50 protein-coding genes (2 of these 50 cut by a window edge) are annotated in these 57,671 nt (G+C 60.1%); 22 read left to right on the top strand and 28 right to left on the bottom strand.

What is annotated here, in order from left to right; translation table 11 throughout:
- From BLV11_RS09675 to BLV11_RS09655, 5 genes are all read left to right on the top strand, one after another.
- A protein-coding gene (locus BLV11_RS09675) for an RNA polymerase sigma factor (RefSeq protein ID WP_425433826.1) crosses the window boundary here: on the top strand, window positions 1-4 show its 3' end. 521 nt of this gene lie to the left of the window's left edge; only the last 4 of its 525 coding nucleotides appear in the window; its start codon lies beyond the left edge, outside the window; the stop codon is at window positions 2-4.
- Window positions 5-14: 10 nt separating this feature from the next.
- Window positions 15-683, top strand: a complete 669-nt coding sequence (locus tag BLV11_RS09670) for an anti-sigma factor family protein (protein WP_139173223.1) — start codon at window positions 15-17, stop codon at window positions 681-683.
- Entirely contained in the window at window positions 680-1,165 is a 486-nt protein-coding gene (locus tag BLV11_RS09665; protein ID WP_091813000.1) for a hypothetical protein, read from the top strand. Before BLV11_RS09670 ends, BLV11_RS09665 begins: the two co-directional genes overlap by 4 nt.
- Window positions 1,166-1,347: 182 nt before the next feature.
- Window positions 1,348-2,676: a tetratricopeptide repeat protein gene (locus tag BLV11_RS09660; RefSeq protein WP_175528321.1), complete on the top strand. Its 1,329-nt coding sequence runs from the start codon at window positions 1,348-1,350 to the stop codon at window positions 2,674-2,676.
- Between the two features lie 460 nt (window positions 2,677-3,136).
- Window positions 3,137-3,784: a phosphoribosyltransferase gene (locus BLV11_RS09655; RefSeq protein WP_091812995.1), complete on the top strand. Its 648-nt coding sequence runs from the start codon at window positions 3,137-3,139 to the stop codon at window positions 3,782-3,784.
- A 13-nt stretch (window positions 3,785-3,797) separates the two neighbouring features.
- Here BLV11_RS09655 and BLV11_RS09650 read toward each other — a convergent pair whose 3' ends face one another.
- Both BLV11_RS09650 and BLV11_RS09645 read right to left on the bottom strand, forming a co-directional pair.
- A complete protein-coding gene (locus BLV11_RS09650) occupies window positions 3,798-4,439 on the bottom strand; it encodes an NAD(P)H-dependent oxidoreductase (protein WP_091812993.1) in 642 nt (213 codons plus the stop codon).
- A gap of 83 nt (window positions 4,440-4,522) precedes the next feature.
- Complete coding sequence (locus tag BLV11_RS09645) at window positions 4,523-5,434, bottom strand: LysR family transcriptional regulator (RefSeq protein ID WP_091812991.1); 912 nt, start codon at window positions 5,432-5,434, stop codon at window positions 4,523-4,525.
- A 129-nt stretch (window positions 5,435-5,563) separates the two neighbouring features.
- Here BLV11_RS09645 and BLV11_RS09640 point away from each other — a divergent pair, with 129 nt between their 5' ends.
- On the top strand, window positions 5,564-6,469 hold the full coding sequence (locus BLV11_RS09640) for a DMT family transporter (protein ID WP_091812989.1): 906 nt from the start codon (window positions 5,564-5,566) through the stop codon (window positions 6,467-6,469).
- Window positions 6,470-6,475: 6 nt separating this feature from the next.
- Here the strand turns inward: BLV11_RS09640 and BLV11_RS09635 are convergent, their stop codons facing one another.
- Entirely contained in the window at window positions 6,476-7,117 is a 642-nt protein-coding gene (locus tag BLV11_RS09635) for a metallophosphatase domain-containing protein (RefSeq protein ID WP_091812987.1), read from the bottom strand.
- 163 nt (window positions 7,118-7,280) lie between these two features.
- Here BLV11_RS09635 and BLV11_RS09630 point away from each other — a divergent pair, with 163 nt between their 5' ends.
- Window positions 7,281-8,105 (top strand): hypothetical protein, encoded by an 825-nt coding sequence (locus BLV11_RS09630; protein ID WP_245725978.1) that lies wholly within the window; start codon window positions 7,281-7,283, stop codon window positions 8,103-8,105.
- 101 nt (window positions 8,106-8,206) lie between these two features.
- Here BLV11_RS09630 and BLV11_RS09625 read toward each other — a convergent pair whose 3' ends face one another.
- Complete coding sequence (locus BLV11_RS09625) at window positions 8,207-9,196, bottom strand: NADP-dependent oxidoreductase (protein WP_091812984.1); 990 nt, start codon at window positions 9,194-9,196, stop codon at window positions 8,207-8,209.
- Between the two features lie 33 nt (window positions 9,197-9,229).
- Window positions 9,230-10,012 carry a meso-2,3-butanediol dehydrogenase gene (gene budC / locus BLV11_RS09620; RefSeq protein WP_091812981.1) on the bottom strand — a complete coding sequence of 261 codons (783 nt, stop codon included), beginning with the start codon at window positions 10,010-10,012 and terminating at the stop codon, window positions 9,230-9,232.
- A gap of 333 nt (window positions 10,013-10,345) precedes the next feature.
- Here budC and BLV11_RS09615 point away from each other — a divergent pair, with 333 nt between their 5' ends.
- The gene (locus tag BLV11_RS09615; RefSeq protein WP_091812979.1) at window positions 10,346-12,046 is read left to right on the top strand and encodes a carboxypeptidase regulatory-like domain-containing protein; all 1,701 of its coding nucleotides are present in this window, start codon (window positions 10,346-10,348) and stop codon (window positions 12,044-12,046) included.
- Between the two features lie 51 nt (window positions 12,047-12,097).
- Here the strand turns inward: BLV11_RS09615 and BLV11_RS09610 are convergent, their stop codons facing one another.
- Genes BLV11_RS09610 through BLV11_RS09580 form a run of 7 tightly spaced genes read right to left on the bottom strand, consistent with a single transcriptional unit; the run spans window position 12,098 to window position 19,880 of the window.
- Window positions 12,098-13,402 carry a BatD family protein gene (locus BLV11_RS09610; RefSeq protein WP_091812977.1) on the bottom strand — a complete coding sequence of 435 codons (1,305 nt, stop codon included), beginning with the start codon at window positions 13,400-13,402 and terminating at the stop codon, window positions 12,098-12,100.
- A complete protein-coding gene (locus tag BLV11_RS09605; protein WP_091812975.1) occupies window positions 13,399-14,889 on the bottom strand; it encodes a VWA domain-containing protein in 1,491 nt (496 codons plus the stop codon). Before BLV11_RS09605 ends, BLV11_RS09610 begins: the two co-directional genes overlap by 4 nt.
- Window positions 14,882-15,895: a VWA domain-containing protein gene (locus BLV11_RS09600; protein ID WP_091812973.1), complete on the bottom strand. Its 1,014-nt coding sequence runs from the start codon at window positions 15,893-15,895 to the stop codon at window positions 14,882-14,884. The genes BLV11_RS09605 and BLV11_RS09600 overlap by 8 nt, the downstream gene beginning before the upstream one ends.
- Complete coding sequence (locus BLV11_RS09595) at window positions 15,882-16,376, bottom strand: DUF4381 domain-containing protein (RefSeq protein ID WP_091812970.1); 495 nt, start codon at window positions 16,374-16,376, stop codon at window positions 15,882-15,884. Before BLV11_RS09595 ends, BLV11_RS09600 begins: the two co-directional genes overlap by 14 nt.
- The gene (locus BLV11_RS09590) at window positions 16,373-17,320 is read right to left on the bottom strand and encodes a DUF58 domain-containing protein (RefSeq protein ID WP_091812968.1); all 948 of its coding nucleotides are present in this window, start codon (window positions 17,318-17,320) and stop codon (window positions 16,373-16,375) included. The genes BLV11_RS09595 and BLV11_RS09590 overlap by 4 nt, the downstream gene beginning before the upstream one ends.
- 11 nt (window positions 17,321-17,331) lie before the next feature.
- A complete protein-coding gene (locus tag BLV11_RS09585; protein WP_091813242.1) occupies window positions 17,332-18,309 on the bottom strand; it encodes an AAA family ATPase in 978 nt (325 codons plus the stop codon).
- A 23-nt stretch (window positions 18,310-18,332) separates the two neighbouring features.
- A complete protein-coding gene (locus BLV11_RS09580; protein WP_217634559.1) occupies window positions 18,333-19,880 on the bottom strand; it encodes an arylsulfatase in 1,548 nt (515 codons plus the stop codon).
- Between the two features lie 113 nt (window positions 19,881-19,993).
- Here BLV11_RS09580 and BLV11_RS09575 point away from each other — a divergent pair, with 113 nt between their 5' ends.
- Window positions 19,994-20,680: a Crp/Fnr family transcriptional regulator gene (locus BLV11_RS09575; RefSeq protein WP_091812966.1), complete on the top strand. Its 687-nt coding sequence runs from the start codon at window positions 19,994-19,996 to the stop codon at window positions 20,678-20,680.
- 104 nt (window positions 20,681-20,784) lie between these two features.
- Here BLV11_RS09575 and BLV11_RS09570 read toward each other — a convergent pair whose 3' ends face one another.
- The 6 genes from BLV11_RS09570 to BLV11_RS09545 all read right to left on the bottom strand — a co-directional run bounded on the left by BLV11_RS09570 (window position 20,785) and on the right by BLV11_RS09545 (window position 30,530).
- A complete protein-coding gene (locus BLV11_RS09570; protein WP_217634558.1) occupies window positions 20,785-23,154 on the bottom strand; it encodes an efflux RND transporter permease subunit in 2,370 nt (789 codons plus the stop codon).
- A complete protein-coding gene (locus tag BLV11_RS09565) occupies window positions 23,151-24,278 on the bottom strand; it encodes a sialidase family protein (protein ID WP_091812964.1) in 1,128 nt (375 codons plus the stop codon). The genes BLV11_RS09570 and BLV11_RS09565 overlap by 4 nt, the downstream gene beginning before the upstream one ends.
- 81 nt (window positions 24,279-24,359) lie before the next feature.
- Complete coding sequence (locus BLV11_RS09560) at window positions 24,360-25,718, bottom strand: DUF1329 domain-containing protein (RefSeq protein WP_217634557.1); 1,359 nt, start codon at window positions 25,716-25,718, stop codon at window positions 24,360-24,362.
- A gap of 25 nt (window positions 25,719-25,743) precedes the next feature.
- Window positions 25,744-27,681: a DUF1302 domain-containing protein gene (locus tag BLV11_RS09555; protein ID WP_217634556.1), complete on the bottom strand. Its 1,938-nt coding sequence runs from the start codon at window positions 27,679-27,681 to the stop codon at window positions 25,744-25,746.
- Window positions 27,682-27,960: 279 nt separating this feature from the next.
- Window positions 27,961-29,022, bottom strand: a complete 1,062-nt coding sequence (locus BLV11_RS09550; protein WP_091812959.1) for an AraC family transcriptional regulator — start codon at window positions 29,020-29,022, stop codon at window positions 27,961-27,963.
- Between the two features lie 347 nt (window positions 29,023-29,369).
- Complete coding sequence (locus tag BLV11_RS09545; protein ID WP_091812957.1) at window positions 29,370-30,530, bottom strand: zinc-binding dehydrogenase; 1,161 nt, start codon at window positions 30,528-30,530, stop codon at window positions 29,370-29,372.
- Between the two features lie 323 nt (window positions 30,531-30,853).
- On the opposite strand from BLV11_RS09545, the gene BLV11_RS09540 reads away from it, so the two are divergent.
- Window positions 30,854-32,260: a WS/DGAT/MGAT family O-acyltransferase gene (locus BLV11_RS09540; RefSeq protein ID WP_139173222.1), complete on the top strand. Its 1,407-nt coding sequence runs from the start codon at window positions 30,854-30,856 to the stop codon at window positions 32,258-32,260.
- Window positions 32,257-33,630, top strand: a complete 1,374-nt coding sequence (locus BLV11_RS09535; protein WP_091812953.1) for a WS/DGAT/MGAT family O-acyltransferase — start codon at window positions 32,257-32,259, stop codon at window positions 33,628-33,630. The genes BLV11_RS09540 and BLV11_RS09535 overlap by 4 nt, the downstream gene beginning before the upstream one ends.
- Here BLV11_RS09535 and BLV11_RS09530 read toward each other — a convergent pair.
- The 10 genes from BLV11_RS09530 to BLV11_RS09485 form a co-directional block, all read right to left on the bottom strand.
- Window positions 33,627-34,625 carry a HupE/UreJ family protein gene (locus BLV11_RS09530; RefSeq protein ID WP_091812951.1) on the bottom strand — a complete coding sequence of 333 codons (999 nt, stop codon included), beginning with the start codon at window positions 34,623-34,625 and terminating at the stop codon, window positions 33,627-33,629. The two genes, BLV11_RS09535 and BLV11_RS09530, sit on opposite strands and share 4 nt — an antisense overlap.
- Window positions 34,622-35,458, bottom strand: a complete 837-nt coding sequence (locus BLV11_RS09525; protein ID WP_091812949.1) for a peptidyl-prolyl cis-trans isomerase — start codon at window positions 35,456-35,458, stop codon at window positions 34,622-34,624. The genes BLV11_RS09530 and BLV11_RS09525 overlap by 4 nt, the downstream gene beginning before the upstream one ends.
- An 8-nt stretch (window positions 35,459-35,466) precedes the next feature.
- A complete protein-coding gene (locus tag BLV11_RS09520; RefSeq protein WP_175528320.1) occupies window positions 35,467-37,308 on the bottom strand; it encodes a DUF3604 domain-containing protein in 1,842 nt (613 codons plus the stop codon).
- Window positions 37,309-37,376: 68 nt separating this feature from the next.
- Window positions 37,377-39,026 (bottom strand): arylsulfatase, encoded by a 1,650-nt coding sequence (locus tag BLV11_RS09515; protein WP_217634555.1) that lies wholly within the window; start codon window positions 39,024-39,026, stop codon window positions 37,377-37,379.
- Between the two features lie 218 nt (window positions 39,027-39,244).
- Complete coding sequence (locus tag BLV11_RS09510) at window positions 39,245-39,850, bottom strand: antibiotic biosynthesis monooxygenase (protein WP_091812947.1); 606 nt, start codon at window positions 39,848-39,850, stop codon at window positions 39,245-39,247.
- A gap of 71 nt (window positions 39,851-39,921) precedes the next feature.
- Window positions 39,922-41,250 (bottom strand): DUF1329 domain-containing protein, encoded by a 1,329-nt coding sequence (locus tag BLV11_RS09505; RefSeq protein ID WP_091812944.1) that lies wholly within the window; start codon window positions 41,248-41,250, stop codon window positions 39,922-39,924.
- 15 nt (window positions 41,251-41,265) lie between these two features.
- Window positions 41,266-43,173, bottom strand: coding sequence for a DUF1302 family protein (locus BLV11_RS09500; RefSeq protein WP_091812942.1), 1,908 nt, complete (start codon window positions 43,171-43,173; stop codon window positions 41,266-41,268).
- Between the two features lie 38 nt (window positions 43,174-43,211).
- Complete coding sequence (locus BLV11_RS09495; protein WP_245725977.1) at window positions 43,212-45,596, bottom strand: efflux RND transporter permease subunit; 2,385 nt, start codon at window positions 45,594-45,596, stop codon at window positions 43,212-43,214.
- A gap of 92 nt (window positions 45,597-45,688) precedes the next feature.
- Window positions 45,689-46,681 (bottom strand): WD40/YVTN/BNR-like repeat-containing protein, encoded by a 993-nt coding sequence (locus tag BLV11_RS09490; RefSeq protein ID WP_091812939.1) that lies wholly within the window; start codon window positions 46,679-46,681, stop codon window positions 45,689-45,691.
- Window positions 46,682-46,929: 248 nt separating this feature from the next.
- On the bottom strand, window positions 46,930-48,636 hold the full coding sequence (locus tag BLV11_RS09485; RefSeq protein WP_091812937.1) for a sigma-54-dependent Fis family transcriptional regulator: 1,707 nt from the start codon (window positions 48,634-48,636) through the stop codon (window positions 46,930-46,932).
- A gap of 371 nt (window positions 48,637-49,007) precedes the next feature.
- On the opposite strand from BLV11_RS09485, the gene BLV11_RS09480 reads away from it, so the two are divergent.
- The 11 genes from BLV11_RS09480 to dmpE form a co-directional block, all read left to right on the top strand.
- The gene (locus BLV11_RS09480; RefSeq protein WP_091812933.1) at window positions 49,008-49,268 is read left to right on the top strand and encodes a phenol hydroxylase subunit; all 261 of its coding nucleotides are present in this window, start codon (window positions 49,008-49,010) and stop codon (window positions 49,266-49,268) included.
- A gap of 50 nt (window positions 49,269-49,318) precedes the next feature.
- Entirely contained in the window at window positions 49,319-50,320 is a 1,002-nt protein-coding gene (locus tag BLV11_RS09475; protein ID WP_091812930.1) for an aromatic/alkene monooxygenase hydroxylase subunit beta, read from the top strand.
- Window positions 50,317-50,586 carry an MmoB/DmpM family protein gene (locus BLV11_RS09470; RefSeq protein WP_091812928.1) on the top strand — a complete coding sequence of 90 codons (270 nt, stop codon included), beginning with the start codon at window positions 50,317-50,319 and terminating at the stop codon, window positions 50,584-50,586. The genes BLV11_RS09475 and BLV11_RS09470 overlap by 4 nt, the downstream gene beginning before the upstream one ends.
- 14 nt (window positions 50,587-50,600) lie before the next feature.
- Entirely contained in the window at window positions 50,601-52,148 is a 1,548-nt protein-coding gene (locus tag BLV11_RS09465) for an aromatic/alkene/methane monooxygenase hydroxylase/oxygenase subunit alpha (RefSeq protein ID WP_091812926.1), read from the top strand.
- A 65-nt stretch (window positions 52,149-52,213) separates the two neighbouring features.
- Window positions 52,214-52,573: a phenol hydroxylase subunit P4 gene (locus BLV11_RS09460; protein WP_091812924.1), complete on the top strand. Its 360-nt coding sequence runs from the start codon at window positions 52,214-52,216 to the stop codon at window positions 52,571-52,573.
- Window positions 52,574-52,583: 10 nt separating this feature from the next.
- Window positions 52,584-53,645 (top strand): NADH:ubiquinone reductase (Na(+)-transporting) subunit F, encoded by a 1,062-nt coding sequence (locus tag BLV11_RS09455; protein WP_091812922.1) that lies wholly within the window; start codon window positions 52,584-52,586, stop codon window positions 53,643-53,645.
- 13 nt (window positions 53,646-53,658) lie between these two features.
- A complete protein-coding gene (locus tag BLV11_RS09450) occupies window positions 53,659-53,970 on the top strand; it encodes a 2Fe-2S iron-sulfur cluster-binding protein (RefSeq protein ID WP_091812920.1) in 312 nt (103 codons plus the stop codon).
- Between the two features lie 41 nt (window positions 53,971-54,011).
- Entirely contained in the window at window positions 54,012-54,935 is a 924-nt protein-coding gene (locus BLV11_RS09445; protein WP_091812918.1) for a catechol 2,3-dioxygenase, read from the top strand.
- 31 nt (window positions 54,936-54,966) lie between these two features.
- Window positions 54,967-56,427 (top strand): 2-hydroxymuconic semialdehyde dehydrogenase, encoded by a 1,461-nt coding sequence (locus BLV11_RS09440; RefSeq protein ID WP_091812916.1) that lies wholly within the window; start codon window positions 54,967-54,969, stop codon window positions 56,425-56,427.
- Window positions 56,428-56,434: 7 nt separating this feature from the next.
- Window positions 56,435-57,292, top strand: a complete 858-nt coding sequence (locus BLV11_RS09435) for an alpha/beta fold hydrolase (protein WP_091812914.1) — start codon at window positions 56,435-56,437, stop codon at window positions 57,290-57,292.
- A protein-coding gene (dmpE, locus tag BLV11_RS09430; protein ID WP_091812912.1) for a 2-oxopent-4-enoate hydratase crosses the window boundary here: on the top strand, window positions 57,292-57,671 show its start. 406 nt of this gene lie beyond the right edge of the window; 380 of the gene's 786 nt are visible here — the first part of the coding sequence; the start codon lies at window positions 57,292-57,294; its stop codon lies beyond the right edge, outside the window. Before BLV11_RS09435 ends, dmpE begins: the two co-directional genes overlap by 1 nt.

Here is a 57,671-nt window from a genome sequence, read left to right as displayed (position 1 = left end):
TTGAGGTGAATGCCATGCCATGTGATCTGTTCAGTAAACAATTGGAACAATATGCCCGGGGAGAACTGGCGCCTGCGATGGAGCATGCGTTGGAGTCCCACCTGGCCGAATGTCCGTCCTGTGCAGATCGGTTGGATGCGGAACATTCGTTCCTGGACGCGTTGCGGGCACAGAGTGTGCCAGCGCCCAGCGACGACTTCGAATCCAGAGTCCTGGCGGTGGCCACCGGCAAACAGGGAAGAAAGACCGGTGCTGTCTGGCAACATCCGGTAATGGGAGGTGCGGTTGCCGCCGTGCTGGCCCTCGGGATCTACATCGGACTGCAGGAGCAGTCGCCGGAGATCGCGCAACCCGCCCTGGTGGTGGAATCGGAAGTAACAGACACAGTGCCGGAAGTATTTGCTCCGGAAGAGCAAACCGTCCAATTGGCCTTCCATTCCAATAATGCCCTGGATGACGTGACGTTGACCCTGGAGTTGCCGCCGAATGTAGAGTTGGCATCATTCCCGGGTCGTCACCGCCTGAGCTGGCAAGTGAGCCTGCAGCAGGGGGACAATGTGCTCTCGCTGCCGCTGAAAGTTCTGTTCCCCGGTGATGGCCAGTTGGTGGCCCACCTGGATGACGGCACAAGGCAAAAGACTTTCCGGGCACCTATTCAAGCTAAATCGGAGCCTGCATCATGACGTTTTCTGAGCGTTTAATGCGGTACCTGCTGACAGTCGGAAGCACAGCCGTGTTGCTGTTGATGTCAGTGGTGGCCAATGCCGACAATGAACTCGACGTGACCATGCGAATGGTGACGGACGACGAGGCACTGTCAGGCGGTTTTGTTCAGCAGCTGGAATTACCTGAGTTACTGAATGATATGGAAGCTGTTGAATTCGGTATCGAGAATCTCGGTCAGGAACTGGCCGCTGATGCCCTGGAGGTAGGCCGGGAAGCGGGTGACACGCTGGCCGAGCAGAGCCGGGAATCGAGGGACGCTCTGGATACCGAATTGCCTGGTGAGGGCGTCGATACAAGTCCAGAGCTGGATCTTCCGATCCTTGAGGACCCAGGTCTGGATCTTCCGATTCTTGAAGATCCGGATCTTCCTCTGATTAACGAGGATAACCTGACCGATGGCAACCTGCTTGATGATCCGCTGATCGACGGCAAGTTGTAAATCGCCAGGAACGGCCACTGATCACAGAATTGACTGCACGGGATTTGCGCCGCGGGGCGTGGTCGCCGTTTTTTTCGTTGTTAAGCTCACCTTTTGCCTTTAATGTAGAACCCGTAATACCGTGAACGTATGGCCGCTTAGTGTTGTACGGCTTGAAGTATCGGATGCGGGGGAACTCCTTCTTGTTGCAGCTGTTCAAATCGCCCCTTGTGCTGGGATGTCTGCTGGTCCTGGCAAGCACCAGTGTGCCTGCCCAGTGGGCAGATACAGACACCCTGTTCCAGTACGGTGTCGAGGCTTTCCAGCAGGGCCAGTTTGATGAAGCTCGCCTGTACCTTGAGAATGCCCGAAACCAGGGGCTTGATTCTCCCTCTCTCTCCTACAATCTGGGTGTTGTCTATTACCAGCTCGGACGCTATGACGAGGCGGCTGAATCCTTTCGCCAGTTACTAGATACCGACAGCCACGCCCTTGCCAGTTATAACCTCGGTCTGATTGCCCTGAAACAGGATGATACCGGCGCAGCCAAGGCGGCCTTCCGCGTGGTTATCGAGGCCAATGCCGCGGAGAATCTGAATACGCTTGCCGAGCGTCAGCTGGCGCGTCTTGGGGAGCCCGGCCTTGATGGTGCAGACGAGAAGCGATGGTTTGGCTACGCAGCGCTCAGCGGCGGCTATGAAAGCAATATCGGACTGTTTCCAGACAGTGCCCGTTCCGATGTCAGTGCTGCGTTTTTCGAAACAGTGCTGGCTGGCAACGGCTATCTCTGGGGCGCTGCCGAGGCAGGCGTTCGCGGTGACTTTGGCATCTATCGGCGCCAGTACGTTTCCGAGCAGGATTTCGACAGTGACGTCGGCCAGCTGGCGATGAGCTGGGTTCAGGCCGCCGGGCCAGGATCCGTTCGCCTCGGGGCGGTGGGTGCCTGGTTGTACCGGGGGGGCTCAGCCCAGGAGCAGCATGCCCGGTTACTGGCGGAGTATCAGCAGGGTGGATGTGTGGGCTGGTTTGCGGCCGAACGCTGCCGGATCCGCTTTACGGCTGCCGAAGTGATGGCCGAGCCCGAATACGATCCCTACGATGGCCAGTTTTATCGGCTGGATGCCCGTTATCAGGTGCTCTGGCAGGGTTGGAAGGGGCAGCTGGATTATCGCGCTGAATACAATGATCGGGACGATCTGACCACGAGCACCGAATTCTACAGTTTGTCTCCCCAGCGCCACCAGCTGGAGATGAGAGTGTCCTACCCCGTGCTGAGCGCATTGGAACTGGGACTCAGTACTGGCGTTCGTTACAGTAAGTATCGGGACTCCAGTCGCCTGGTTGTGCCCGGGGGAACCGCGGTGATTCGGCGTTCAGATACCCGGTTGCAGACTGGGCTGGATGCCCGCTGGTCTCTGGGCAATGGTGTGGCATTGATGGCCACCTACGATTACAAGACCAATGCCAGCAATATCGATCGCTATGATTACAGTAATCAGTCTGTTGATGCAGGGGTTGAGATCAGCTTCTAAAAAAATACCCGCCCCAGGGGGGTGGGGCGGGTAAATAAATCCGACTGACCTGGCCTTCGAAAGCCAGCCGGACGATCTGTCACAAACTCCCACTTGCTAAAGGAGCTGCCGGGAAGTGAGGGTTCCAATACTCACAACCACTCAGGCACCGAGGACAGAGGTCGGAAGTACCATTTGCTCTGGCAAAATAGCACTCCTCTCATCAACACGCCGGGCGCGTCGCTGCGGTTCCATTTTTTTTTTACTTTTTTGAAGCAGTTCCGTTTTGCCTGGGGTGTCGGCCGGATATGACACGCCTTCTGGGTTGAGCCGCACGCTTGCCACCAGGGGCGGGGGGTTGCGTCAGCCGGAGGAATTGTTGCCTGAGGCACCTGTCGCCACCGGGATCGGGGGCTATAGTGAAAAGGTAACCGGATGCAGATACAGCGCCTCGCAAGCCCATCACAGGGAGGCCAATGCCATGACATCCACTTATCTTGACCGCATTGATGCTGGCCAGCGCCTGGCGGACGCACTGGCGAAAACTGATGTGGGCCAGGATACCCTGGTTCTCGGTTTGCCCCGGGGCGGGGTGCCGGTCGCCGCAGAAATTGCCGACCGTTTCAGCCTGGAGCTGGACGTGCTCAATGTACGCAAGCTGGGCGCGCCCTTGCAGCCGGAACTGGCCATGGGGGCCATTGCTGAAGATGGCTCACGCTACCTCAATGCATACCTTATCCCAAGGCTCGGGGTGTCCGAGGGTGATGTCGAACGGGTTCAGGCCCGGGAGCAGCAGACCCTTACTGAGCGTTCGCGTCGCTACCGTGGCGATCGCCCACCGGCGCGGATCAGTGGCCGCCATGTGATTCTGGTGGATGATGGTCTGGCCACCGGGGCGACCATGCACGCAGCGGTGCTCGCTGTACGCAAGCAGCATCCGGCGCGGATAACGGTCGCAGTACCGGTGGCCGCCCGCGACAGTGCCGATGAGTTCCGTACCTTGGTCGACCAGGTTGTATGCCCTATGGAGCCCGTGGACTTTACGGCGGTCGGCTACTGGTATCAGCACTTTGATCAGGTGGCGGATGAGGACGTTTGCCGGCTGCTGGGGAGCCCTGCGCCAGATTGACTGCCCCGCTGTGTCAGTCCAGCACCTGGCGGAACTCCGCGAGAGGCCTTCGCACTTTAGCCTGGCCAGCGAGGGCGTCCTGATCGGTGTCCCGGTAACCAAGAGTGGCCATCACCACGCTGTTCAGCTGTTTCCCTTCCAGACCTAATATCCGGTCAAGCTCGAGTGGATCGAAGCCTTCCATCGGTGTGGCATCGACGCCTTCCAGCGCCGCCACCGTCAGAGCCATGCCAAGGGCAATGTAGGCTTGTCGGGCTGCCCACTGCTGCCGGGCCTGATTGCTTCCGAGGGTTCTCAGGGTTCCTTTGATGACCTCACCGTAGCCCTGGAGGTCACTTACCGGAATCTGGCGTTTGAGCGCGGTCAGTGCCAGGAACTCGTCGACACGGGGTTCATCCACTGAGGCCCAGGTGGCAAAGACCAGGAGGTGGGAGCATTCGGTCAGTTGCGGCTGTGGCGCCGCCTGTTGCTGGATCCTGGCGCGCAGCTGCGGGTCAGTAATCACCAGCAGGGTATAGGGCTGCAGGCCATAGGACGATGGCGCCAGCCGGGCGGCCTCGACAATCCGGTCGATGCTGGCCTGGGGCACGGTGTGGTGATTCATGCGCTTGGTGGCATAGCGCCAGTTAAGGGCATCAAGTACGTCTGTAAACATGGGTTGTCTCCTCCTGTCAGTTGAAGGAGACACTGTGCCGGGGCGGCGGTGTGGGAACGAGAGCCAACGCGCAAAAGCTGTTTTCACGAAACGGTGAGGGTACCCTCCAGAGCGGCTGCAACGTGGGTCTTCAGGTAGTCGATGAACAGCCGTGTGCGCCTGGGCAGGTGCTGACGCCCTGGGTAAACCGCGTAGATGGTGCGCGGGATGGGCTGAAGTCCCAGTTCGAGCTCGGTGAGCGATCCGGCCTGCAGCTCGTCGTGGATGTAACTTCGGGGTACCAGCGCGATCCCCAGACCGGCTCGGGCCGCCTCCACCAGCATCAGCGAGTTATCGGCAATCAATGGGCCGCTAATGGCCACGCTGCGGCGGCCGTTGTCATCGCCAAACTCCCATTGCAGACTGTCCTGACTGAGGCTGAACACCAGGCATTGATGGTGACTGAGTTCATCGATGGAGCCGGGCTGACCATGTTGGCTCAGGTAGCCGGGAGAAGCCACCACGCAGCGTTCCATCTGTGCCACGGCGGTGGCTACCAGGGCCGAGTCCGCCAGCTGCCCGGTGCCGCGAATGGCAACATCGACCCCGTTACTGATCAGGTCGGTCATTTCATCGCTCAGCCTGAGGCGGATCGTGAGTCCGGGGTGAGCCTGCTGGAAACGGAATACCAGCGGGGCCAGAACCCTGACGGATAACGACACCGGACAGGCCACCACCAGCTGCCCACTGACATCGTGGTTGGCGGTCAGGGTGTCCAGTACCTGACCGGTGTTGTCGAGCACGTTGACGCAATAGTCGTAGAAGGACTGGCCTTCTTCGGTGATGCTGATGCTGCGGGTACTGCGGTTGACCAGGCGTGCGCCGGTCCAGTCTTCCAGGTATCTGACGTACTTGGAAATGACCGCGTTGGAACAGCCAAACTCCTCCGCCACGGCCGTAAAGGAGCCCAGTTCGACGATACGTTTGAAGTACTCAATGCCTTTAAGTCGGTCCACAATGTTCCCTGTGCAGTGGTGAGTCGGCTAACAGTCTCTCACAGGTGAAAAGTGTTTTTCCAAATTGGGGGGCGAACACTGAGGCGGCGCTGATCACAATGGCGGCTGTTAACCAACCTGGGAGAACCGATGATGCTGGCCAATGCCTCCGTCGCCGTGAACCGGCGTGATCCGGTCGCCTACCTGTTGTTGCTTGTGGTCGGGAGCCTGATCGCGCTGATGCTGCCGCTGGCGAAAGTGGCTATGGCTGCAGGCATGAGTGCCTTGGGCTATGCCTTCTGGCAGGCCCTGGGGGGCGGCCTGTTGTTGTGCCTGTGGTCAACGCGCGGCGCGACCGGGCTGCCGTTGCGACGGACCTGGCGTTACTTCCTGGTCAGCGGCCTGACCGCCATTGCCATACCTAATGCCCTGGCGTTTATTGTGGTCGGTCATGTGGGATCGGGCCTGACGGCGACGCTGTATGCCTTGCCGTCGTTGATTACCTACGCCCTGGCCTTGGCGATGAGGATGGAATCCCTGAGTCCTCTTCGAGTTTCAGGCCTGCTGTTGGGGGTTGTTGGTTGTGTCCGCATCCTCTTGCCGGATACGGACGGCGTCGGCTCCGGAGCGTTGCCATGGCTATTGCTGGGGCTGTTGGTGCCGCTTTCCCTGGCCATTGGCAATGTTTACCGCACCGTGGCCTGGCCGGAAGGTGCCAGCCCGAAACAACTGGCGCCAGGCATGCTGCTGAGCGGGGCTCTGGTGTTACTGGTGGTGCTGGTGTTTACCGGGCAGATCCACCAGGCACTGGCGCCGGGCTGGGAGGTGGCATGGGTGTTAGCGGCGCAAGCAGCGGTGTCAGCGCTGACTTACCGCGGGTTCTTCGAGTTGCAGCGGCGGTCGTCGCCGGTGTTTCTCAGTCAGCTCGGATTCGTCATTGCCCCGATGGGCCTGGTCCTGGCCTTCCTGATTTTTGGTGAGCATTTTGGCTGGCAGGTTTGGCTGGGTGTCGGTGTGGTGATGGCGGGGGTGGTGCTGGCTAACTGGAGGCGCTGAGGGGCGTCAGTACGCCCCGAGTTGCACCGACACCGGCGCGTTGTCAGGCCTGAACTGGCCGTTGCAGGTACTGGCGTTGATGTACAGGCAGCGGTCGATCTGTTCGCGGCCATGGCTTTCATGGATGTGACCGAACAGGTGGGCACGAAGCTGAAGTTGCGCCACTCGCTCCGCCAATGCTTCACAGCCGACGTGCTGGCCTCCGAACCGCTCGCCGACCTGATCAAGGATGTTCATTGGCGGGCCGTGGGTAATCAACACATCGGTACTATCGGGAATCTGCGCCCAGCGTCGGGCTAAAGCGTCACCCCGGGGCAGGTTGAACGCCCAGTCGAAAAACTCGGGTGTCCACGGACTGCCCCAGAACTGCAGACCATCAATCTCGATGCCACTGTCTTCCAGGTAGACAGCGTTGGTGACCAGGCGGCGAGCCTCCTCCGGCTCGTTCTGGAAACACCAGTCATGGTTGCCGGCGATCAGGATCTTGTGGCGGTGAGGCAGGCGGCCGAGCCAGTCATTGAGAGCTTCCAGCTCCTCAAGTGTACCCCGGCCCAGACTGTCGCCAGCGTGAATCAGCACATCGCCGTGGGGAATCCTGGCGATCTTTTCATGCATGCCGTGGGTGTCGGAAATGACGGTCAGTTTCATGCTGCTGCGCTTTTTCCTGCGGGGTTAACCGGACACTAGCACAGTATGACTGTATGGCGCAGGGGAAGGTACCGTTGAGGCTCGTCAGGGAGGACATTGACGTGATGGCAGAAGAAATCCGGTAAAGTAGAGGTTCGATTTTCCCTTCTTTGAGGTGACGTTTATGCAACGGGCGGTGCTCTGGTTATTTCAGGGGCTGGTGCTGGGCGGGTTGATGCTGCCGGGCGGGATCGTCGCGGCGGCCGCATGTCCCCAGCCACAGAGCGATTATGAACGGGTCTACTGCGAAATCATCGCCGGCGGTGGTGGCGGAAGTCTGCCTTCGTTTGAGGATTTCCGGCGCAATTCGCTGCAGGTTCAGGCCCTGCTGCTTAAACGCCCGGCGGCGCGGCTGGGCATTGACCTGGCCGTGCCGGAGCGAGCAACACCGGTGGCCGCGGAGCCGGCGCCCCAGCCCCGTTCCGTAGAGCCCGTCGCAACCGCTGATCCCCAACGGTTACCTGAGCCTCAGGGCATGCAGGGGTGTTCGCTGCAGGGCGAGGTGATTGATTGTGGTCATCGCCGTTACCGCCTGGCCACCAACCAACCCAACGGCGAGCTGGCGTCCGGAGTGCTGGCGGAGAGCAATCGTCTGGGGCTGGTGGCGTTTTCCGGAGATTCCTCGAACGAGGCGGAGCTGCGCCAGTATCTGTCTGACGCCTATGACCGTTACATCCTCAAGATGCTGGAGATCGGCCTCGGTGGCGCTACCATGAGCTTCAGCGAGTTTTACCATAATTTTCAGCGCCACCAGGCCAGGGGTGTTGACTACAGCGAACGGATGGAACAGACCTTCCAGCTGCTGAAAGAGGATAAGCGCACCAAAGTCGTGCCCTCACGTCTGACGGACCGGTTGCCGCAAAGCCTGACTTACTGTTCCGGAATCGGGGCAAGGGTGGTGGTGTGTGATGATGTCGGGACCAACTGGGTGTTTGTGACGAACTCCTGAGGCGGTTCGGGACTGAGAAATGTGAGCGGGAGGCAGGGAGAGAAGTCGGCCACCGCCCAGCCCAATGGATCTGGGCGGTGGTCCGGAAAACACAGCTTTGATCAGAGCTCGACGTACAGCTTGCCCTGGTTCTGGCCGGAGAACAGCAGCTGAACCCCTTCAATGGCGCTGTCGAGCCCTGTCAGCACATGGCTGCGGAACTTGATCTGGCCTTTCTGCAGGTAACCCATCATGGCAAGGGTAGATTCTTCAGCCTTGTCGTAATGATCGGTGATCACGAAGCCTTCGACCCGTAGCGCTTTCAGGTTGATATCAACCCAGCTCGGCCCGGGTGTCGGTACGTCGTTGTTGTACTCGGCGATGTTGCCGCACACGACCATTCGGCCGAGGCGGTTCATGCGATCGAACGCCAGTTTCTGGATTGGGCCCCCGGTGTTCTCGAAGTAAAGGTCGATGCCGTCTGGTGTCGCGGCGGCCAGTTGTTCGCCAAGGTCCGGATCTTTGTAGTTGAGGGCCTTGTCGAAGCCCAGCTCCTCTTCCAGCCAGCGGCACTTTTCCTCGCTGCCGGCCACACCGATCACCCGCAGGCCTTCTGCTTTGCCCATCTGGCCCACTAGGGAACCGACTGAACCGGCGGCACCGGTAACGACCATGGTTTCGCCACTGACAGGACGGCCGACTTTTATCAGACCTACATACGCGGTTAGGCCTGGCACATAAAGGACCGACATCAGCGCGCCGATATCGACGGAGCGGTCGACGACCTGCATGTCTTCACCACCAAGGGTGTACTCGGCCCAGCCGGTAACGCCAACCACTCGGGCGCCTTCCGGGTAGGCCGGATTGCGGGATTCCACCACGTCGCCAATGCCGTAAGCGCGCATGATATCGCCCGGGCGGACCGGCTCTATGTAGCTGTCCTCGTTGTCCTGCAACCAGGTTCGCATGGCGGGATCGAGGGACATGTGGGTCTGCCTGACCAGGAATTCGCCGTCTTTGAGAGCAGGCGTTTCCAGCTCAACCCGCTCGAAAATGTCAGAAGTAATGTCGCCGACTGGTCGTCTGACCAGCTTGATGGCCTGATATTTCATTGCTAAACCTCCTGAAACCGGGATGGCCCGGACCTATGGAATGGTGACGTCGCCAAAGAGCTTGGTGAACCGTGGCTGACCGTTCCAGCCGGTCACGCCGCCATCGACGTTAATGTTCTGGCCGTTGACATAACTCGCCAGGTCCGAGGCTAGGAACAGCATGACCTTGGCAATTTCCTCCGGCTCGCCGGCACGGCTCATGGGAATGTTGTGGAGATATTGTTCATAGGCGTCCGGGTGCCCCGTCAGAGGGCCTGTCAGCGGGGTCTTGATCAGACCGGGGCTGATACTGTTGACGCGAATGTTATCGAGAGCGTAGTCGAGCGCGAGGTTACGGGTGTAGTTGATCACTCCGCCCTTGGCAGCGGCGTAAGCATTGAAACCATAGTCTGCCCGGGTGCCTGAAACTGAGGCGGTGTTAATGATGCTGCCGCCGGACTTCATCATATGCGGCAACGCATGGCGGCAGGTGTGGAACAGGGCATTCAGGTTAACCTCCATCACCTTGTACCAGGTCTCCGGCTCAATGATGTGGGTGCGGCCATAGGTACCGAAGCCAGCGTTGTTAACCAGGATGTCGAGGCCTCCGAGGATTTCAATTGCGGACGCGATCATGTTTTCGATGTCGTCGGGTACGCTCAGGTCAACCTTGACGAACGACACGCCTGCGCCCAGTTCGCTGGCAAGTGCCAGACCGCTGTCTTCGTTCATGTCGGCGATCACAACGTCGGCACCGTTTGCCTGGAACAGCCTGACGGCCTGTGCACCGATGCCGGAGGCACCGCCCGTGATAATCGCTTTTTTGTTCTGCAGCATCTCTGTCTACCTTGGAATTGTTTGAATGAGAGATTTGAGCCATCGCATCGGGGCATTGCCCGCTCATGCGGCAGTATGTTTTATCCCGGGAACCTGCCAAACAATTGATAAAAGCTGCCTTTCACTTGGCATATCGCGACATAAGCGCCGACTGTGATCGTCAGGTTTATCTGGCGCGAAAGGATAAAAGTGATTCGTAAAGGGATAAGTCAGAACCGGCAGCACTCAATACCATGGAGGGAGGTGATCTGAGCTCAGAACGGGCCGGAACACATCGTTACCAGGCCGGATGGTTTCCTGCGCCGGCAGTGAGAATCTCTGAGGGAATTTGCAATGATGACAAAAACAAAACGTTTGGGTTTGCAAGGCATTGCGCTGTCGGCCGCCATAGGCGCCGTCTCGCCGGTGTCCGCATCGACCATCAGCGGTCAGCTGAGTAATGCTGAGGGCGACCCCATTGCCGGCGCGATCATTCGGCTGACCAATGTCCAGGCCGGGGTCTCCGAGTCGGTCTACTCTGATGCGAACGGTCGTTACGCGCTGGAAACCGAGCTAGACGGTGAGCTGCGGCTGCGCTTTCGCGCCCACTACTTTGCTGACCACGAAATGCAGGTGCGGCTCGACGGTGCCAATGCGATGCTGAGCAAAGATCTTCGCATGACCCCACTGCAGACCGACCGGGAGATTTCCGAAAGCCTGGCAGCTTCCTATCATTTTAACGAGCTGCCGTTTGATACCGAGGACGACCAGCCGTTTACCCGCGACAAGTTCCAGCTTGAATGTCTGTCGTGTCATCAGCTCGGTAACCCGTTTACCCGCACTGTGCGTCCGGCCGATTCCTGGCAGCAGACGGTCCATCGCATGCACGCCTACATGGGGGCGGTTGGTATTACCGATAAAGATCGGCGCAGGGCTGAAATATTTGCCGAGGGTTTCAACGGTGAGCCGACCGGGATGCGTCCTGAGTTCCCGTTTGATGACGCCCTGGCCAATACCAAGGTGTACGAATTCCAGCTGCCCGGCTCCGGTGTGCCCCATGATGCCTACGTACACTCGAAGAACGGTCTGGTTTACACGGTAGACCAGTTCTCTGATGGCATGTTCGTCACCAACCTGAAGACCGGTGAAACCGAGTTTGTACCTCACCCGGAGCAGGACATGCCGCTGGGCGGCATCTTCACGGTGCTCGGCATTCCGCCAGCGATGAACAAGGTGAATGTCCGTCACGGGCCGCACTCCCTGGCGGAAGGCCCGGACGGAAAACTCTACGTCACGAACTCGTATTCAGCCTCCATCGGCGTGTTCAACGCCGAAACCAACCGCTGGGAGCAAAAGATTCCTCTGCCGGGTAACGCGCCATACCCGCACACCATCCGTACGGATGCCAAGGGCATGCTGTGGTTCTCCGTGGTGGGCACCGAACAGATTGGCCGCCTGGATCCGGCAACTCAGGAAATCACCCTGATCGATCTGCCCGAACCGCGTCCGGTCGCGATTACTCCGGCGGTATTGACCTATGGTGTAGCGGTCAGCAACTACGATGGTTCCATCTGGTACAGCCGTCTGTGGGGTAACCGCATTGGTCGTATTGATCCGGAAACCCTGGAAGTAACCGAAATCGAATCTCCGGTGTTTGGTCCCCGCCGCCTGCGTTTCGCTGAGGATGGCGTGCTGTGGCAGACCGGTTATGGTCACGGCCAGCTCGCCCGAATTGATACCAAGACCATGGATATCAAGGTTTATGACATGCCTGAGTTTGCGCCGGGCGCAAGGCCGGGCCCGTATTCCCTGAACATCGCGCCGACCACCGGTGATGTCTGGATCAATGAAACCATGACCGATCACATTTACCGCTTTGATCCGCGCGAGGAAACCTTTACCGCCTATCCGGCTCCGCTGCGTGGCACCTATACCCGGGATGTCACCTTCACCGAAGAAGGCTGGGCCTGCATGACCAATAACCCGATTCCGGTTCAGGCGCTGGAGGAGTTCACCGGGGTGCTGATGTGCCTCGACCCGGATTACCGCAAGTAAGCAGAAGTGTTGTTGTGTTGTTGTTTTGCCCAGGCTTCGGTCTGGGCTTTTTTATGGTTCCGGATTCAGCGGTGGTAGTGAAGCCCGGGTTCGTCTGTGGCGGTTGTGCCGGGGCATCAGCTTTTTGCGCAAGGTTTTGCTGAGCATCCGGCGACCGCTATGAGGATCGGGATTGCGACGGTAGTAGTGGTCGAGGCTGTCGAGCAAGGCCTGCTCTGAGTATGGATCGAGTGAGCTCTCGCGGACAGTGGCCTGATCGTCGAGACGCCGTACCAGCTGGTAGGTGCCATCCAGTACCGGAGAACTGCGTTTCAGTTGCCGTTGCGCCCTGAACCGGGCAATGAACGTGGATTGGTGGTAACGCTGTTGGCCCCAGCGCACCAGCCAGCGCCTTGCTGGGCGGCTGTACCGGCGGCCCCCCCAGCCAGCTGCGGCACAAAGGGTGATCAGCCCGAACCAAAGCCCGGTGGGCTGACGTTCTGACCAGGCGCCGAGGCGCTTTGACAGGGAAAACAGTTCGCTGGCGAGAGCCTTGTCTCTCTGTGGCGGTGGGATAACCTCGATCTCCAGGGCCGGCAGTTCACTCTGCTTCATCCGGTTTTCGTCAATATCCCACCAGCTCAGGCTGAGGGCTGGCAAGGTGTGTTGTCCACCGGATTCCGGCAGGTAGCGCAGCTGTTCCAGTCGCTCGCCACCGGTGCTGCGACCACGGCCGTCGGTCAGATGTCTGACCTTTGCCGGCAGTGGGGTGGCCGTCAGGGTGTTGCCGGCGGCGGCCCCTGGCTCTGCGGGCATCAGGGCTGGAATCGCCAGGGGCAGTGCCCGCTCGGCAACGACCCGGATCTGCCGGGTCAGCGGTTGGCCTGCGTCATACCGATTGCCGGCGGGCACCAGTTGCTGGGTCAGCTGGACATCGCCCGCCAACAGCGTATCGGCCTCGAGCCCGGGCAGTGCCTGCACCGCAAATGATCGTTCCGGAACCGTGGCGGCGACCGGAACATCGGCCTGGCCCACGGCAGCCAGCACCTGCAGTTCGGGCAGGGTTATCACCCCGGCTTCAAGCGCGACCAGGCGATAACTGTAGGTCACACCGAAATAGCGTTTACCGTTGATGGTGCGTTGAATACTGCGGCCGCGGCTGCCTTCGAAGTCCACCAGGGTGCCGGGAACCTGAAGTTGGCTGAACTCTGGTGTTGCGGTCAGCCAGGTGTCCGTGAGGACATCGACCTGATAACGGATGGCCTGGCCGGCCCGCAGGCCGCTCTCCGGCTCAAGGCGGGTCTGGATCATCACCTGGGGCGCGGCCATGATTTCTGTGGCCAGACTGGTCAGCAGCAGTGCAGCGAATCCCCTCATGGCTGCTCCCCGGCCGAAGCCTGTTGTTCGGCCACGAATTTCCGTCTCAGGAAGGTGCTGGCCGAGGTGTTGAGATTATCCAGCCAGAGGCTGCCGGTCATGGCGGGACGCTCCATCAGTTCGGTGGCGACTCCGTTGTCGTTGGTGCTGTCAAAGCGGAAATCGTCGGCGCCGATGTCGGGGCTGGCCTGGCGTTGCTGGTCCAGCGCCTCACCGAGGCGAGTAACCAGCGCTAAATTGGCTTCTGCAGCGGGCCAGGGGCTGCGCTTGTCGAGGGCGGTCTTGTAGGCGACCCGCGCTTTGCTGAATTCCAGCTGGCGGGCCAGGCAGTTGCCCAGGTAAAACCAGGCTTCGGGGCTGTCGAGCTGACGAAACTGCGCCACTGCAGCTGAAAAATCGGCCGCTCGATAGGCGGCCAATCCCCGCAGATAGGGATCCTGAAACTGTTGCTGGGCCTCGCTGTAGCGACCCGCCTCGAACGCTAGCCGGCCCTGCTGGTCTGGCGTCAGGAAGGCATCGGTCCACGCGTCGGCACTGACCGGGGGCGCCGGAGCAAGGGTGAGTACCAGCGGAATCAGGCTGTATTGCAGGCGCCAGCCCCGGCGGATGCTCAACAGACCGAGCAGCAGTGCGGGCCACACCAGCCAGTAGCCGCCATCACGCCATTTCAGGGTTTCGTCGAGAGTCTGATGACGGCTGACATGGGTGTGTACCTGGCGCTCCAGCCAGCGCACATCGTCCTCCAGCGAGCCCATGGGCTTCGCCTCCGCAGCCAGGCTATCCAGAACGGAGGCGGCCGTGGTGGTTGCCAGTGCTGCCCCTGGGGCCAGCACCAGCACCTGGCTGTCCGTCGCTGGCAGTTCGGGCGCTAACGGCGCCAGCCGGTCGGTCACCACAATCACGGTACGCGGCGGTTGGAGGGCGGCTGGCTGTGGTGTGGCGAGCGCCAGCGCAGCAGCCAGATGTCGTCCCGAGCCGGGAATCATCCCCGCCTCCAGGGAGTTCAGGTAGAGCGCCAGCAAATCGCTGTCGCGGCTTTCCGGTAGTACCCGGTGAGCACTGTGGCCGTAGGCAATGAGGCCGATATGCCAGCCCGGTTGGCGGTGTGACAGCGCCTGAACGCGAGCCTGGCCGAGGGCAAGCGTGTTGTTGCCTTGCGAGGGGCCCATGGACTCTGAAAGGTCAAGAATGACGGTAAGGCGGGTCTGGTCGTCAAGGGCCGCTGGCAGGGTCTTTTCCCAGGCCGGGCCGGACACGGCCAGCCCGGTAATGACCAGTAGCGCACTCAGACCATGAACGGGCCGAAGGCGCTGACGAGTGCCGGCGTGCAGGGTCAGGTGCGGCAAAAGGTGGGGCGCGATCAGTTGGCTGGCAGCGTCCCGCCGGTGGCCGAGCCAGCGCCAGCCAAAGGGTAACAATGCTCCGGCAAGGACGATCAGCAGCCCCCAGGGCCGGAGGAAGTGGAACTGAAGCAGGGCCTCAGGCATGGCCAGCCCTCGACTTGTCGTCGTGCTGTTGCCGGCCGTGGTCAGAGCGAACGGGCACTGCGCCCGCCAGCGCCTGAAGTACTGACAGGCCCACGGCGATCAGGGCCGGTATCCAGAACAGTTCACGGTGCGGCTGTGCGGTTATCACTTCGGCGTTTTCCGGGGTGAGCCCGTCGATGGTCCGGTAAACCTGGGCCAGAGCCTGCGGGTCGGTGGCGAGGAAGTGCTGGCCACCGGTGGCGTTGGCAATCCGGGCGAGGGTCTCGGTATCGACCCCATCACCGACGGAATCACCGGGCTGGCCAAACCCGATGGTGTGAATCACCAGACCCCGTTCTGCTGCAATGGCTGCAGCTTGCAGTGGTGGAAGCAGGCTGCGGTTATCGTTGCCATCGGTAAGCAGGATCAGCAGCTGTTCCGGCGCCTGGCTCTCATCCAGCAGATTCAGGGTTACCCCGATGGCATCGCCCATGGCCGTATTGGCCCCCGCCATGCCACTGGCGAGGGCGTCCAGCATCTGGATCAGGGTGCCATGGTCGCTGCTGGGCGGGGCCAGGGGAAAGGCGCCGTCACCAAAACCCACCATCCCGATGCGGTCACTCGCCCGTTGGTGGATAAACGTGGTGATGGCCGCCTTGACCGCGCTGAGCCGGTCGATCCGGGTATGGTCCGGGCCAATGACGTCACGCTCGGCCATGGATTCGGACAGGTCGATGGCCAGTACCAGGTCGCGGCGGGGTTCCAGGGTCGATAGCGGGGGCTCAAGACTGACCGGACGTGCCGCGGCGGCCAGTAGCAGTATCCAGATCAGCCAGCGGACGAGCAGGGTCGTGGCTGGCAGTGACTCCAGGCCCTTGCCGGGGGCGGAGTCGATCCGGCCGGAAAACGCCACCGTGAACGGAACCCGCAGTGCCCGGCGTTGCTCACGGTAGACCGGCAGCCAGCGATAGCCGAGCCAGGGCAGAGGCAGCAGCAGCCAGACCCAGGGGGCGTCAAACAGGATCATGGTGGCTCTCCAGCCAGTGCCGGCATTCAGCCACCAGACGGGTGACATCGAGAGTTTGCAGCTCCCGGTCGCCGCCATAGGCCAGCAAAGCAAGTTGATCGGTAAACCCCGGTGACAGTGGTGTACGAGCCATACGGTTGAGCAGTTGTTGCCAGTGGGCGCCGGTGGCAGTGGTCACACCCGGGACGTTGCGGCCGAGGCGGCTAAACACCGCGCGGCGCAGCAGTTCTGGTATATCCCGAAGTGGGCCGGTGTCCTCTGGGTTGGCCTGCCACTGGCGCCACAGGGATTCCAGGGCCAGCGCCGCCTCACGGCGATAACGGTTGGCCCGGCGTCGCCGCAGCCAGATGACCAGGGCGGTGCCGATGACCGCAAACGCCAACAGGGCCAGTACCAGCCAGCCCCAGGTCTGCGGCCATAGGGCTGGAAGCGGGGGGGGCGGCAATTCCTGCAGGCTGGCCAACTCGCGGTTCAGGTTCATGGCTGCTGCTCCCGCTGCAGCCCCAGCGCCTGACGTATCTGAGGCACGCTCGGCTCTGCGGTACTGATTTTCAGGTGCGGAACCTGGCTGCGTCTGAGCAGGTCGTCGACTTCGTGGAAGCGTTGCTGGAGAAAATTGGCCAGTTCGGCCCGGCTTCGGTCGTGACCAAAATCCAGGGTGACCCTGGCCTCGTCCTCGGCAACGGTGACCACCCCGGAGCGGGGCAAATCCACGGCCAGGGGATCATAGATCTGGAACGCGAGCACATCGTTGTGCTGGGCGAGTTGCCGAAGCAGGCCCAGGGTGCGTTCGCTGACCCCGGCAAAATCACTGACGATGCAGACGGTCTGATCGTGATGGGCGGTGGCGAGGCAGCGGGAAATGACCCGGTCGAGCTGACCTTCGTTGCGCGGGGTGGTGTTGTCTGTGCTCAGGGCCTGGTTGTGACGGGCAATCCGGGTCAACAGGTCGCTGACCCGCTGACGGCTGCGGTGGGGCGTTACTGTATCAAGTAACTGGTCGGTGAACACGATGCCGCCGACCCGGTCGCCGGCGTGAAAGGCCACCCAGGCAGCCACCGCGGCCACGTGTGCGGCCGCGGTGGCTTTCAGCAACAGGGACGACCCAAACAGCATGTCCATGCGTTGGTCACAGAGCACCAGGGTCGGTCGGTCACGCTCTTCGGCAAAGCTGCGGACAAAGGGATGGCCGGTGCGTTGGGTGGCACGCCAGTCGAGATGACGGAGGTCGTCGCCGCGCTGATAGTGCCGTAACTGGTCGAAGTCGAGACCTCGGCCACGGATACGGGAACCGTGACGGCCCGCCAACTGGCTGGTGGCGCGCTGGCGGCCATGGAAATCGGGCAGTCGGCCGTCTGCCTCCAGCCGCATCAGCTGATCGACGCTGGCAAAGACCTGGCGGATGTCATCCTGGCGTGCCGGCATGGTGGCTGTCCTCAGGCCGGTATCGCAACCCGGTCCAGCAGCCGGGTGACGACCTGCGTTTCACTGACCCGATCGACGACGGCATCATAACTCAGCCTGAGACGATGGCGCAGCACGGGCAGGGCAACGGCACGCACGTTCTCGGGTGTCACATGGGGTTGCTCATGCAGCCAGGCGTGGGCGCGGGCAGCACGATCCAGGGCAATGGCGCCACGGGGGCTGGCGCCGGTGCTGAGCCAGCCGCGAAGTTCGCCATCGGGGGCAAATTCCGGGCGGGTCGCTTGTACCAGACTGACAATGTACTGATCGATTTTGGGTGATACGAACACCCCGGCAATGTCGCGGCGCGCGGCAAGCACGGTGTCTGCGGCTATCGGCGGCAGCTGGCGGGAGTGTCCCGAAACAGCGGCGTGCTGTTCTGAACGCACCAGCCGAAGGATATCGCACTCGCGGTCGTGACTGGGGTAGTCCAGTACCACCTTGACGAGGAATCGGTCCATCTGGGCCTCGGGCAGCGGATAGGTGCCTTCCTGCTCGATGGGATTCTGGGTTGCCAGCACCATGAACAGATCCGGCATCCGGTGGCTGTGGCCAGCCACGGTGATCTGACGCTCTTCCATCACTTCCAGCAGCGCGGACTGAACCTTGGCCGGTGCACGGTTGATTTCATCGGCGAGGATCAGGTTGCCGAACAGGGGACCGGGCTCAAACTGCAGGGATTGTACGCCATCGGCGTAATGCAGCACCTCAGACCCGGTCAGATCCGAGGGCAGCAGGTCGGGAGTGAACTGGATGCGACTCATCGTCGCATCCAGACACTGGGCCAGGCTTTTGACCGTACGGGTCTTGGCGAGGCCGGGCAGGCTTTCGAGCAGAACATGGCCATCGGCCAGCAGGGCGAGGACCAGCTGTTCGATCAGCGCCTCCTGGCCAAGGATGTCGGCATTGAGCTGTGCGATGAGTGAGACAATCGACTCTCGTGTATCCATCATCTGTCCTGCCTTGGCCATGATTACTGCTGGTAGTTCAGGAACCGTTCCATCATCTGGTCAATGGTGAACGTCGCCGGCCGCTGACGGGGCGGATATTCCTTGAAGGTGTTGAGGAAACGGTTGACCAGAATCAGGGTAGCCATGCCACGTGCCTGGATCTTGCGGTCCCACCAGACCTGATAGGAGTTGGAGTCGGTATCGGCACGCTCGAACGGATCCTGACGCAGGTTGAACACTTTCGGAACGCGCAGCTTCACAAACGGTTCGGACCAGACATCAAAGCGGTGCGCGCGCTGCTCGGCGAAGACCAGCTTCCAGGGACCGTCGCGCACGGCGAGGATGTCGCCACCGTCACTGGCATAGAAGAATTCGTTACGGGGTGCATCTTCCGTTTCCCCGGTGAGGTAGGGCAGGAAGTTGTAGCCATCCAGGTGAACCCGGAAGGTCTTGTCGTCAGCCTGGTAGCTGTCCAGCAACTGCTGCTTGATGTCAGGCTGGCCGGCTGCGGCCATCAGGGTGGGTACCCAGTCCAGGTGTGACATGATGTCGTTGGAGATCGTGTTGGCCGGGATTTTGCCAGGCCAGCGTACCAGCGCCGGTACCCGGAAACCGCCTTCCCAGTTGGTGTTTTTCTCACCGCGGAAGGGGGTAATGCCGGCGTCTGGCCAGTGGTTGTAGTGGACGCCGTTATCGGTGGTGTAAACCACGATGGTGTTGTCGGCAATACCCAGGTCATCGAGCTTGGCCAGCAGTGAACCAACGTGGTTGTCATGCTCTACCATGCCGTCGTTATAGAAGCCCTGACCGGAGAGCCCGCGTGATCCATCCTGGAGATGGGTGTAATAATGCATGCGGGTGGAGTTGAACCAGACAAAGAACGGCTGGTCTTCTTCATGGGCATTTTCCATGAAGTCCAGTGAGGCTTGCAGGAACTCTTCGTCGACGGTTTCCATGCGGGTGGTGTTCAGCGGACCCAGGTCCTCGACCTCGCCATCGGCGCTGGAACGGATGACCCCACGAGGGGTGATCAGGGACGCCAGCTGAGGATCGTCAGGCCAGGCCGGATCTTCCGGCGCTTCTTCGGCATTGAGGTGGTAGAGGTTGCCGAAGAACTCGTCGAAGCCGTGGTTGGTCGGCAGGAATTCGTCACGGTCGCCGAGATGATTCTTGCCGAACTGGCCGGAGGTGTAGCCCAGTGGCTTGAGCAGCTCGGCGAGGGTCGGGTCTTCCGGCTGGATGCCGATAGCCGCGCCGGGAATACCCACTTTGGTCAGACCGGTCCGGATCGGGTGCTGGCCGGTAATGAAGGCGGAACGGCCGGCGGTGCAGCTCTGTTCGCCATAGTAATCGGTGAACATCATACCTTCGTTGGCGATACGGTCGATGTTGGGGGTCTGGAACCCCATCATGCCATGGCTGTATTTGCTGATGTTGGTAATGCCGATATCATCCCCCATGATAACGAGGATGTTCGGCCGTTCGGCGGCTGAGGCCGCGAGGTGAAGACCCAGCAAGGGGAGTGCCATGAGTACGCGGGTCATGCGCTGGCGTAGGCTTCTGTAGATCATCTTGTTCTCCTGTCGAAGCACGAGGGGTTATTGTCCGATTTATTTTTAACGGTGCTTATCCTGAGTGTAGACAGGTGATCCTTGAAACACTGCAATCAGAGTAACAATCCGATATGACTGATGTGCTTGATACGCTCACCCGATGCCCGTTGTTGGCGGGGCTGCCGCCGGAAGCGTTGGCACAGGCGGCGAAGCTGGCGACGGTTCGCGATTTTGCTGAGAACCAGACCATGTACAGCAAGGGCAGTTCGCCCAAAACACTGGTGGTGATCCAGTCCGGGGCGGTGCGAGTTAATACCGTCAGCCGCGCGGGCAAGGAATTAACGCTGATGATCTGCGGTCCGGACAACTGGTTCGGTGATGCCGTGTTCTGGCCGGAGTCGCCCCGCCTGCTCGGGGCGGTGGCCCATGAGGATACCCGGATAATCGAGTTCGCATCGGACAGCTTCATGGCGCTATTGGCCGCGTTCCCGCAGTGCTATCCGGTGATTATCCAGCAGCTGGGGCTGCGTCTTCGGGCGGCGTTGATGGTGATCGAAGACGATGCTCTGAGGGGCATTCCGGCGAGGTTGGCCAGGCGACTGCTGTTTATCGCCGCGTTCCAGTATGGCCGTACTGATCACCCGGTGTCGTTGCGGCTTACCCAGGAACAGCTGGGTACCATGCTGGGGATCACCCGGCAGGCCACGCAACGGGCCATGCAGTTGTTGGTCGCGAAGGAGTTGGTAGAGTTGCGTTACGGCTCGATATTGCTAAGTGATCCGGCGGGCCTGGAAACGTTTATTGCGGCTGATGAATAGGCGAAACGAAAAAACCCATTGACCCGTTGCGGGCAATGGGGTCACCCAGGAGGGGTGAAAGGCCGCCCCAGTGCTCTGAACCATGGGGCGGCAGGTTGGCCGGGTCAGCGGCCGTATTTACGGCCCACCAGCAGTGACGCCAGCGGCGGCATCAGCAAGATAGCGCCCAGCATGTTCCACACGAACAGCAGCACCAGCAGCAGGCCCATATCCGCCTGGAACTTCAGGGTTGAGGCGATCCAGGTGGCCACACCGATGGCCAGAGTGGCGCCGGTGAAGGCGACCGCAGTGCCGGTGGTTTTCAGGGCTTCAAAGAAAGCCTGCTGGAAACGGTGGCCCTGCTGGAGGAACCCGTCCATGCGGCTGTACAGGTAAATGCCGTAGTCCACGCCGATGCCGACCCCGAGGGCAATCACCGGCAGTGTGGCGATCTTCACCCCCAGCCCGAGATTGGCCATGACCGCTTCGGCAAGCACGGTGGACAGGTACAGCGGGGCCATCAGGGCGAAGGCAATCTTCAGTGACCTGAACTCCATCCAGACCATGGCGCCAACGATGGCGAACACCAGAATCAGCATCAGCTTTTCCGAGTATTCGATGACTTCATTGGTAGCGGCCTGAATGCCGGCGTTACCCGCAAGGAGCAGAATCTTGAAGTCATCGGTGTTGAACTGACGGGCGAATGATTCCACGGCGACGGTGACCCGTTCCAGGGTGTCCGCCTTGTGATCGGCCAGGTACAGAGTGACTGGCGCAATGCTGCAGTTGCGGTCAACCAGCTCGGCGGGCGCGCCGGTTCGGGCATCGTTCATGATGTACTGGTTTCGATTGAGTTCTGCCCACTTGGGGTTGCCCTTGTTGACGGACATGATTTTGAACTTCATGCGGTCATAGAGTGAGTACACCGCCTCAACACCGTCAATCTCACGCATTTGCTCCTGGAATTGCAGCACCAGGTCGCCGGCGGCGAATTGTGAGCACTGTTCTGGCGGCGTGGTGAAGATCGCCTGGTAGACATCGGTGCTGGCGGTGTAATGGTCGAGGATGTAGGCGTTGTCCTGGTTGTAGCGGGCTTGCGCGTGGAATTCCGGCGCGCCGGGGTCGAGGTCGCCAATCTTCAGGTCACGGGATTCGTAGTAGCCAAGGCCGAGCAGAACCACACCGATGGCAAGGGTCGGGATCGCGAACTTCGGTTTCACCAGCGAGGAAATGCGGCGGAAGGTCGGCCATGAGGACTGGTTGCGCTTTTTCTGCTGCGCCAGACCGGCCTTGCTGACACCGACGTAGGACATGAGCACCGGCAGCAGGAACATCTTTGTGAACAGGGCCACAAAGACCCCCAGGCTGGCGGTGATGGCCAGTTGCTGGATCACGCCGATGTCGATCACCATCAGGGTGGCGAAACCAACGCCGTCGGCAATCAGCGCGGATGAACCGGGAACGAAGAGCGCACGGAAGGTGGCGCGGGAGGCTTCCAGGGACGTCGAGCCCTTGCTCATCTCACTGATCATCAGGTTGATGTTCTGCACGGCATGACTGATACCAATCGCAAAGATCAGGAAGGGCACCAGAATGGAGTAGGGATCAAGGCCAAAGTCCAGGTACGTCAGCAGGCCAAGCTGGCAGATCACGGTGAGGATACAGGTGAACACGGTGACAGCGGTGCTGCGCCAGCAGCGGCAGTAGAGCAGCAGCAACACCGAGATCAGGACCACCGTGACCGCGAAAAACAACGCAATGTCAGCCGAGGCGGCAATCAGGTCACCGATGATCTGGGCGAAACCGACCACGCGGATGGTGACGCCCTGGTCGTTAAAGCGGTCGCGAATTTGTTCCTCGAACAGCTGGGTGAACTGGCCGTAGTCGAGCGGCTCGCCGGTGTCCGGGTTCACATCGGTCAGCGGAACACGAATGATGGTGGAGGTCATGTCGTTCGCGACAAAGGTTCCAATCATGTTGGCCCGCTGGCTGTTGATGCGCACCTGCTCCAGTGATTGCTCACTGCCGTCGTAACCGTCGGGGATGATGCGACCGCCTCGCAGACCTTCGTTGGTGACTTCGGTCCAGAGGGCGTTGGGGGTCCACAGCGATTTCAGGTTGCCTCGGTCGACGCCGGGCAGGTAGAAGATCGCATCGGTCACTTCGCGCAGGGTTTCCATGTACTCCGCGTTGAACACATAGCCGCTCTCGTTCTCAACGATGACCCGCAGGACGTTACTCTGTGGGGCCAGCATTTCTTCCCAGCGCAGGTAGTTCTGAACGTACTCATGACCGGTGGGGATCATCCGGTTGAAACTGGCGTCAGGCCGCAGACTCAGCGCCTTGTAGCCGAGAAAAATCGAGACCACCAGGAAAAACAGCAGAACCAGTGGCCGGTTCCTGAAAATCAGGCGCTCAAAAAAAGTAACCATACCTTTGCCGGCTCCTTTTTCGGTGGCGTTGGGCGGTGTGGACATCGGGTTTGCGCTGTTCATTGCAGGCCTCCCATGATCTCTTCAAGGGACAGGGTCTTGATGCCTGCCTGGCCAGCGAGAATCAGCTGGCCGGCAGAGGGTTCCACCACATCCATCCAGATCGAGCGTCCGGGGGCTGGCCAGACCCGGAACTGTTCAAAATTCTCGGTGTAAAGCAGACCGCCCCGCTGGGCCAGCAGCATGCCGCCGTTGCTCAGTGCGGTACCGCCGAACAGGGTGTCCGACGTGCCGGTGTCCAGCGGGGTCCAGGTAACGCCGTGGTTCTGGCTGAGGTGCAGTGACCCCCCAAAGCCCATGGCCAACAGCTCACCCTTGGGACCGGCGACAAAGTTGTAGAGGGAATCGGTACCGACTTCCTGAGGAGCGTCCCAGCTTTGGCCGTTATCGCTGGACCGGAACAGCAGGCCATTTTCACCGGCAATCAGAACCACGCCTTGAGCGGGGCTGATGACGGCGTTGAGGTGGAAACTGTCCGGGTTTTCAAGGCCTGGAATAAACTGCCATGACTGGCCGCCATCACGGGTCACCAGTGCCATGCCAAAGGCGCCGACGGCAAAGCCGGTGCGGTCATCAACAAACTCAACGTCCATCAGCGGCAGTGCCGGGCCGTACTCCAGGCTGGCCTGGATGTCATCCAGCCGGAACAGTGCGTTTTCAAGGCGTAGGGCCAGATCTTCGTCATCCGGTGTGGCTGCGGTGGCGTCTTCCAGTACGCGGACGGCATCCTCGGCGGCGCTCAGCATGAGCTCGCCAATGCGGGTGCCATCAATCTGTTTCTGCCAGCGGCGGCCGCCATCGTTGGTGACCAGAATGGCGCCGTCGTGGCCGACGGCCCAGCCGAGGCTGGCATTGGCAAAGTCCACTGCCGTCAGCAGCAGGTCAACAGGGACGTCGCCCTGGTGCATGCCGCCCTCTGCAGGCAGGGTGAGAACGACGCCTTCGGCGCCCACACCGATGCTGTTGCCGTCGGCGACAGCGAGATCGGTGAACAGTTTACGGTCGGCCAGTGGCGACTGATTTGCCGGCCGCTCCAGCCGGTCCGCGAGGGGCTCGGCAAGGGCAGCATGGCTGGCCGTGAGAAATCCAATACCTGTCAGACAGGCACAGAGCAGATGCTTTTTCATTGTTCTGATCCTGGGAAGGCGTGCGGGGAACGGCGTCCCCGCCCGTTAACGATGTGGAAATTTCAGAAACGTATCGGTGGTTTAGCGCCCGCGGCGACGCAGGACTGCGGGGCTGTAGTCGCCGACGCTGCCTTGCGGGCCAAACTCTACAACCGGCTCTTCGTTCTGCAGGTTGTAGGCGATGTAGCGGTTGCTCTGGAGGTCGTATACGGCTTCCAGGTGGTGGGCCGGAACCAGTTGATCGTAGTAATGGATCTGGTGCGCTTCCTCGACACGCCAGAGTTCACCGCGACCGTCGTAGTCTTCGGCCAGGGCGATGCTCCAGCTGTCTTCGTCAATGTAGAAACGACGCTTCGAGTAGATATGGCGCTCGCCGTCCTTGAGGGTCGCCTCGACCACCCAGACTCGGTGCAACTCGTAACGTGTCAGGTCCTGGTTGATGTGGCCGGCACCGATGATGTCGGTATAGGCCAGGCCTTTGTCTGCCAGCTGGTAGGTGTTGTAGGGAATCAGCATTTCCTGTTTGCCCACCAGTTCCCAGTTGTATTTGTCCGGGGCGCCATTGAACATGTCGGTAGAGTCGTTGGTCCGCAGGCCGTCACTGGTGATAGGCGGTGAGTCGTAGCCTACTTCCGGCGCGCGCAGGACGCGACGTGCACCAGGGTTGTAACGCCAGGCCAGGCGCTGCTCGCTGATGTGGTTGATGGGCTCGTGTACCAGCAGCTGTGAGCCGGCGACGCTGGTGGGCTCAAGCGCCTTGTTCCAGTAGTAGAACAGGCGGTTGTCCTCGGCGTCGTCCATTGCGGCCGCCATGGTCAGGCGGCGTTCCCGGACCACCGGGGTGAAGCTGCCGTTGCCCTGAACGACGGCTTCGGTCGGGTAATCGCGGTAGCCGCTGGCACGATAGCGGGTCAGATGGTTCCATATGACCTCGATACCCTCCTTGGGTATCGGGAAGGGCACGTTGGTCTGGTTGAAATTCACCAGGCCATTACCGCCGGGGGCCAGCTCGACGGTCGGACTTTCGCTGCGGATAATCTCATGTTCCTCGGCAGGGATAACCGCGGTGCGGTGGGTCGGGTAGACCGGGATCCGGTAGCTGTCGGGAAAGCGGGCCAGCATGGCCTTATGGCCTTCGGTCAGGCGGTCGGCGTACTGGTCCATGTTCGCTGCGGTAATGACCATCAGCGGCTCCTCGTCGGCAAACGGATTGGGGTAACCCTGTTCGCGATCGAACCCGGCTGGGGGGGTGGTCAGGCCGCCGGTCCACTCCGGAATGCTGCCGTCGGCATTGCCGGCGCGGATGGCGCCGACAGGTGTCAGATCAGCGCTCAGACGGGCTACTTCTTCTGCGGTCATCGCGGCGGCCGCCTGGCCAGAAGCCAGGTTCAGAGAGGCGCCGAGAATTGCTGCGGTGAGCAGATGCTTGTTCATGATCAATCCTCTGTTCTTGTTGTGGTGACTATCAGAAATTCATCCGGGCACTGAGGGCCAGGAAGTCGCGGTCGTTCTGGCTCCAGAAAGCGCCGCCGGTGGTGGTATAGCTGAGTTCTGCGGAGTACTTGGCGAGGTAGTCGGCTTTGACCCCAACGTTGCCAAGCAGCCGGCCTTCGACGAAGTTGTTATCGTGGGAGTAACCCTCGACGTCGTGACCAAAGGCGGCGAACGGTGACACGTTGATGCCGGCCATCAGGCCTTTGTAGTTGAGCTGGCCGCGCATCCGGTAACCCCAGGAAAAGTCGGTGACGAAACCGTCATCGCTGCACACCCGGCCCTGATACTGCGGATGGACACCCAGGTTGCAACCAACGGAACCCTCACCCTGGCTGGCCGCCAGATTGGAGCCGAAGGCATCCGGACGGCCGTAGCGGACTTCGTCCAGGGAGGGCAGGTCGTGGACATATTTCATGCCGGCCTCGGCGATGAACACCAGGTCGTCAGCACCCAGTACCTGGGAGAATGTCTGGATGCCCCCAATGCTCAGCTGGGACACCTTCTCACGGCCATAGCCTTCAAATACCGAACCAGGCGCCGCAGCCAGTACTGCGCCGGTCAGCGGAGCGCCGAGCGCATCGAGATTGGCGGTAGCACCGAAGATATCCGGAACGGTGTCGCCGGTGTGGTAGATGATCGGCTGGTTCGGACGGAAGCTGTATTCACCGAAGACTGACCAGCCGGCAACGTTGGCCGACACAGTGACGCCAAAGACGCGAATGTCCTCCGCATAGTCCTTGAAGTAGTAGGCGCTGTCGGCAGTACCACCATCAACACCGTTGTACTCCCAACCCGGGTTGTTCGGGGCATTCTTGTTGGGGTCAGAGCTCAGAATGGCGGACGGCTGGGGAGTGCGGCTATGGATCTGCATGGCATAGAGGCCAAATTCCGCGCCCAGCTCCCAGTCGAAGTAACGCAGGGCCAGACCGAACTGCCCGCTGTCACTGGGTTCGGAGTCGGGGCCGCGGCGGATGTACGATCCCTGGGCGTAAGCGCCGGCGTCATTGTAGTCTGCCGGGTTCGGGTAAGGGGTGCCCGGACCTTTGCGGCTGACCCCATAGCAATCCCCCGGGAAATAGTCGATACCTGAGAAAAAGGTGCCGCATCCTTCGAGTACGGTTTCGTTCCAGGCCAGCTGGTAGAAACCTTCCATGCTCAGGCTGTCGGTGAGTCCGGCGTTGAAGTAGGCCAGCGGGGTGGGCAGCAGGGCTTCCTTGAGCTGGGAACCCGGACGGCGGAAGGCCGCTACGTCAATGGGGTTGATGGCGTTGATCCCGTTCTGGAAGAACAGGCCTTCACCCCAGTTGACCACCTGGTTACCGACACGAACGTGTACCGGCACGCTACCGGCGTCGAAGTCTCCGTAGACGTAGGCGTCCAGCAGCTCAACACCCTTGAACTGGGCGAGATCATGGAAACCGTCATCTTCCAGGGTGGCGTTGCGCTGGTAAAGGTTCAGGGAGTTGCCGTGAGGCACCTTCTTGTTGTCCAGGGTGTAGTCGTACCAGGCCTTGCCACGAATAAAGAATCCGTAGCGGTCGTATTTCAGTTCGAGCTCACCCAGCAGGGTCACGGGTGAAGACACGATGTCGCCCTTCTCCCAATTGAGGCGGCTGTCGTCGGCCTCTACGGCACCCCAAGGGTTGGCATCGCCGGAAAATTCCGCGCCGATCAGTTCAGCGTTGCGGGCGTTGGTCCAGCGTCCGGCGGCGGTTTCCATGCTCATCAGTGCGCCGGCTGAGATAGAGCCGCTGGCGGTGGCGGATACCGGGCCGAGGTCAAAGTTGGCTGCCAAGGCAGTGTTGGCACTCGCCAGGGCGATTGCCAGTGGCAGAATTCTGATGGGAAAACCTGTGGTGGTTGAAGCACGGCTGTTGCCGTTGCCTTTGCCATGGACGGAATTTGGCATTGAGTCCTCCGGAATTGTTGTTGTCCTGGTCGGGGGAGTCGAATTAGTTGTCTTTGCGACTCAGGAGGGAGTGTCCAGAGATTGCTCACTTGAAACTTGCTTAACGTTGCCAATCGATTGGCATATCGCGCCAAGGTGGCTTTTCTGACAATGCTTTTACAGATTTTGCAATAGTAAGAATCCCCGATTCGGGGCTTGGAAAGGGGGCTGATCCGGTCACCTGGGGTCGCCGGATCAAGGGGTGGGGAGGGTGGAATTCAGGCCGTTGGCGAACGTTGTTCAGCGCAGCCAGTTTGGCCTGTTCTGGCGTTGGGGGCGCAGTCGCGATGAGGGCCCGATGCCATGCTCTTTACGCCATTCCCGCGGGCTAAGCTGATACCAGCGCTGGAAGGCGCGTGAAAAGGCGGGAAGGTCGGAATAGCCCAAAATGCCGGCAAGCTGGGTCAGGCTGATAGCAGACTCCCGCAGGTAGCGTTGCGCCATTGACTGACGGGTTTCGTCCAGCACTTTCTGGAATGAGGTGCCTTCCTCAGACAGGTACCGTTGCAGGGAGCGGGGACTGAGCATCATGTAGTTGGCGATCAGGTCGATGGTGACACGACCGTTGGGCAGCAGGCTCTTGATCAGTTGCTGCAAGTAGGCGGGCAGTTCCCGGGATGACAGCGCGTCCATCTTTTCGAGGTGTTCCTGCATCAGGCTGTGGAGTGCCGGGTCGGAATCGCTCAGGGGCAGGTCCAGCAGCCGGGATTCAAACACCCAACCGTTGGTCGTGCTGTTGAACTGCGGGGTGATGCCCAGTATCCGCTTGTAGTTCTGGGGCGGGCAACTGGGGCCGCTGCGAAAGTGCACACCGGCGGGTTGCCAGTGGGAACCCAGCAGCATTTTAAACAGCGATTTGCCTACGCCCAGGGCTACATCCACGGCCGGGCGGATGGGGATGCCTTCCTGCAGGACGGGTTCATAACTGACGATCACCATCTTGCCTTCGATGGTTGAAGTGACCTGGCCGGCGTTTGAGTGCAGGTGATAGTAATGCATCAGCTCGGTCAGAGAGTCGCCGACCGTCTGGGCATTTTTCAGAAGATAAAGCATGCGCCCGAATACGCTGGCGCCCTGGAAGACGCCGTATTCAACATTGAACAGCGGATTGTCTGTGACCTTGGCGCAATGCTCCAGCATACGGGTCATCCGGGAATAGGAAATCAGGGAGTCCGGCTGTTCAAGCAGATCCAGCGGCAGTTTGAACTGCCGCAGCATTGCCTGGTAATCGAGATCGTATTTGGCGCAGAACTCATCGAAGCGGGCCAGGGACGAGGCCCTGGTAAGGTCTGTCTTGTGCATGATGGTGGTCTTTTTTATTGTGTCGTTGTGCTTTTAAGCTAGCAACCGCTGGCAGAATTGGTCAAGTCATGGCGTAGTTTGCAAACATGGCTGGCTTCAATCTGAGGGGGCAGGTGTGATTCAGAGGCTGTCGCGTCAACGCGCTTGAGACAGGAGCGAGCGGGACAGTTTGGATGCTGGCTATCGCAGCTCTTTATTCAGGGCAAAAAAAAGCCACTGGAGTCAGCGGCAAGTCAGGGTGCAACAAATCATAAATGCAGGGCCCCACTATACGTTTGACGAGGTTGGCAGCATTGATTAAATGTGCCAACCATTTGTCAAATCACGACAGTGGTAACGGTTGACGGTTACTGGTTTGGCGTGACCAGTATCTTGATGTCGCTTTCGGGCGTGCCAAGGCGGTCAAAGGCGCTTTCAATATCATCGAGGGCCACGGTATCCGAGATGAGTGCGGACGCGTCAAGCTCGCCATTGGCCAGATAGTTCAGCGTGGCTCCAAATTCTTCAGCGCTGTAGAAACTGACGAAGCGGATATCCAGCTCTTTCAGGATCGGGAAGGCCGGCACCATGGCATCCTGCTCCATGCACAGACCGACCACCACCACCCGGGCACCATAAGGTGCGCCTGCGCAGACGTTCTGGATCAGGCCTGGAACACCGACGCATTCGAAAATCAGCGAAGGCCTCAGGCCAGCGCCGCCGAGCAGGGGAGAAATCGGGCCAAATTCGTCGGCGCTTTCGGTGCCAGCAGCCTGCTGCCAGCTTTCATAAGGGGAGTGTTCGGCGGGATTCACCACCACGTCAGCGCCGACCTTACGAGCCAGGTCGCGACGAGCCTTAGAGAAATCTGAGGCTACGATGGGGCCGATGTTCATCATCTTGAGAATGGCGATGATGGCCAGTCCGATGGGACCGCAGCCGATGACCAGAGGCACATGATGACGGCTCGGTTCGCCGCGGTTGACCGCATGCAGAGCCACCGCCATGGGCTCGGTCAGCGCCGCCAGGCCGGTGTCGAGTCCGTTGGGAACCTTCATGGTCAGTCGCCCGTCGACCAGCATCTGCTGGGAGAAACCGCCGGGAACCTGCGGCGAGCCAAAGCCAATCGAAACCAGTCCCTCTTCACGCATCAGGAACGGCAGCGATACGACCCGATCGCCTTCCCTGAACGGAGAGCCAGGATCACGGGATTCCAGCACCTCGCCCACAAACTCATGGCCCATCAGGATCGGCTGACTGGTGTCGATAATTGAACTGCCGATAATCTGGCGGGAATTGTCAGCCAGTTCATGGGCGTGGTGTCGGCAATGCAGGTCGGATCCGCATATGCCACAGGCGAGTGTTTTGACCAGCAGTTCGTTTTCACGGGGGCTGGGCTCGGGTAGATCCACGATCTTGAGGTTGTTGTTTTCGACGATCGCACTGCGCATGGTTTTCTCCTCGCTGGTGTTGTTATGACGAAGAACAGCAGACAGAGCGCTGCCCTGTTCTATCACCCATGAGGCCATGATCGGTTAAATCCGGGCTCGCTTACTTCCCCAACCACGCCAATAGCTAGATAAATGGCGCCACGGTAGGTGTCGCTAAATAACAAGAAAATGGCAAGGTTTGGTAACTCATTGACACGCCTTATTGGCCATAGTTCTGGGTAATTTTTAACCAATGAATTTGGTGCGCCGTGCAGTTCCCGGTTTTTCCCTCCGAATCGACCGTTACCGACCCGTTGCCTGAAGGTTACCGCCCCCCGAGACCATCGAATGCGGTGTCCGGGGAAGACGTCCCATCAAAATAAAAATAACAAGCCAGATCAATAAACTCTGAGAGACACATCGTGATAAACCGAACCAAACTGAGTCCTATGGATGCTGCCTTCGTGCAGCTTGAAAGTCCGGGCGCGCCAATGCATGTGGCGGGTCTGATGATCTTTGAACTGCCCACCCAGTCCGGCGACGATTTTGTCCGGGAGCTGGTGGAAGACTGGCGCAGTGAGACGCGGATCGCTGCACCCTGGAACCAGAAGCTGGTATCGCCATCCCGCTGGCAGCTGGCCCCATGTCTGAAAACCTGCAACGACCCGGATCTGGAGTACCATGTCCGTCACCTGCATCTGCCCAAGCCCGGTGGCCAGCGGGAGTTGGGGCAGCTGGTTGCCCGTCTGCACAGTCAGCCGATGGATATGCGCAAGCTGCTTTGGGAATGCTTTATTATTGAGGGCCTGGCGGACAATCGCTTTGCCGTTTACATGAAATTTCACCATGCCATCGTGGACGGTATCAGTGCCAACGTGCTGCTGATGAAGGGACTGTCCGAGAGTCGCCGGGATGCTAAGACGCCGCCATTCTGGGTTCACACCGCGCCCGAAAAGCCTTTCCAGACGGGCCCCTTCAAAATGCCCTCGGCCCAGGCAATGATCAGTACCGCAGCGAATGTGCTCAAACTGTTTGGCCGGGACGAACAGCTGACGACGTTGCGGTCGGCGCCGAAAACCCCTCTGAATGGTCCCATTGCTGCCCAGCGGCGTTTTGCCACCCAGAGCTTCGACATGGCAAGGCTGAAAGCGGTGGCACGGCACGCCGGGGTAAGTCTCAATGATGTGGTCGTATGTCTGGTCGGCGGCACACTCCGTCACTATCTGCAAAGCATTACCGCATTGCCTGCGGATAGCCTGACAGCGGCCATTCCCATCTCCCTGCGGGCTGAGGGGGACAAGAGCATCGGAAACTCGGTGGGCATGATCTACAGCATTCTCGGCACCAACATTGCCGATCCGGTGGTACGCCTGCAAAAAATTCACCAGTCGACCAACCTGGCAAAGCAGCAAGTGCTGGGTCTGCCCGCTGAAATGCGGGTGCCGTACTCCCTGGTCAGCATGGCGCCGTCCATCGTCCGGATGCTGACAGGGGTGTCGGGGAAGAGCCAGCCGCTCTTCAACACCGTGGTATCCAATGTTCCGGGTGGCCAGGAAGAAAAATACCTGCGCGGAGCGCGGCTGGTAAATTGTTTCCCGGCCAACATCGTGTTCCAGGGCATGGCGGCGAGCTTTACCTGCTACAGCCATGCCGGCACCCTCAACGTGGGCATTACCGCCTGCCGCGACACGGTGCCGCACATGCAGAAATTGGCCCTCGGTATGGAGTCCGCTCTTGTTGAGCTGGAGAGCAAGCTTGGGGTCACCAAACCGGCTAAAGCAAAACGCACCAAAGCAAAAACGACCCCAAAGGTCCGGGAGGCTGTATGACCCAGCGAAGGATGCCGTTGCTTGATGCTGCGTCGCTGCAACTTGAAGGCAAGAACATGCCGATGCACATTGCGGCGCTGATGACATTCTCTTACCCCTCATCCCTGGATGAGGCTGAACGGCGTGACTTCGTCAGTCGGCTGATTGCCCGCTGGCGTGAGGAAACGCGGATTGTCTTCCCCTGGAACCAGGTGCTGACCCGGCCCACACGCTGGCAGTTCCGACCGGCGACCCGTGAGATTTACGAGCTGGATCTGGAATACCACCTGCGGCAGTGGTCACTGCCAGCGCCGGGTGGTGAGAAGGAGTTGGGGCAGATGATCGCATGGCTGCATGAGCTGCCGATGGATCTGGAAAAGCCATTGTGGGAATGTCATGTGATCGAGGGCTTGAGCGATAACCGCTTTGCCCTTTACATCAAGATCCACCATGCCCTGGTCGATGGTATCAGTGGCACGCGGTTGCTGGTGGGCAGCCTGTCAACATCCGCTGACACGCTGAGTGTGCCGATGTGGGCGAAGGATCAGACCGAGCAGGCACCGAAAGCAGAGAGCACACCGGCCAAGCCTGGGTTGCCGTCGTTCGGTGATGTAAAAGCCGCGTTTGAGGCGTCGCTCAAGCTCCGTCGCTCCAACGATGAACTGACCACCTTCCGGTCCACTCCCGACACCATCCTCAATGGCCCGATTGGGCCCCACCGCCGGGTGGCGACACAGCAGTTTGGGCTGGCTCGGTTGAAAACGTTGGCGAAGGCTGCCGATGCCACCATCAATGATGTGGTGATGGCCATAACCGGTGGTGCCTTGCGGGAGTATCTGCTCGAAGCCAACGCGCTACCTGAAGATTCACTGACCGCGGCGCTGCCCGTATCAACCCGTAAACCGGGGGATGTCAGTATTGGTAACCAGGTCAGCATGCTGTTTGGGAGTCTCGGAACCAATATCGCCGACCCAGCCTTGCGCCTGGCCCAGGTCAAGCGCTCAACCAGGGCCGGCAAGGCGCTGCTGAATGACCTGTCGCCCAATGCGGTGAACTTCTATTCATTGTTCTCGACCGGACCGTTCCTGACGTCCACGATGCTTGGGTTCGGCAGCTCAGGACGGCAGTTGTTCAACACCACCATTTCCAACGTGCCGGGTCAGCGGGAGATCCGTTACCTCAATGGAGCTGAATTGCTGCACGTGTATCCGGTGAGCCTGATCATGCCGGGTGTGCCGCTGAACTTTACCTGTGTCAGCCACGGCGACTTTCTCAACTTCGGGATCGTCGCCTGCCGTGACCGGGTGCCTCATGTGCAGCGGCTGGCAGTTGCCATGACGACGGCGTTTGAGGAACTGGAACGTTGTGTGCTGAATAGCCCGCAGGGCTAGAAACCGGCGGCTCGCTCGACTGCCCAGAAGGCGGCGAGCGAGCCCACCGCATAAGCGGGTACCCTTACCTGCCAGACCGGCGTTTGCTTCAGGCCGGCTGGCAGAAACCGCCCGACCGTAAGCACGACCGCAATAAAGACCAACTGGCCTGCTTCCACCCCCAGATTGAATACCACCAGAGCGGGCATGACTGCATGACGGGGCAGACCGATCTCGTTCAGGGCAGCGGCAAACCCCAGCCCATGCAGTAAGCCGAAGCCCAGAGCTACCAGCCAGGGAGCGCTGGCCGTCAGGCCCGGTTTACCCTGCTCGCCGCGGATGATTTCTGTTGCCAGAAAGACAATGCTGAGGGCAATACACACTTCCACCGGCAGGACCGGCACCTGAATGATCTCCAGCGACGCAAGTATCAGGGTAATGCTGTGTGCAACGGTGAAAGCGGTGACGGTGATGGCGAGGTGCCTTGCGGTGTGCACCAGCAACAGCAGTAGTGTGACGAACAGCAGGTGGTCGATGCCGAACAGTATGTGCTCGACGCCGAGTACAAAATAGGTGCTGACGGTTTCCAGCAGCCCGGGTTTATCGGCGATCCGGAAGGCGGGTGCCTCGGCGGTCAGGCGGTGAGTGGCCGAGGTGCCATCGAGATACTCTACCCGGGCCAGCACTTCGGCACCCGAGCGGGCCAGGCCGTCAACGGTGACCCCGAGCCCCATCAGCCCACCAGGCCGGTGAATCTGCCAATGGCGCACGTTGACGCCATTGACGAAACGTTCGATCGGTACTGACAAGGCTTCGCTGGTGCCGTCGAGAATCACCTCCAGAGCCAGTCGTTGACGGGCGCCCCGGGCTGGCACTTTCCAGTAAATACTCACTGAATCGGCAGAGGTTTCGGTCAGCTGAAGATAGGCCGGGCGGAGTTCGTCAGCATGGCTGCTGCCTGCGCAGATGAGGGAAAACAGGGACAGCAGCAGGGCAGGCACAACGGTCGCTTTCATGACTCTGGATTCCGGGCCGAGGAGGCGATTATGACCTCATAGCCCTCAAGCAAGGCCCGCTCGACCCGGGCGTCGGCCTGACGCTCGTTATCGTAGCGCCAGTCTCGCAGAACCGCCTCCTGGACCTTATCAAGCGGGGGCAGGTCGCCGGGTTGGTAGTGGTTCAATCTGACAAAATGTACCCCCACGCCGGAGGTCAGCGGGCCTTGCCACTCGTTGAGAGGTAAGCCGGCCAGCTGTTCGCTGAACTGAGGACCAAAGTGCCGGGTGATCTCGAAATCCGTGGCCTGGCTGAACTGGCGGGGCAGCAGGGGAGAATCACTTGTGATCGGCAAGGCCGCTTCCAGACGGTAGCTGACCGCGTCAATTCGGGCGTTCAGCTCCTGTGTCGAGAGGTCGCTGCCGATATGGATTTGCTCAAAGCTGAACTGGCCCGGAGTGCGGTAGCGCTCCGGGTGTGCGGCCAGATAACGGGCCAGCTCGCCCGGCTGTGGTTCTCGGGCCGCTGCCACCGAGTTGGTCAGCAACTGCATTTTCTGCAGCAGTCGCCGGCGGATGACCGGGTCGTCCTGATCGAACCCGAGCGCCAGCGCCTGCCGGTAGTAGGCCTCTTCCATCACATAGTGATCGATCAACGCGGTCAGCTCGTCATCCGTGGGCATTCGCCCCCAGCTGCTCTCAAACCGCGCCGACAGGTTGGCAATCCGGTTGTCGTCGACCACAATCCGCTGCGCCGAATCCGCGCTCCGGGGGTTCAGATGGCTGAAGCCGGCAAAGGTGACCAGGCCGATCAGGGCGAAGTGCAACAACGGTTCTCTCAGTAGCTTCTTCATATGGGGCCTCAGGGGGTGTACCAGACCGGCGAGGTCCAGGCCCGCTCCTGAATCGTGGCGGGCAGACCCTCGGGAATTGCCCGGCCGAGGGCGGCGGCGTCATAGGTTGACCAGCGTGGGGTGGGAATCTGCAGCACCCGGGCGTAATAGACCGCAGGTAAGGCGGGGTCGAAGTCCGGGTCGGTCCATACCGTGTTCAGGTCGCTGTCGCCAATGCTGTTGGTGTAGGTCGCGCGGGCAACGTCCACGGTATTGCCAACGGCGGGTACGTTGCCATGTTCATCCGGGTGGCGATTATCCGACAGCGCCACGTCGTAGATCTGTTCGTGCGGCTCGCCATCGTCATCGACCCAGCCCTTGATGATCTGGATGCGATCAAGGTTGGCCCCCGACGCTTCCTTCATGGCCGAGATCAGGAACACCGGGGCCTTGCCCTCCGGAGCCTGGTTGAGCACGCCTCCCATGGCAACGCCATTCTGATAGGCGGCCTGCACCCAGTGGTCGCCGGACATGGAGTCCGCGTCGAAGCCAAAACCGCCGAACAGGCGAACTTTCAGTCGCGGCCCGGAGGTAGCAAAGGTTTCCTTGCGCATCATGGCATCGAAAATGGCCTCCCGGGTATTGGCGAGGGCCCAGACGCCTGCAACGCCGCCGGAGCTGAAACGACGTACCTGTTCTGCGGCTTTTTCGTTGACTCCCGGTGGTCCGTCCAGACGGTGCTGGGGGGCGTTCTCGAAGCCGAACTTGCCCGTGTAGTTGTCTTCCTCGATAACGGCGGCGCCGTCGTGGGTATCGCTGTCGCCAATGAAGCCATACTGGAACGGATTGATGTGGCCCTGCCGCGTGAGCCCGACACCCCGGATCAGCGCCTCACGCATATAACCGCCCTGTTTGTGTTGTGGAGGCGTGGCTGTGGCGGCAAGGGTGTAGTCCCAGATCTCGAAACCGCCAAACTCATCATTGGGGGACAGGATCGGGTGGGTCTCCGAGGTACCCTTGATCTGGCTCAGTTCGTACAGGGGTTCGTTGCGCATGCGGGCTTCGGCGTACGCCTCTGACGACACAGCGCTGCCGCCATAGGACTCTTCGACGGGGAACATCAGGCCGTCGCTGGCGTTGCCGTTATGGGGGATCGCCAGCAGTTCCGAACCCTGGCTGCGCTGCTGTTCCATCCAGCGCCAGAGGTCTTCGGGGACCGGGGAGTCCAGGGTGGAGAAGGGCGTTTCCGGAAGTGTTTCGGTGTCCCGGAATATCACCACCCGGTGCAGGTTCTGCCAGTCCGGCGCTGAGGTCCACTCGAAACCGGCGAAGGTGGTGAATTTGCCCGGTTCATAGTGTTCGTCGGCGTTCGCAATGACCCGTTGCCAGACATTCACCTTGAGCGCCCTGTTGCCAAGAAGCGGGTCTTCGCGTTTGTCGTCGAACATGCTGGTCAGAATCTGCGAGTAGGCCTGGAATGCGGCGGCCGGGTCGTCACCGGTGATGTCGTCAGCGAGGGGGTGATCGCTGACAGGGTTGTCCGGATCCTCCATCAATGGCAGTACGCCCATGTAGGCGGCGTGATCGGTGACCGCGTACCAGTCCAGGGGTGCCCCGATCTGACGGGGCTCATCGCTGCCAAAACCGGGGATGGGTTCGCCCTTGGCCCAGCGATAGGCGTCGTCGGGTTCAGAAACGGCACGATTGATATAGCCGTCGAAAGACCACTTTGTGTGAACGTGAAGGTTACCGAAATAGACCTCGGTCGGTACGGCGTCCTGGGCCAGGGCCGTTGCCGAGACCAGTTGTGCGGTCAGGGCAAGAGGCAACCAGTGGGCTTTCCTGCTCGGAGTGTCCAGTGTTGGATGCATGCTTAAGGCTCCTTTGGTACGGAGGCTCGGGGAGCCTCCGGTTGTGAGCTTGGAATCTTGAACGGGGGTCAGAAAGGCTTGGTCAGCCCGATCTCTTTCATCGGGTACCGTTGGTAGGTGCCGATATGCTGGTCCACCAGGCGGAGGATGCGGGGCAGGCCCCATTCGAAGGTGCGGTGGCCGACGCTCTTCTGTTCCTTGGGATCCAGGTAGAGGTTATAGACCCAGGGCGACATGCCGGTGGAGACCAGGGTTGATTCGTCAAGGTTGGACCCGGGAACGTGGGTCTGGAACACCTTGAAGTGCACCTTGAATTCTTCCCAGCGAATGGCGGTCAGGTTGCGCTCGCTGTACATGAACACCGCTTCCCGATGGCTATCACCGTTGTCGGCGAGGAGGAACGAGGTCTGGTCCACGCCATCAATGTAGCGGTCGTCCGGCAGCTCCGCGCCTCCCAGCGTGAGGCTGGTGTTGAACAGGTCGAGCAGGTCGAACAGGCCTTCGTTGGTGCGGCCGCCGGCAATCATCCCCGGCCACCAGGCGATCCCCGGTACCCGTACACCGCCTTCCCAGGTTGTGCCTTTGCCTCCCCGCCAGGGCTGGAACCCGGCATCCGGCCAGGCATCCTCGTTGGCGCCGTTATCGGAAGTGAAGAACACCAGGGTGTTGTCGGCAATGCCCTGTTCTTCCAGCTTGCGCACCAGTCGTCCGACAATGTCGTCGACTTCAACCACCGCATCCTTATAGGGGGTTGCGGCCGGGCTTGCACCGACAAAATCCCTGGCCGGGAAATTGTCGTTATGAACACGGGAGAAGGAATGCACCAGATAGAACGGTTTGTCCGCCTGGGCCGCGCGTTCAATAAAGTCTTCCGAGAAAGCGGCAAACTGCTGATCGATCTCTGCCACGTCTGCAATCGAATCAAGCTCGGCGATGACTTCCAGAGTGCCGCCCTTGCTGGCGGCGGTCACTGCCGGGGTGCTGAGTTCACGGAGTGCGGCCATGCGTTCCGGGTTATGCACCAGCTCGGGGTAGCGCTGCTCATCCAGGCCCTGGGTGAACTCACTAACCACACTAAGGATGCCAAAATACTCGTCATAGCCCACCTGATGGGGCTGGCTGCCTTCTCCGCTGCCCAGATGCCACTTGCCGGAAAGTGCCGTCATGTAGCCAACGTCGCTGAGCAGTCCGGCCGCCGTCTGCTCACTGCTCCATGGGTTGACCGCGGTGCTCTCGCCAGTGAGGGTGGGACGTGTCAGCCCGGTGCGTGCAGGCAGGCGGCCGGTCATCAGCGCCGCACGGGTGGGCGTGCAGGTGGGCTGGGAGTAGGTGGAGGTCAGCTTGAGGCCTTCCTGGGCCAGGCGGTCGATGTTGGGTGTCGGTGCGCCGACAGCGAGGCCTCCGCCAAAGGCCCCCGGGTCACCCCAACCCATATCATCCACCAGTAGGATCAGGATGTTCGGCTTTTGTCCGGTGCGCGCCTCCAGCGCCTGCAGGCGTGCTTCAGCCTGCGCTTGCTGCGCGGGATGCTGGCGTGCCGGCTCCATGTTCTCGGCAACAGGGACTGCGTCGATAAACGGATCCCGTTCCATGGCCAGGACGTGGCTGCCGGTAACGCCAAGCATCAGGATGGCAGCCAGGGTCGGGATAAACGGGCGGTTTGACGTCACCCGCCTTGAGAGAGGGGTACCGGGGGTACGGTTGTGCGCTGTGTTCATGCGGCGTTCCATCGTTTGTTGTAAGTGTTTGATAGGGGGCGCAACAATCGATGTTCGGCTTCTGGCCTGAGCAATACTTAACGTTTTACGCCAACTATTTGTTTTTCAGTGCATGGCATGAAGTTTTTAGGCCAGAGTGAGTCCGGCTCAGAACCGGCTGATGACCGTTGAAGCGGGGGGAAGGGCTGTGGTCGTTCGGGCGTGGGAGGACCGCCGTGTCAGCGGCTGTGATTGCGTTTGTCAGGAAATAGCCAGAATGAGAACCAGCGGGTCATCCTCGGCATCAGCACGTAGCTCATAAGAAGCATCACCACCCCGGTCACCAGAGCGGTTCTCGCCAGAAGCGGGACCTGTGTCAGGAGATCGCCGAACAGGACGAAAACCAGAGTCACAGCCGGGTAGAGCGCCAACCAGCTGACAATGGTCATTTTGTATCTCGGAGGCGGTTGTACCGGGTTTCGGCCGGGACGGGTGAACCAGGCAACAATACCTTCCGTGACTTCCCGTTCGCTGGGCTGGATCAGCAGGCTCTCGATCTCGCCGAGCAGCTCATTCCGCTCATTGGAGGTCTCCCAGCATGACAGCGATTCCCGATCCCTGAACCTGAAGACGATGCGGTATTCCGGGTCATCGGGTGCGGATGGCCGGAACAGGGCAGCACCCAGATAGCCCGGGAAACCGGAAGCGCGTTCTGTCATTTGACTGCTGAGACGTTCAAACGCGATTTTGTCCCTGTCCTTTACTCGCCGAGACACGACGACGGTTAGCGGTTCCGCGGCAGGCGCCGGGGCATTGTCGGCAGATAGCGTTTCACGGTCAGGCATAGCGAGCCTCCCTGGCGGGAAAAAGGGGCCCGCCACGGCGGGCCCAAGTGAGGAGCAACAACGACGCCGAATCAGCTGCCGGTAGCGCGCAGGTGCTGAACGTTAAACATGTTGGTGGGAGACAGTTGCGGGTCAACCTGGCCCTTGAACTGGCCGGTGGTGCAGTGACTGGCCTGGACATCGATCATGCTGAAGCTGTCATCGATGGAGACACCACTGCCCTCGTTTGCCGGCAGGTGATGATCCGGGTGAGCCTGGCCGATGGTGAAGGTTTTCCAAAGGCTGCCCTTGCGGTCATAGGCCACGGTACGCGGAATCGTAAACGTCTGTGCGTCCATGAAGTGAACCCGTCTGGACAAGGGGTGGCTTTCATCGGCCGGAGAGGCTTCCACCTCATAGACTTTGCGGAGCTGCCAGGTGATGTTGGGGAAGCAGCCTCCCTGGCCGCCGAACGCCACCACCTGATAGCCGTCGTCATCCTGATGGGTTTCCGTATCCAGGGTCAGGTCGTTGTGGTTGTAAAAGGGCATCAGCATGTAGCGGGTGCCTTTGTAGGCCCAGTTCATGTCCGAAATGCGGCCGTTGTAGCCTTCGAAGTCCTCGATCATCAGGTCAGAACCAAGGAAGGCATCGGTGACCTGACCGGTGGCCAGGCGGCGGACCCGGCGCTGGAAACCAAGGTACAGCCAGGAGTTGTCGCGTTTGAGATCGTCCGAAGCCCGGTGAATGAGCAGCTGGGTGTTGCGGACATCACTGGGGTCCAGCACCTGAACATAGATGGCGCGGAACAATTCGGACGGGTTTGGGGTGATTTCCGGCGTCGGTTCCTGGATCACCCGGCCCATATAGTTGAGGAAATGAAAGTTGAATTTGATGGTCCGCTCCACATCCCCGGAGTCCATGTCCCGGTATTTCCAGTAGAACGGGTAGATCGCCGCACTGTCGCCCCAGTTGTAGCCATACTTGTAGTTCCAGGCCAGCTTCTCACCGGCACGGGGGTCGTCAGCGTTCGGCTCCTCCGGGAACGGTCGTCCGGCCTGCCAGCCGCTGATTTCCCCCACCTGATCTCCGAGGGATACCTGGCCGAGGGAGGCGCGGGTCGCCTCCACATAGTTCGGATGCAGATCGAAGGAGGTGGTTTCTCCCACCGTAATGGTGGTCCAGCCCTGTTCGATAAAGCTGTAGAACGCCGGATCAATCACGTCCTTGAACTGGGCCACGTTGTTCTGGTTGATGACCATGCCCGGTGACAGGCCGTCAAACCGGGGTGTCTCGGTCCGGTAGGGGAAGAAGGACTCCTCGATCACCGCGTCATCCGCGACGGTGGCCGTGGCCATCAGGCTGGCGGTCGCGCCGGCAATCAATGTGCGCATCAGGGTTTGGCTGTGGTGCTTTTTCATTGTTTTTCCTCGTGATCAGAAGCTGTAACGAACGGTCAGCTGGATTTCGTCTTCTTCCTGGGCCATGCCGATCGGGCCGGACTTGAAGCGGCCAAGAGGCTCAAGGCCGCCCAGCCCGGCACTTTCGCCTGCGGGCTGACCCGGGTAGGCCTGGGTGAACGGATCCCAGGGATTACAGGTACGGCAGTCATCAAACTGGCGGGCACCGTCGCCGACCTTGATGTTGGCGCCCGCAGTCACTTTGAGGCTGTCGCTGGCCAGCCACTCGACACTGGGTGCCAGGGTGGTTGCCTGGGCACGGAAGTCGTGAGCGGTGATCAGCTGGGGACTGAGACGATCATTCATCCACCAGCCCTTGATCAGCAAGGTGCCAATCCAGTTGTGTTCCCAGTCGGGAATACCGGCCTCGCCAAGCAGGCGCTGTTCGCGCTCATGGTCAAGAATGTGCTGGCCGAAGATCTGGCCGGAGAACAGGAAGGCCCGACGTTCGTTCAGGAATGGCAGGAAGATGTTCTTGTCGGCACCGACCACGTAGCGCAGCACATCCGACTCGGAGTAGAGCTCCTTGCGCAGGGTGTTGGCGAACTCCTCGCCTGAGGTATAAGCCGTCTCGACCCGAACCACGGTATCGATACTCTGTGCGTAGTAGTCGAGGGAGCCGCCAACCAGGTTCACTCGGGGGAAGTGAATGTCGAAGGCAATCAGGCTTGGCCATACGGCGGTCTCACCGGTGAAGCCGTTCTGGGCCGGGATGCCGCCGTGCAGTGACGGTAGCTGGGACCGATAGGTCAGTGCGTTAAGTGAGAAGCCCAGGTCGCCGTAGACACCCTCCATTTTCAGGCCGAGTTGGGTGTTGGACAGCTTCCAGCTGGGCAGGTTGGCCTGTCGGATACCGATCTGGCCGGGGCCAAAGTCGGTGGCAATACTGCCGTTGGCAAAGTTTGCCACCGTACCGCCGTTCTCCCACAGGTTGTTCATGCCGCGGAAGAAACAGCCCGCATCCAGGATGACATTGGGCTGGCCACACTGACCTATGTCGTGGGGCCGGAACTCGTCAAAGTTCCAGACCACCTGAAAGTTGAGGTCGTCAAAGGCGAGGCCATCGAACACCTCCGTGGGCCCCATGCGGTAGTCCGTTTTCAGGATCCACATGGGAATACGGATGTCCTCAAGCTCGTCGTAGATGTTGTTGCGGGAGTAATCCACGGGGTTGATGACATCGAGCACCCGGAACAGGTCGGTTCGCCCCCAGATCACCTGCTGCTTGCCGAGGCGGGTACTGAGGGTATTGCCACTGTCGAAGTTCAGGTCGAAATCCACATACAGCTCACGGATGAAGTCCAGGCGGTCGTTGAACTCCTGGAAGCGGAGGTCATTGGTGTCCTTGTCGAGGTAGTCATCGATACACCCGCGGTCGTCCTCATCACAGGGCCTGACGGGGACACCGAACGCCACGCCGCCCGCCTGGTCGTGGAGGTTTTCGCCGAGCACGATCATGCCGTCGTTGGGGTTATTGGCGGTGTCGAAGGTATTGGGCAGTTCAAGCCCCTCACCGTGAGGGACAAAGGGGGCGGCAAAGGGAGCCGGCGCCGTGTCCTGAAGCAGGATGGGACCGCCGGCGTTGCGACCATACTCATCATCATTCAGATCGTAGACGCCGTCATAGGAGCCCCTGAGGGTCGCATTCACGGAGACATTACTGAACAGGCCGACGTCACCAAACTGTTTTTCACCCTCCAGTTGAATGGTGTTGCGGAATTTGGACAGGCCCACGCCATCCCGGGCGTAGGTTGCGTTCTCGTAGTAACCGTCGATTCTGGCGTCCTCTGAAGCGATCGCCGGAGACAGGGTCACCAGCGAAAGCCCGGTGACGCCGGTGATGGCGGCACACCAGAGACTCATGCCTTTTATTTTTGTTTGCATCGCTGATCCTCGTTTGAGTGATGATGGAGGACGCCCGGTCAGAGCCGGGACGTCGCTCCGGCTACGTACCCCTCAGCCTCCAGCGGATCGCTGGCGGGGGCGGGAGTTGATTGGGGGTGACGATGGTCCGCATGGAGAATGCCGTCCTCGTCGGCGTAGACGCCGGTGATAAAACGCGGCCTGAACAGCAGCACCCAGGAGGGCACCAGCAACATGGCGGTCACGCCGTTGATCACGATCATCACGCACAGCAACAGTGCGGCATCCGATTGGAAACGCAGGTCTGAGAAGATGACCCACATGACAATGCCGGCCATCAGGGTCAATGCGGTAAAGCTGATGGCCATGCCCGTGGTCGCAATCGCCCGCTGGACGGATTCCCGCAGCCCGCCGCACTTAGCCATTTCTTCACGGATCCGGTCCATCATGTAGATCGAATAGTCGATGCCGACCCCGATACCGACGGCAACCACCGGTACGGTATTGATGTCGATGCTGAGTCCGTAGAGCCCCATGTAGGCATAGGTCAGGGTGGTGGCAAACAGCATGGCCAGCAGCATCATCAGGCCAGCATGCCAGGAGGTGTAGAACAGCATCACGAAGGCGAAGATCAGCAGGAATACCAGGGGCAGTACAATGAGGTTGGTTTCGAATGCCGATTCGTTCATTGCTGCGGCTACACCCAGGGTGCCTCCCGCCAGTCGAATGGTCAGGCCTTCAACGTCGTCACCGTGTTCGGCGATCCAGGCCTTGGCCATATGGATGGCGCGGCGGATGGTCTCGCCCTGGCGGTCCTTGTAGTAGAACACCAGGTTGGCAATACGGTCGTCGGTGTCGTTGAACTCATCCAGCGCACCAGGCACGGGGCTGGACGCCATGTAGGTGAACATCAGGCCGCCGACGTACTGGTTGTCATGGGGAATCTGGAACCAGCGCGGGTCATCGTTGTGCATCAGGCGGTTTACCTGCTTGACCAGGTCCGGCAGGCCCTTGCTGCCACCGACCTCGGGATCGGTCTGCATATGGGCCTGGAAGTCGGACAGGGCCGCGAGTACTTCCGGACGCTTGAGGCCGCCGATCTCGTCGGTTTCGGCGATCACATAGAGTTCTTCCGAGCCGGGGAAGCGGTCGTTCACTACCCGGGATGACAGGTTGTAGTCGTGATCCGGGTAAAGAATGGGGGAGCCGGGCTCGGAATCACCAATCTGGACATTGGCGGCGGCCAGCAGGCCCAACCCCATCAGCAGCGCGGCGGAGCCCAGCAGGACTCTCGCCCGTCCCTTGTGGGCGACGGCGCGGGAGCAGCTGCTGCCAATATGGCGCAGGGCGGTTTCCCGCAGCTCGGGATTTTTCGGCGTTGGCAGGATAGAGAGCAGCAGGGGCACGCCGATCAGTACGGTAAAGACCACGGTAATGGCCCACAGCGAGGCATAGATGCCCAGGTGAGTGTTGAGTGGGATTGAACCGATGGCAATCAGCGACAGGCCAATGGCGTCGGACACCACACCTAGCGAGCCGGGGCGGAACAGGCTGTCGAACGTCGCCTTGGCGGCCTTAGGCCCGCTGCCCAGGGCCCGGGTTTCTGCGTAATAGCGTTCCACCAGCTGAACGCCGTGACTCATCGCCCTTGCTGCAATCAGGAAGGGAATGACAAGGCCAAGGGGATCGAGGTTGTAGCCGAGCAGACTGATAATCCCCAGTCCCCAGATGGTGGAGATCAGCACGCCACCGAGGGGGATGAGAACGCCGTAAGCCTTGCGGAAATGAAACACCAGCAGCGCGAGCATGGTGAGTACGGTAAAGATGAAAATCTGCAGGATCTGGTCCATGTAGGTGTAGGCCCAACCCACCAGAACCGGCTGGCCGGTGGCATAGATGGTGACGCCATCGCGGGATTCCTGCTGACGCATTTGCTGGAGCTGGGCAAAGGTCGCGGCGTAGTCCAGTTGACCCTCAATCAGCTGGGCCTTGACCAGGGCCATGCGGAAGTCCGGTGAAACCAGCGGGCCGTAAGCGCGGGGGTTTGCCGAGACGTCAGCCTTCATCTGCGCCAGCGCCTCGTCGGAGTAACGCCCCCGGGTAGAGTCGTAGTAGGGCTCCGAGTTGATGCTGCCGACCTCAGTCAGCCAGATCTTGCGGGAATTGCGGTGGGTTACGCTGGACACCAGGTTGTGGTTGACCCCCGGCAGGCTGTCGACCGCCTGGGTGATCCGGTCGATGGTGGCGAGGTTGTCATTGCTGAAAATGTCGCCTTCAGCGAACTCGACGCCGACCACCAGCACGTTGGCGCCGCCGAAGTCGTCCTTGATGCTGTTGTGCAGCTCGATGTAGGGGTGCTGCTGGGGCAGTAGTCCGGCGAAATCGGTGACGATCTGAAGCCCCGGGATGCGCAGGGCGAACAGCAGGGTGATCAACGCGATCACGCTAAGAACTTTCCGCGGGTTCCGGAAAATCCACAGCTCCAGAAGGTGCATGAGGTGTGTGAATCGATGCAATCCGGCCATTGGTGGTTTCCTCACTTTTTACTGGCCAGGACGGCCGTGGGAATATCGAGGTTGAGCAGCAGCCCGCGGCCGCCCGCTGCCAGCAGTTGCCGGTTCTCGAGCAGAACGCCGCCACGCAGATACAGGGGCTGGTTCGGCGTGTTCAGGCTCAGCCACTGATTGCCACGCAACTGGAGGACCGTTGAGTTGTCGCCGAGCGCGAGCAGCTCCTGTTCACGGGTTACAAAGCCAAAAATCGGCGCACTGGTATCGGTGCTCTGGCGGGTCCAGGACTGGCCGCCGTCGTTGGTGTGGTAAATGAACCCGTTGAGGCCGCCAACCCAGCCGTCTTCAGCGGACCGGAAGTGGCTGGCATGGGGGTAGAACTCGTCGGGAAGATAGCCGGCGATATCCCAGTTCTCACCACCATCCTCAGTCTTGAGCAGCAGGCCGTATTCACCGGTGGCGATGGCATGATCGGCATCGAGAAACTGCAGGTTGGTGAGGATCGCATCTTCCTGGAGCGAGGCCTCCTGCCAGCTCGTCCCCTGGTCTGCGGAATGCTGGATCGTGGTAAAGCTGCCAGCGGTCCACCAGGCGTTATCCGGAGCGCAGGTCAGCGTCATCATCTGCTCGGGGCTGGGCAGATCATGGGAGGACCAATGGCGGGCATTGGCGTCCCCGTGCCATATCTGGTTGCTGAAGGTCAGAGCAATAAAGCTGCCGTCCGGGCAGCTGTCCAGGTCGATAAAGCTGTCATGGGTTGGTACTGCCACGCGTTGCCAGTGCTCGCTGTCGTGCGGCCGGGTCAGCAGGACGCCGGTGTTGCCTGCAACCACGATGACGTTGTCATTGTTGGCGACCGATTGGTAGAAGTCGGTACGCTGGATGGCATGCTGTGATTGCTGGTGGACGGCGTCCAGATTCAGCGGCGCTTCACAGCCCGTCAGCACAAGTGTGGACAGTCCTGCGAGGGCAACAGAAGGGAAGAGTGTGCCTCGAGGGCACCCTGACGCGTATTGCATGTTATGTCACCGTCATTGTTTTTGTGGATAAAGCGACTGACGGTGACTCAGCAACGGCTATGCCATCACGAGGTAATTGATTTTAACGTGTTGAAAATTAACAGTTAAGTTTTTGTTTTTAGCATTTCATCAAGTGCGAATGGAGGCTCGGGGAGCGGCTTGATTTTTATCAAATCGTTAACTGTATTCCGAGTTTGCTGATTTGATCAAAGGTGCGGAACGTCCGTGTTCTGGTGATGGTTCGAGCTTCAGGATTCGGCCAACAGTCCGGATTTCTTGAGCCGGTAAGCAAGGGCAGGGCGGGTCAGTCCCAGTATGCGGGCAGCTTTGGAGACGTTCTGGTTGGCCTGCTCCATGGCTTCTTTCATCAAGGTGCCTTCCACCTCATCCAGACTGATCTGGTTCCCGAGAATGTACTCGGCCCAGTGTTCCGGGGGTGCGCTCTGCTGATTGCTGATGACGTGGCCACCGGTATCGACACAATCCACGGGCGAGGTGCTGGCGATATGGGGGGATACGGCAAACAGTGATTCCTCACTGATCGATTCGTTGTTGTCCGTGAGAATGACACCGCGCTCAATGACGTTCTCCAGCTCGCGGATGTTGCCGGGCCAGTGGTAGTTCAGGCACAGGGCAAGTGCTTTATCCGAGAGCCCGAGGGTACGTTTGTCGTACTCGGAATGGAATTTATTCAGAAAGTGCTCGGCCAGCAGCGGCAGGTCTTCCAGGCGTTCACGCAGTGGCGGTATTTTTACCGGGAAGACGTTGAGGCGGTAGAACAGGTCGGCTCGGAAGCGTCCGGCCTCCACCGCCTGTTCCAGGCTTTCGTTGGTGGCTGCAATCACCCTGACATTGACCTTGCGGGTACGGTTGTCGCCCACCCGCTCCAGCTCGGATTCCTGCAGTACCCGCAGCAGCGTGGCCTGCGCCCTGGGGGTGAGTTCGATCACTTCATCAAGAAAGATGGTGCCGCCGTTGGCGCGTTCAAAGCGGCCTTCCCGGGACTGATTGGCGCCGGTATAGGCCCCCTTTTCAACCCCGAACAGTTCGGCTTCGATCAGGTCTGGCGGAATGGCCGCGCAGTTGACCGCCACAAAGGGTTCTTCGGCCCGTTCGCTGCGCAGGTGCACGCTGCGGGCGATCACCTCCTTGCCGACCCCGGTTTCCCCAAGCAGCAGCACCGACACCTTGCCCTGGGCGGCCTTGTCGATCATCTTGCAGACCTTGTTGTAAGACGCTGACTGCCCAATGCCGTAGTACTGGCCCTGCTGTTTCTGCATGCTGCTCCGTAGCGAGGTCAGCTGGGCCTGCAGATCGTACAGTTCCTCTATGAGCGGGTCGGCCTTGAAATAACGGGAAAATTCCTCGGCATCCTCCCACTGCTCGGCGGGTTTTCCCTCGATCACGCATTGTTCATCGCCACAGCCGCGGCAGCTGATTTCACGGAAAATGATCTCACGCCCCATGAACGACGAGGTGTAGGCGCAGGCATAGCCGAGCAGTGACCAGCAAACGGGCTGATCCATCTGGCCAAGCTCTGTCTGGCAGATCTCGACTTCAAAGGAGTCGATCCATTCCAGTTTGCCGTAGAACTCGCCGGTTTCCTGGTCAATGTCGATCTCCAGAGGGATGACCTTGACCATGCCCTTGAGTGAGTGCAGTTGGGGGCCAGCCAGGAAGATGTCGAGTTCGCTGCAGTGGGGGCGGAGCTTGCGGGCCAGTTCCGCATCCCGGATACCGGACTGGTAGCCGAGACGAAGGAAGAAGCCCTTGGCCCGTTCCACACCCATGCTGTTCACGATCTCCCGACGAAACGCGGCCATCGCATTCAGCTGCATAAGCAGCATGCGCTGCTCACCGAACCAAATTTTTCCTTCCGTGCTCTGGAACTGGATCTGCTCCGTAAGATCCCGGAAATCCACGTAATTAAGCTGTGGCTTGTAACTGACAGCCATGCTGGAAACCCCTTTTGTTGTTGTCGTGGGGAAGGCTCGCTCAGAGCACGTTGTGTTGTGTAGGGCCCTTTTATCTAACACCCGATGAAAGTCAAAAATCAATCAAATGATAAATTTTTCTGTCGACTAATTAACCAACTCGCGGTGCCTCAGCATTTGCTCAGATGGTTTCCGGAAGTTGATCATTTGATAAAAACAGGCGGCTTTCACGGCCTCCGCTGATGATCGGTTCAGCCATCGATTACCACGACTTTTCTTTAATAAATCCTTACAAAACAAGCGGCTGAAATTTTGTTGCCGGTATGGAATTCAATCTGGCACAGCGGTTGCTCCAGCCTCTCCAGCCAACAATAAACACAATGGGGCGCGCAATGATGACTCAGAGCGACAACACATCCTTCGATGAAATGACCCGCTATATCCGGGTACGCAGTGAACCGGGTGAACGGTTTGTTGAATTCGACTTCGCCATTGGCCATCCCGAGTTGTTTGTCGAGTTGGTGTTACCCCGCGAAGCCTTCGAGATTTTCTGCAGGCACAACAAGGTTGTGCACATGGACTCCGACATGATCCGCGAGATTGACCAGGACATGGTCAAGTGGCGGTTTGGAGAACGGGGCCAGCGTTATTAGGCAGTCACCATCCCTACCCACTTCCACAAAAACAACACGGTAAGGTTGTTATGAGTATCGAAATCAAGACCCATTCGGTGGAGCCGATCCGCCAGACTTACGGCCACATTGCCCGTCGTTTCGGCGACAAGCCGGCCTCCCGGTATCAGGAAGCCAGCTTCGATATTGAGGCCAAGACCAACTTCCACTACCGGCCACTCTGGGATCCGCAGCATACCCTGAACGATCCCACCCGCACCGCGATCCGCATGGACGACTGGTATGCCGTGACTGACCCGCGCCAGTTCTATTACGGCGCCTATGTGGGCAACCGCGCCAAGATGCAGGAGGCGGCGGAGAGCAGCTACGGGTTCAGCGAAAAGCGCAACCTGCTGACCCGGATGCCGGACGCCACCCGAGAGCAGCTGCTGCGCCTGATGGTGCCTCTGCGCCATGTTGAGCTTGGCGCGAACATGAACAACAGCAAGATTGCCGGCGACGCAACCGCGACAACCGTTGCCCAGATGCATATCTACCAGGCCATGGATCGCCTTGGCATGGGCCAGTACCTGTCACGCATTGCCCTGATGATTGATGGCAGTACCGGAGCAGCGCTGGATCAGTCCAAGGGCTACTGGATGACGGATGAGCTCTGGCAACCGATGCGTCGCCTGGTGGAAGACTCACTGGTGGTTGATGACTGGTTTGAACTCACCCTGCTGCAGAACCTCCTGATCGACGGCCTGCTGTACCCGCTGGTGTACGACAAGATGGATCAATGGCTGGGTGAGCAAGACGCCGAAGACATTTCCATGCTCACCGAGTTCATGCGCGACTGGTTCAAGGAATCCCTGCGCTGGACCAATGCCATGGTGAAAACCGTGGCTGGCGAGAGCGAGGCCAATCAGGCCTTGCTGCAATCCTGGATCAATCACTGGGAGCCGCGGGTTTACAGCGCGCTCAAGCCGCTGGCGGATGCCAGCACCGGCGTTGCTGCCCTGGACGAGCTCCGGGATCAGCTTGCCACCCGCCTGAACAAGCTCGGGCTGCAAAGCCAGGGAGAATCCGCATGAGTCAGCTCGTATTTATTGCCTTTCAGGACAACGACAACGCCCGCTACCTGGTGGATGCCATTGCCGCAGACAACCCCGAAGCCGAGGTACAGCACCAGCCGGCAATGATCCGGATTCAGGCGGAAAAGCGCTTGGTCATCAACCGGGAAACCATGGAAGAAGTGCTCGGTCGCGAGTGGGACGTTCAGGAGATGCTGATTGATGTGATCAGTATCGGCGGCAACGTTGATGAAGACGACGACCACTTCATTCTTCAGTGGAACTGATCAGGAGCCCCCTCATGGCTATCAAGAACAAGAAATTGAACCTTAAAGACAAGTACCAGTACCTGACCCGGGACATGGCCTGGGATCCGAGTTACCAGAAAAAAGAGGACATCTTCCCGGACGAACAGTTTGAAGGCATCAAGATTTCCGATTGGTCCCAGTGGGAAGACCCGTTTCGCCTGACCATGGATGCCTACTGGAAGTATCAGGCCGAGAAAGAGAAGAAGCTGTACGCCATTTTCGACGCCTTTGCCCAGAACAATGGCCACCAGAATATTTCAGATGCCCGTTACGTCAACGCGCTGAAACTGTTTCTGAGCGGTGTCTCGCCGCTCGAGTATGCCGCATTCCAGGGCTATGCCCGTGTTGGCCGGCAGTTTAGCGGCGCCGGGGCCCGGGTAGCCTGTCAGATGCAGGCCATCGACGAACTGCGGCATTCCCAGACGCAACAGCACGCCATGAGCCACTACAACAAGCACTTCAATGGTCTGCATGATGCCGCGCATATGCACGACCGGGTGTGGTTCCTGTCGGTACCGAAGTCGTTCTTTGACGACGCCCGCAGTGCCGGCCCGTTCGAGTTCCTGACCGCCATCTCCTTTTCCTTCGAGTATGTGCTGACCAACCTGTTGTTCGTGCCGTTCATGTCCGGTGCCGCCTACAACGGCGACATGGCCACCGTGACCTTTGGCTTCTCGGCCCAGTCCGACGAGGCTCGCCACATGACCCTGGGGCTGGAGGTGATCAAATTCATCCTTGAGCAGCATGAAGACAACGTCCCCATCGTCCAGCGCTGGATCGACAAGTGGTTCTGGCGCGGATTCCGCCTGCTGAGCCTGGTGGGAATGATGATGGACTACATGCTGCCCAACAAAGTGATGTCCTGGGCCGAGGCTTGGGAGGTGTACTACGAGCAGAACGGCGGGGCCCTGTTCAAGGATCTGGAACGTTATGGCATCCGTCCGCCCAAATACCAGGACATTGCCAATGATGCCAAGCATCACGTCAGCCATCAGGCCTGGAGCACGTTCTACCAGTATGGTCAGGCAACCAATTTCCATACCTGGATGCCGACCGGGGAGGAAATGGCGTGGTTGTCCGAGAAATACCCCGACACCTTCGACAAGTACTACCGCCCGCGCTTTGAGCACTGGGCGAAAGAGCACGCGGAAGGTCGCCGCTTCTACAACAACACCCTGCCGCAGCTTTGCCAGGTGTGCCAGATTCCGACCATTTTCACCGAGAAGGATGATCCTGGCCAGCTGAGTCACCGCCAGATCGTGCACGAGGGTGAGCGCTACCACTTCTGCTCCGATGGCTGCTGCGACATTTTCAGACACGAGCCTGAAAAGTACGTACAGGCCTGGCTGCCGGTGCACCAGATCTATCAGGGCAACTGTGACGGGGGCGACGTCGAGACGGTGGTGGCGAAGTACTACCACATCAACATCGGCGAGGACAATTTCGAGTACATCGGTTCGCCGGAACACCAGCGCTGGCTGGCCATCAAGGGCAAGGCTCCGGAGCCAGCTCCGGAGCGTTCCGGCCAGGACGCTGCCTGACCCGAGCTGCGCCCGCTTCCCCCCGGGTCCGGGCGCCACACCACAAAAACAACAAGGTGACCATCATGAGTGTAACCGCGTTATACGACTACAAGTTTGAACCCCGCGACAAGGTCGAGAACTTTCACGGCATGCAACTGCTGTATGTCTATTGGCCGCACCATCTGATCTTCTGCTCGCCCTTTGCGTTCCTGGTATCGCCGGACATGACCTTCGGCGCCTTTATCGAGGAAGTGCTGAAGCCGGCCGTTTTCGCCCATCCGGACGCAGCGAAGGCCGACTTCCTGAGCGCCCGCTGGCAGCTGAACGACGAGCCGTTCATCCCTGATGTTGCTGCAACACTCAGCGCCAGTGGCATTGATCACAAGAGCATGTTGACCGTCACCACGCCAGGGCTGGATGGCATCAACGGTTCCGCATCCTGAGGGTACTGCCATGAGTTACACCGTTACCGTAGAGCCCACGGGCGATCAGATCGAGGTGGAGGAGGGTCAGACCATCCTGCAGGCGGCCTTGCGTCAAGGGGTCTGGCTGCCGTTTGCCTGTGGGCATGGCACCTGCGCGACCTGCAAGGTCCAGGTGCTGGACGGCGATGTGGACGTTGGCGAGGCCTCGCCGTTTGCCCTGATGGACGTTGAACGGGATGAAGGCAAGGTGCTGGCCTGCTGTGCCACGGTGGACAGTGACGTCACCATTGAGGCCGACATTGATGTGGACCCGGACTTCGAGGGTTATCCGGTTGAGGATTGCCGGGCCCGGGTCACAGATATCGTGGACCTGTCGCCCACCATCAAGGGTGTTCACCTGAAGCTGGATCGGCCAATGACCTTCCAGGCCGGGCAGTACATCAACATCGACCTGCCAGGCGCCGATGGCCCCCGGGCCTTCTCGCTGGCGAACCCACCGAGCCGGGCGGATGAAGTCGAGCTCCATATCCGTCTGGTCGACGGTGGTGCTGCCACGACCTACGTACATCAGCAACTTCAGGTTGGCGACGAGCTGAGTCTCTCCGGGCCCTATGGCCAGTTTTTTGTCCGTCACTCCCAGCCCGGCGACCTGATCTTTATCGCCGGTGGCTCCGGCTTGTCGAGCCCGCAGTCAATGATCCTTGATCTGCTGGAGCAGAACGATGAACGCAACATCACCTTGTTCCAGGGGGCCCGTTCTCTGCCAGAACTCTACAACCGCGAGCTGTTCGAGGGGCTGGCCCGGGATCACGACAACTTCACCTACGTGCCGGCCCTGAGCCAGGCCGAAGACGATGCTGGCTGGACGGGCTTTCGTGGCTATGTGCATGAGGCGGCCATCGACCATTTTGATGGCCGTTTTGCCGGCAACAAAGCCTACCTGTGCGGACCGCCCCCGATGATTGATTCGGCCATCACTGCGCTGATGCAGGGACGTCTGTTTGAGCGCGACATTTTCATGGAAAAGTTCCTGACGGCGGCCGACGGTGCGGAAGATGCCCAGCGTTCGGCGCTGTTCAAGAAAATCTGACCGGAGGTGAGCCATGGTGCAGACCTTCCGGATTTGCGAGCAGCACAGTGGCCGGAGCTTCATCTGTGAACCCGGCCAGAGTGTGCTCAAGGCAATGGAGCAGCAGGGACTCAGGTGTGTGCCGGTCGGTTGCCGCGGCGGTGGCTGCGGTTTGTGCAAGGTCCGTGTGCTCGCCGGCGACTATGAATGCGGAAAGATGAGCCGGGTCCATATCCCCCCAGACGCTCTTGCAAAAGGGGAGGTTCTGGCTTGCCGGATCTACCCGCAGAGTGACCTGGCCATTGAATGCCAGCCGCAACAGGCGGTTGGCCAGGTGACCAAGTAAACAACCAAGCAAACAACAACAAGAGCGATGAGGTAACTGTCATGAAAAAAGGTGTCATGCGTCCTGGCCACGTCCAGATCCGTGTTCTTGACATGGATGAAGCACTGAAACACTACACGGACCTGCTGGGCCTGATCGAAACCGATCGGGATGACCAGGGGCGGGTTTATCTGAAAGCCTGGACCGAAGTGGACAAGTTCTCCGTGGTACTCCGTGAGGCCGACGAACCGGGCATGGATTTCATGGCCTTCAAGGTGGTCGATGAGACTGCGCTTCAGCAGCTTGAAAAGGATCTGGTTGCCTTTGGGGTTGAGGTTGAACAGATCCCCGAGGGTGAGCTGAAAGACTGCGGGCGCCGGATTCGCTTTACCGTTCCCTCCGGGCATGCGTTCGAGCTGTTTGCCGACAAGCTGTACACCGGAAAATGGGGTGTCACCGACGTGAATCCTGAGGCCTGGCCCCGGGGTCTGCAGGGTATGAAGGCGGTCCGTTTCGACCATTGCCTGCTCTACGGCCCGGAGCTGGCGGCGACCTACGATATCTTTGTCAACGTTCTGGGTTTCCATCTGGCCGAGCAGGTGCTTGACCCGGAAGGCAACCGCATTGCCCAGTTCCTGACGGTGTCCATGAAGGAGCATGACATTGCCTTTATCCACCATGAGGAAAAGGGGAAATTCCACCACGCCTCGTTCTTCCTGGAAACCTGGGAAGACGTTTTGCGGGCCGCCGACCTGATCACCATGACCGATACCTCGATTGACATCGGCCCCACCCGTCACGGCCTGACCCATGGCAAAACCATTTATTTCTTTGACCCTTCCGGCAACCGCAACGAAGTGTTCTGTGGAGGGGACTACACCTATCCGGATCACAAGCCGGTTACCTGGCAGGCCGAGCAGCTTGGCAAGGCAATTTTCTACCACGACCGCCAACTCAACGAACGTTTCCTGACCGTCCTGACCTGACCCGTAACCGATTAAACAGGATCTAGCAGACATGAAAGACATCAAGCACTACATCAACGGACAGTACGTGGGCTCTGCCAGCGGCAAACTGTTCGACAACATCAATCCGGCGAATGGCCAGGTGATCAGCAAGGTGCATGAAGCCGGCCGGGATGAAGTTGATGCCGCCGTGCAGGCGGCAAAGGCTGCTTTGCGCGGCCCTTGGGGCAAGATGACCCTGGATCAGCGCACAGCCATCCTGCACAAGGTGGCCGATGGCATCAACGCCCGTTTCGACGAGTTTCTCGACGCCGAATGCCTGGACACCGGCAAGCCGAAATCCCTGGCCCGTCACATCGACATTCCTCGTGGCGCAGCCAATTTCAAGGTGTTCGCGGACATGGTCAAGAACGTGCCCACGGAAGCCTTTGAAATGCCGACACCGGATGGCACCGGGGCGCTGAACTATGCCGTTCGTCGTCCCAAGGGGGTGATCGGTGTGATCAGTCCCTGGAACCTGCCGCTGCTGCTGATGACCTGGAAAGTCGGGCCGGCCCTGGCCTGTGGCAACACAGTGGTGGTCAAGCCGTCCGAGGAAACCCCAACCACCACGGCCTTGTTGGGCGAAGTGATGAAAGATGCCGGCGTGCCGGATGGGGTCTACAACGTGGTCCATGGTTTTGGTGGGGACTCTGCCGGTGCTTTTCTGACCGAACACCCGGACGTCGACGGTTTCACCTTCACCGGCGAAACCGGTACCGGTGAGGTCATCATGAAAGCGGCCGCCAGGGGTATCCGCGACATCTCCCTGGAACTGGGGGGCAAGAACGCCGGTTTGGTGTTTGCTGACTGTGATCTGGACAAGGCCATCGAGGGCACCATGCGTTCGGCATTTGCCAACTGCGGCCAGGTCTGCCTGGGCACCGAACGGGTGTATGTGGAGCGGCCGATCTTTGATGAATTTGTCACTCGTCTCAAGGTTGCTGCTGAAGAGCTCCGGATCGGTCCTCCGGACGACAGCGACGCCAGCATGGGGCCTCTGGTGAGCCTGAAGCATCGTGAGAAGGTGCTGTCGTACTACCAGAAAGCCGTCGACGACGGCGCCACGGTGGTCACCGGTGGCGGGGTTCCCGACATGCCCGGGTCGCTGGCCGGTGGCGCCTGGGTCCAGCCCACCATCTGGACCGGCCTGGCGGATGATTCCGCCGTGGTCACGGATGAGATCTTCGGGCCCTGCTGCCACATCCGCCCCTTCGATACCGAAGAGGAAGCCATCGATCTGGCGAACAGCCTGCCCTATGGACTGGCTTCGGCCATCTGGACCGAGAACGTGACCCGGGCCCATCGTGTTGCCGGCCAGATCGAGGCCGGCATTATCTGGGTCAACAGCTGGTTCCTGCGGGATCTGCGCACGCCCTTCGGCGGCAGCAAACAGTCCGGTGTCGGTCGCGAGGGTGGGGTGCATTCGCTGGAGTTCTACACCGAAATGAAGAACGTCTGCATCAAACTGTGAGGTTGCCATGAATGCACCCGTAGACAGCCCAGAGATCGGGCGTGAAATCATCGCAGCCGGATTCCGCACCAATCTGCATGACCAGGGCGATGGCTTCCCGGTCATGCTGATTCATGGCTCCGGGCCTGGGGTCACAGCCTGGGCCAACTGGCGCCTGGTGATTCCGGAGCTGGCGAAGCAGCGCCGGGTGATTGCGCCGGACATGCTTGGCTTCGGTTACAGCGAGCGACCGGCCGACCGGGTCTATAACCGTGAACGCTGGGTCGCCCATGCCCTCGGTGTGATGGACGAACTCGGACTGGAGCAGGTGGATCTGGTGGGCAACTCCTTTGGGGGCGGGCTGGCGTTGGCGCTGGCGATTGAACACCCGGGTAGGGTGCGCCGTCTGGTGCTGATGGGCTCAGTCGGGGTGAGTTTTCCAATCACCAAAGGGCTGGATGCGGTCTGGGGCTACCAGCCGTCCTTCGACACCATGCGGGGCTTGCTCGATGTGTTCGCCTATGACCGTAGCCTGGTGAATGACGAGCTGGCGGAGCTGCGCTACCAGGCCAGCATCCGCCCGGGGTTTCAGGAGTCCTTCGCGGCCATGTTTCCGGCTCCGCGCCAGCGTTGGGTAGACAACCTGGCCAGCCGGGAGGCGGATATCCGGAGCCTGCCTCACGAAACCCTGATTCTGCACGGCCGGGAGGATCGGGTGATACCGCTGCAGACGTCACTGACCCTGGCTCGCTGGATTGAACGTTGCCAGCTTCACGTATTCAGCCGTTGTGGCCACTGGACCCAGATTGAACACGCCGACCGTTTTACCCGGTTGGTCAACGATTTTCTCGACGAAGCCGATCAAGCGGCTGCAGGAGATTCCTGATGGAACAAACACATATTCAGATGCTCGGCGACGAGCTCTACCAGGCCATGCTCAAGCGCGAGGCGGTGTCGCCGCTGACCAGCCGCGGAGCAGACATCACCATCAATGATGCCTACCACATTTCCCTGCGCATGCTGGAACGGCGGCTGGCGGATGGCGCCTCGGTGATCGGTAAGAAAATCGGCGTCACCAGTAAGGCGGTGCAGAACATGCTCAATGTGCACCAGCCGGATTTCGGTTACCTGACCGACGACATGGTGTTCAACAGCGGTGAGGTGATGCCCATCAGCGAGCGGCTGATCGCCCCCCGTGCCGAGGGTGAAATTGCCTTCATCCTGAAAAAGGATCTGACCGGCCCGGGCGTGACCAACGCCGACGT

The organism is Marinobacter mobilis (assembly GCF_900106945.1).
Classification (GTDB): Bacteria; Pseudomonadota; Gammaproteobacteria; order Pseudomonadales; family Oleiphilaceae; genus Marinobacter; species Marinobacter mobilis.
The sequence above is the reverse complement of the archived record's forward strand: the minus strand, read 5'-3'. Positions and strand labels throughout refer to the sequence as shown.

Coding starts and splice junctions, on each gene's coding strand:
- BLV11_RS09460 (WP_091812924.1), top strand. CDS start 52,214: ATGAGTGTAACCGCGTTATACGACTACAAGTTTGAACCCCGCGACAAG.
- BLV11_RS09625 (WP_091812984.1), bottom strand. CDS start 9,196: ATGAAATATCAGGCCATCAAGCTGGTCAGACGACCAGTCGGCGACATT.
- BLV11_RS09555 (WP_217634556.1), bottom strand. CDS start 27,681: ATGCCAAATTCCGTCCATGGCAAAGGCAACGGCAACAGCCGTGCTTCA.
- BLV11_RS09585 (WP_091813242.1), bottom strand. CDS start 18,309: ATGGATACACGAGAGTCGATTGTCTCACTCATCGCACAGCTCAATGCC.
- BLV11_RS09530 (WP_091812951.1), bottom strand. CDS start 34,625: ATGAAAGCGACCGTTGTGCCTGCCCTGCTGCTGTCCCTGTTTTCCCTC.
- BLV11_RS09640 (WP_091812989.1), top strand. CDS start 5,564: ATGATGCTGGCCAATGCCTCCGTCGCCGTGAACCGGCGTGATCCGGTC.
- BLV11_RS09445 (WP_091812918.1), top strand. CDS start 54,012: ATGAAAAAAGGTGTCATGCGTCCTGGCCACGTCCAGATCCGTGTTCTT.
- BLV11_RS09580 (WP_217634559.1), bottom strand. CDS start 19,880: ATGATCTACAGAAGCCTACGCCAGCGCATGACCCGCGTACTCATGGCA.
- BLV11_RS09550 (WP_091812959.1), bottom strand. CDS start 29,022: ATGCACAAGACAGACCTTACCAGGGCCTCGTCCCTGGCCCGCTTCGAT.
- BLV11_RS09450 (WP_091812920.1), top strand. CDS start 53,659: ATGGTGCAGACCTTCCGGATTTGCGAGCAGCACAGTGGCCGGAGCTTC.
- BLV11_RS09535 (WP_091812953.1), top strand. CDS start 32,257: ATGACCCAGCGAAGGATGCCGTTGCTTGATGCTGCGTCGCTGCAACTT.
- BLV11_RS09590 (WP_091812968.1), bottom strand. CDS start 17,320: ATGCCGGCACGCCAGGATGACATCCGCCAGGTCTTTGCCAGCGTCGAT.
- BLV11_RS09485 (WP_091812937.1), bottom strand. CDS start 48,636: ATGGCTGTCAGTTACAAGCCACAGCTTAATTACGTGGATTTCCGGGAT.
- BLV11_RS09465 (WP_091812926.1), top strand. CDS start 50,601: ATGGCTATCAAGAACAAGAAATTGAACCTTAAAGACAAGTACCAGTAC.
- BLV11_RS09470 (WP_091812928.1), top strand. CDS start 50,317: ATGAGTCAGCTCGTATTTATTGCCTTTCAGGACAACGACAACGCCCGC.
- BLV11_RS09655 (WP_091812995.1), top strand. CDS start 3,137: ATGACATCCACTTATCTTGACCGCATTGATGCTGGCCAGCGCCTGGCG.
- BLV11_RS09600 (WP_091812973.1), bottom strand. CDS start 15,895: ATGATCCTGTTTGACGCCCCCTGGGTCTGGCTGCTGCTGCCTCTGCCC.
- BLV11_RS09440 (WP_091812916.1), top strand. CDS start 54,967: ATGAAAGACATCAAGCACTACATCAACGGACAGTACGTGGGCTCTGCC.
- BLV11_RS09570 (WP_217634558.1), bottom strand. CDS start 23,154: ATGAACAGCGCAAACCCGATGTCCACACCGCCCAACGCCACCGAAAAA.
- BLV11_RS09595 (WP_091812970.1), bottom strand. CDS start 16,376: ATGAACCTGAACCGCGAGTTGGCCAGCCTGCAGGAATTGCCGCCCCCC.
- BLV11_RS09520 (WP_175528320.1), bottom strand. CDS start 37,308: ATGCATCCAACACTGGACACTCCGAGCAGGAAAGCCCACTGGTTGCCT.
- BLV11_RS09565 (WP_091812964.1), bottom strand. CDS start 24,278: ATGAAAAAGCATCTGCTCTGTGCCTGTCTGACAGGTATTGGATTTCTC.
- BLV11_RS09510 (WP_091812947.1), bottom strand. CDS start 39,850: ATGCCTGACCGTGAAACGCTATCTGCCGACAATGCCCCGGCGCCTGCC.
- BLV11_RS09610 (WP_091812977.1), bottom strand. CDS start 13,402: ATGAGGGGATTCGCTGCACTGCTGCTGACCAGTCTGGCCACAGAAATC.
- BLV11_RS09505 (WP_091812944.1), bottom strand. CDS start 41,250: ATGAAAAAGCACCACAGCCAAACCCTGATGCGCACATTGATTGCCGGC.
- BLV11_RS09650 (WP_091812993.1), bottom strand. CDS start 4,439: ATGTTTACAGACGTACTTGATGCCCTTAACTGGCGCTATGCCACCAAG.
- BLV11_RS09490 (WP_091812939.1), bottom strand. CDS start 46,681: ATGCAATACGCGTCAGGGTGCCCTCGAGGCACACTCTTCCCTTCTGTT.
- BLV11_RS09515 (WP_217634555.1), bottom strand. CDS start 39,026: ATGAACACAGCGCACAACCGTACCCCCGGTACCCCTCTCTCAAGGCGG.
- BLV11_RS09630 (WP_245725978.1), top strand. CDS start 7,281: ATGCAACGGGCGGTGCTCTGGTTATTTCAGGGGCTGGTGCTGGGCGGG.
- BLV11_RS09500 (WP_091812942.1), bottom strand. CDS start 43,173: ATGCAAACAAAAATAAAAGGCATGAGTCTCTGGTGTGCCGCCATCACC.
- BLV11_RS09575 (WP_091812966.1), top strand. CDS start 19,994: ATGACTGATGTGCTTGATACGCTCACCCGATGCCCGTTGTTGGCGGGG.
- BLV11_RS09665 (WP_091813000.1), top strand. CDS start 680: ATGACGTTTTCTGAGCGTTTAATGCGGTACCTGCTGACAGTCGGAAGC.
- BLV11_RS09455 (WP_091812922.1), top strand. CDS start 52,584: ATGAGTTACACCGTTACCGTAGAGCCCACGGGCGATCAGATCGAGGTG.
- BLV11_RS09615 (WP_091812979.1), top strand. CDS start 10,346: ATGATGACAAAAACAAAACGTTTGGGTTTGCAAGGCATTGCGCTGTCG.
- BLV11_RS09480 (WP_091812933.1), top strand. CDS start 49,008: ATGATGACTCAGAGCGACAACACATCCTTCGATGAAATGACCCGCTAT.
- BLV11_RS09670 (WP_139173223.1), top strand. CDS start 15: ATGCCATGTGATCTGTTCAGTAAACAATTGGAACAATATGCCCGGGGA.
- BLV11_RS09635 (WP_091812987.1), bottom strand. CDS start 7,117: ATGAAACTGACCGTCATTTCCGACACCCACGGCATGCATGAAAAGATC.
- budC (WP_091812981.1), bottom strand. CDS start 10,012: ATGCTGCAGAACAAAAAAGCGATTATCACGGGCGGTGCCTCCGGCATC.
- BLV11_RS09475 (WP_091812930.1), top strand. CDS start 49,319: ATGAGTATCGAAATCAAGACCCATTCGGTGGAGCCGATCCGCCAGACT.
- BLV11_RS09605 (WP_091812975.1), bottom strand. CDS start 14,889: ATGCCTGAGGCCCTGCTTCAGTTCCACTTCCTCCGGCCCTGGGGGCTG.
- BLV11_RS09545 (WP_091812957.1), bottom strand. CDS start 30,530: ATGGCCTCATGGGTGATAGAACAGGGCAGCGCTCTGTCTGCTGTTCTT.
- BLV11_RS09435 (WP_091812914.1), top strand. CDS start 56,435: ATGAATGCACCCGTAGACAGCCCAGAGATCGGGCGTGAAATCATCGCA.
- BLV11_RS09525 (WP_091812949.1), bottom strand. CDS start 35,458: ATGAAGAAGCTACTGAGAGAACCGTTGTTGCACTTCGCCCTGATCGGC.